Consider the following 57,671-nt stretch of genomic DNA (forward strand, 5'->3'; position numbering starts at 1 on the left):
TCTTTGGACTGTTGTCGCTTGCGGTCCGCTTCCCGCGCCTTGTTGGCGAGGAAGGTGCTGGCTTCGTTGGAGAACGCAGTGACGATCTCGAAACCGGCGCGGACTTCATCTTCGTCGAAGATCGGCTTGAGCGAGTTGCTGCCGTTGCGATCACTGGACACGTCGCGGTTGAGGCTGGCGACGGTTTGTTCGGCGTTCTGACCCGTGCGTTTCTGCTGTTCGGCGTCGTCGGTGATAACGACGGCACCGCCACTGATGCCGCTGCGCGTTACGCTGCTGGCCTTGTCGCTGGCGCTGATGGCGATCGGCATGTTGGCGCCGATATTGTTTTCGTTCTTCGCCAGGTCGGTGCCAGGGTTGACCGTGCCGCCGGTCTGCACGTTGCCTTTCTGGTCCTTGCCGATTTCGTTGTAGCCACCGCCGAGGCTGACGGTGTTGGCGTCGTAATCGGCCTTGTTCTTGATGTCGCGGCTGGTGAGGCTGGACGTGATCAGGCTGTTCTTGCCGTCCTGCACGGCCTTGTCGCTGCTGGCGATCACGGCGCCGACCAGGTCGGTGTTGCCCCGCACGTTGATGTCGAAACCGTCATCACCGGCCTTGATGCCTGATTGCTCGGTGACGCTGGCGTAGTTGGAGTCGATGTTGGTCGCGCCGAAGTTGCCGCTGGCACCACTGATGGTGCTCATGCCGGTGCAGAACGGCGGAATGCACAGGCTGACGCCAAAGCCGAGGCTCTTTTCGTCGACCTTGTAGGTGTTGGTGTCCTGCAGGCTTTCGATATTGAGATCACCGCCGACGTCGGCGATGACCTTCTTGCCACTCGCCACCGCGCCTTTGATCTGCGTGTCCCCGCCAGACGCCAGCAGCAACTGGTTGCCAGCTTCTACTTTGGTGTTGGTATGGGTCAGTTCGTCACCGTCGGCCTGGCCCTTATTGCCGGTGACGCCCAAGTCCAGGGTAAAGCCGTTTTTGGTGCCGCCCAGCGAGAAGCCGATACCCACGCTGGCGCTGCTGCCTTTGCTGTCGGTGTTTTGTTGGCTGGTGTTGTTGGCGGCCAGCAGGTTGATGTCGCCGTCGGCCATCAGGCTGGCGTCACGTCCGGCCTTGATCTGGCTGCCTTGTACCGTGATGTCGCTGTCTGCACCTGCGCCGGTCGCGCGCAGACGCACATCTTGACCGGCGGTGATGGTCGATCCGGCGGCGCTGTCGCTGGTCTGGGTGGTTTTGCTTTCATTCTTTTTGGTGCCCAGTGACAGGCTGATGTTGAGGCCGCCCGCCATGTCGGGGTTCATTGCCACCGCCGTGGCGGCGTTGTTACCGCCCAGCAGTACCGTTGCTGCCGCCAGCGCTTTCATGCGCCCGTCGTCGGTGTTCTCCGACGCATGCTTCATCTGTTGAGTGGTCTGGATGGCGCTGATGACCGGGTTGGTCACGGTCAGGGTAAAACCGGTCTGCTTGAACAGCGTTTCGCGTTCGCGCTTGCTGCTGTTACGTGCCTCGACGACATCGATGGTTTGCCCGGTGATGTCGACGCTGCCTTCAGGCGCGCTAACCTGGCTGCCCACCTGGCGGTAGCCTTTGCCCGCTTCGATCAGCACATCGCCCTTGGTCGAGCCCACCGTACTCGCCGCTGCCGTCTGGCTGGTGGTGAGGTCCTTGACGCTTTGCTGCTGAGTGCCGAGCGTCAGTGCAATGCCGCCACCGCTGAACAGGCCGCTTTTCTTCACCGACTTGTCATGACGTTCGCTGCTGCTCTCGGTCGCGGCTTCGATGTTGATGTTGTTGTCAGCCGCCAAAATGGTCTGGTTGGTAGACACCACGTTGCTGCCGCTGACGTTAATGTCGCGACCGGCCTGGACATAGGTTTGCTCGCCACTCAGCGTCGAGCCCTGCGCCTGAGTCTGGTTGACAGTGTCACGTGTGGTGGTGGTCTTGCTGGAGAACAGACCGTTGCTGCCCTTGAACTTGTGCGCCTCATCTGCAAACTGGGTGTTTTGCGCAGCAGTGAGATTCACGTCGCGCCCGGCGTCGGCAATGATCGCACCTTGCTGGCTGGTGACACTCGCGCCTCGGGCGTTGATGTCCTGCGCTGCGCTCAGGCGAACGTCGCCCTGCCCTTGAATGGTCGAGCCGACTTCGGTCTGACTGGCATCCTTGCGCCAGTTGCTGCCGTTCCAGTTAACCGATTGCTGATGGGCTTCGCCGACAGTCGTCAGGTTGATGTTATTGCCAGCCTGCAACGATGTGCTGCCGCCAGTACCTGCGTTGACCACCTGAGCGCCGGTCAGGTTGAGGTCTTTGCCCGCGTTGACGTCCATGGTGCCGCCAGCGCCGCTAACGAACAATCCGGCCACTCGCGACAGGTTGGTACGAGTGCCTTGAGCGCTGCTGCTATCGCGACTGCTGGAGATGACATTGACGTTTTGCCCGGCATTGATCGCCAGGCTGTCTGTAGCGCCGATCAGCCCACCGAGATTGTCGAGGTTTTCCCGAGCGGTCAGCGAGACCTTGTCAGCCTGGATGCGACCACCGAGGTTTTCGATGTTCTGCGCGGTAATCGCCATCACACTGCGCCCGGCCAGGCTACCGCTGTTGACCAGATCGCCTGCGATGTTCAGGTTCAGGCGTTGTCCGGCAATCAGCGAGCCAGAGCCGTTGAGGTCGCTTTCCTGCACGCGCACGTAGACCTGAGGCACCAGCACGTCGCGTGTTTCGCCATTGGCGAGGGTGACTTTCTTCTGCACCAGCCAGACGATATCGCTGGTCAGCTGCGCCATCTGCTCGGGGGACAGCTCGACGCCAGGCACCAGCTGCCATTGATTGGCGAGGGTCACAGCGTTGTCGATCAGCGCCCGGTATTGGGCTTCGTCATTCGCATAGCCATCGAGGAAGCGTCGACCGGTGAGTTGCGCGACCTGTTCGCGAATCAGCTTCTGCTCGTAGAAACCGTCACCGAGGCGTTGCTGGGTCAGGGCAGGGTCGACTTGCAGGCGCTCAAGCATGTAATCCGACGACAACCAGGTACGGTAACTGGCAAAGCGCGGATCGGTTTCGATCAGGTAACTGCTGCTGGGCTGCGGGTTGGTGGTAAACAGACTGTTATTCGGCAACTCAAGAGACGGGCCACCGGTGCGAATCTGTTCGGCGACGCCTTGGGCATTTTGCGTAGTTTGCGCAGCGACCTGCACGATAGGGGCGACCTGAAAGGTTCTGGCCGCTGGCGCATTCACCGCACCGGTGGACGTAATCTGCTGGCCGACTGCCTGGGTCCCGCGCGCGCTGATCTGCGTGCCGGTGCCAGCGACGGCAGAGTTTTGTGCGAAGACAGTTGGTTGCAGGGATATCTCCTGGATCAACGGCGCAGGAGTGTAAGCCGCCGTATTCGAGCCTTGCCGGTCGCGACCCTTGCGCTGGATACGATAGAAGTTGGTCACCGTCCCGCTGTCGACCGTAGTGCGCTGGCCGGACAGTTCGGTGTTGGTCAGGCTGGTAACGTCCGCCTGCAATAGCCCACCGGCAATGATGCGACTCTTGTCGTTGAGCACATCGCCAGCGCTGATCAGCATCGTTCCACCGGACAGTATCTGCGCGGGTGCCGAGGTGGCAATCTGGGTTTCATTGACTACGCGGGTGTAGTCGTAACGATTCCAGTTGTCGCGCTGGCCCTCAGGGGTGACCAGATAATTGACCTCATCGTTACGCAGGGAAATCTCATTGGCCTGATAGCGATTGGTCGAGCCAGTGAGCTGAAATTCCTGCTCTGGCGTACGGCTGACTTCCACTTCACGAGTGCTGAAATGTTCGTTGGTGTTGCGCGCGCTTTGTACGTTCAGCGAGAGATTGCCAAGTGCTTCGATCGTTGCGCTGGCATTGGTCAGCAGTTGAGCACGACCCTGTGCAGTATCTGCGGCGCTCAAGCCGCCGCCGATGGCGAGGTCGCCAGCACTGAAAATCAGCGATTGCTCGCGGTTGTTAACGGTGCCAGCGCCGATGTTTAACGACTCTCGTGCTGCGAGCGTGGCCGCAGTACCGTTTTCGTCGAGGTTGTTCAATGTGGTAGTGGCAATCGCCAGTCGGTCACCGTACAGACGCGCAGTCCCAAGATTGTTGAGCGTCGTGGCCTGCACGCGCACCTGCTGGCCATCGATCAGGCCACGGTTGGTCAGCGTGTCAGCGACGTTCAGGCGAACCTGGCCCGCGCTGATTTCGGCATTGGCGCTGTTGTCGAGCGTCTGTGCGCTGACCAGCAGCGACTTGCCCGCCAGTAAACGCCCGGTGTTGTTGAGCGCCCCGGCGGTGCTCAGATCAACGTTATTGTTGGCCTGAATCTGCCCGCTTAAATCAAGGCCGCTCTGCAACCTGAACGTGATGTCACCCAGGCTCAAGGCTCGGCCAGTACCGCTGTAGTAAGCCGCGTTGAGCGACAACAGCTTGCCCGCAATCAAGGTGCCGTCGAGGTTATTGACCGACAGCAGTTTGCCCGCCATCCGCGTACCGTCGAGGTTGTTTGCAGACTGGCGACGCTGTGCCGTATCGCGGTCGCTGATGGTCAGGTCGCCAGTCGAAGAGATCAGGCCATTCTGGTTATTCAGCGTCTGGCTCACGCCCAGCAACAGACCTTCATCGGTGCGTACGGCACCGCCCTGGTTGTTGAGGGTGTTGACCGCCAGATTCGTGCTGCGGCCTTCAAGGCCTTGGTTGGTGCCCTGCGTGGCGCTGTTGTCGAGCACATCGGTGCTCAGGCTCAACGCGCCCGCACTGCGGACCAGCCCTCCCTGATTGTTGAGGGTCTGACCCAGCACCAGCTCGACGTCGCCGAGGCTTTGCAGCTGGCCGCCACGGTTGTTCAGCTGTGAGCCTTCGATGTGTACGGTTTTCTCACCAATGATCTGGCCGCCGTCGGTGTTGGCCACGTCGCTGGCGTTGAGCAACAGGTTGCCCTTGGCGCTCAAAAAGCCTGCGCTGTTGTTGAGGCTGGCGCTACGGATTTCCACGGCATCCTGGCCGCTGATGCCTTTGGTAGTACCGGATTGCAGGTTGTTCAGCGCCTGGCTGCCGGTGTCGATGAACAGCTTGCCTTTGGCTTGAATCAAGCCGGCAGCGTTACGCAATTCGCCACTGCGCAGGTCCAGGGTGGCACGGGCGTCGAGTGTGCCGTCGCTGTTGTCGGCCAGATTACCGTTGCTGTTGAGGTCCAGTGCCTGACCGCTGATCACACCACTGCGGTTATCCAGACCCTTAGCTGCAACAGTGATGTCACCCTGGGCTTCCAGGCGTCCGCCATTGTTGTTCAGAGCGCCATTGCTTACGTTGACCGAAAGGCCGGACTGCACCGAACCCAGCACACCATTGGTGTTGTTGAACTGCCCGGCGATGATCGCCATGCGTTGGGTCGACGCCAGCGTGCCACCAATGTTGTTCAGTTGGCTGAACTGCGCTTGCAGCTCGCCACCGGCGCTGACCGTGCCTTTGGAATTTTCCAGACGTGCGCCGTTCAGTTGCGCGGTGCCGCTGGCCGCCAGCGTACCGCCGCTGTTGTCGATCAGATCGCCCGCAGTAACGGTCAGCAGGCCGCCGTCGGTGGCGATGACTTTGCCACTCTGGTTATTCAGCGTACCGACGTTGAGCGCCACAGCGCCCGGGCTGCTGACCTGTCCGTTCTGATTGTCGAACTGCTGGCTGGCGTTGATCTGCAAAGGCTGAGCACCGGTTTGCAGAATGCGACCACGCTGGTTGGACAGGTTGGTGGTGTCGAGCGTGATCTGCTGGCCCTGGGTCAGGCCATCATCAACCACCGCGTCAGCAGCCTTGATCGACAGACTGGCGTTGCTCGCGATCTTGCCTGCGTTGCCATCCAGCCGGTTGGCCTGGATATTCAGCGAGCCCTTGCCTGCGTGCTCGATAGTGCCACTGCGGTTATCGACATGGCTGGCGCTGAGCCGGGCATTGTCAGCGTTGGAGGCGATACGACCGCTACGGTTATCGAGGGTCCCTGCAGCCTTGATCGAGGTATCGGCAACGCCGGTCTGCACCAGTTCGCCACCGACGTTGGACAGGTCACTGGCGTTCAGTTGCAGGTTGTCGGCGTTGACGGTGGCGCTGTCGGTGCGCAAGGTTTTCGTCGCGCTGGCCGTGAGTGTCTGGCTGGCATCGACCTTGCTGCCGCTGAGGTTGGCGTCGCCGTTGTTGGCGGTCAGGGTGACATTGCGACCTTGAGTCTGGCTGCCGCTGAGGTCCAGATCATCGGCCTGAAGATTGATGTCACCCGCCGCCAGATTCTGGCCCTGGGCCGTGACAGTAGCTGCCTGTACCGTGAGGTTGCCACTGCTACCCAATTTGCCGTCCGTAGCTGCGCCCGCCGCCAGTGCCGAGCCCCTGGTACTGCGAATTGCCTTGCCGGTGACAGTGGTGTTGTTCTGGCTGGCGATCGTCCCGCTGTTGTCGATATCGCCGGAGGTGACGAGTCCGAGGTCGCCCTTGGCGTAAAGCGAGCCGCTGTTATCAACGCTGGTGGCATTGATACGGGCCGTCGTTGCACTGCTGATAGCCCCCTGGTTTTGCAGCTTGCCATCGGCGCTGATCACGACTTCGCCGGCCATCGCACCGATCTGCCCGGCATTGCGCATGCCGACGCCTGATTCAGTACCCACCAGCATGATCTTCCCGGCATACATGCCACCCAGTTGCGCCACATCGATGGCAACGGTCGGCTTGTCGCCATCAGCTCCGGCCTGAGGTGTGGCCTGCGTGTTGTCGGCGTTGACCTGATTGCGTCCGGCAGTCACTTTCAGGTCATTGGCCCAGATGCCTGCATTAACCTGCACGGTGCGGGCGATCAGGTCTGTGTAGTCGGCGTCACGGGTATCAAGGCCTTTGCCCTGAATATTGATAGCGCCGCGATTCACCGTGTAGCCGGTGATGCGGCCGTTCTCCAATTGCGCCTGACCGGTGCTCAAGGTTGCACGGTTGGCGTTGATGAAGCCACAACCGTCGCAGGTAATACCGGCCGGGTTGGCGATCACCACCTGAGCGCGCTGCCCGGCGACTTCGACATAACCGCGCAGCTGGCTGGGATTGCTGGCGTTGACTTCGTTGAGGATGACCCGCGCGTTGCCATTGGCCAGCGCCGCGTTGCCTTCGATCCAGCCACCCAGCTGAGTCTGAGAGTTCACCCCGCTGTTGTTGAGAATAACCCCACGGTTGTCGACATCGAACTGGTTGTACGTATTGCGCGAAACACCGGCGGCGCTCGGCGTCTGAATATTGACCTGTGGCGTGCCATTGGCGCTTTCAATCACGGTCGGACGCTGGTCGGCTGCGGCAGAGGGATCAGCGACTATGGTGCCAGCGGCCCAGACCGGTCCTGCGCTCAAGGACACCAATCCGATCGCAGTCATCAACGCGAAACGCAGCGCGCCCAGCGTCGCTACGCAGCCGGGCGCTACCGCCACTTGGCTGGCGCGAGTACCGGGTGCCTTGACCTGGCTGGCGACGTTCTCCGCCACGACCATCAACAAACCACGTGCCTTGTTGAAAACGATTCGGTAAAGGTGCTTGTTCATAGCAATTCCATCTGCGGAGCCAGCCCCGCGAAACTAACGTTTATAAAGGCGAAGTCTTGAATGCCATAGCGGTGGCGACCGGGTGCGCAGCGAACCAGGCTTTCGCCTGTTCAGGGATCACACCAATGCCCTGAAATGTCTTGATCCTTAGCCCGCGCTCTTCACCACGGTGATAGAGCGCGCGCCCGCATTTGTTGGCGAACAGCCGGCGGTGCAGTACACGTGACAACGCGGCGGTATGCCCAAAAGGCGCTACCCAGTCGTTAAGCCAGGTTCGCTCGCCGCAGTTCCAGTCGGCTTCGCTCAGGGCCAAAGGTGATTGCTGGAGATAGCGCTGCTCTGCGGCCTCGTCGAGGTTGAGCCAGGACAGGTAACACACCGGCTTGCCGTTCTCGCTGCCAAGTACGAACTGACGATGCTTGAGCGCTGGCAGCAGCAGCGTGGGCAAAGTGTGCAGCGGTGCATCGCGATGAGCGCTGGAGTGCATCCACAGCCAGGTCACCGAACCGAGTACCGCGGCTTCGTTCCAGGGCTCGTTGATCAGGCCAGGGGCCGTTATGTCTAGCGATTCAAAGCGCATGGCATGACCTCAGAATGACCAGATAACGGTAAAAGCCGTGGTGACGTTGGCCGTCTCGAAACCATCGGGTTTCTTCAGAGGCGTGCCCACAGACCAGTCATAAGACAGGCCTTTATAGCCACCGCGAACACCGATCACAGCACCGGCCAGGCGTTTACCGATCAGGAATTCGCTGGCCTGACCGCTGACTTCGCCGTAGTCGATCCCGGTGTAAAGCTCCTGGCCGGTTTGCCCCAGCGCCAGACCGAGTTCGTTGCGCAATGTCCAGCCGCGATCAGCAGACAGAATATTTTCCCCGTCAAAGCCGCGCACGCTGTAGCGTCCGCCGATCGAAAAGCGGTCCTGCGGCACTAGCGGCGTCCGGTTCCACTGCGACCGCCAACTGCCGATGTAGCGCAGCCGCTGGTCACTGAGGGCGAATGGCACTTGCAATTGGGCGTCGGCGGTGATGATCTGCGAACGTGATGTGCCTGCACCCAGCGCGTCTTCAGGCGCCTCAAGCGAGTCATGGGCTCCGGTGCCACGACGATAGGCGACCCCCAGGTCAAGAATCGACGCGCCAATGAACTCGCGATGATCCAGACCGAACTGCCAGCCGGCCATGCGTCGGTCCTGGTTGCCGATCTCGGTATCATCAATGAAGTTTTCCGAAGAACGCGTCCACAGCCCGCCCCACGCCGTGGTCTTGCGCACCGCATCGCGATACAACAGGCGCGACAGGCGCAGGTCGTTATTACGACTTTCGCCGCGATACTGGTAGGTCTGCGTGGTGCCGGCTACCGACTGCTCGTAGTTGTACTCGCTGGTGGTGAACGCCAATTGCCAGTAACCGAATGGCAGTGAATAGTGAAACGTATTGCCGTCGGAGCCACGTCGGCCGGATTCACCACCGCCCAGATCGTGGTTGAGGCTCGCGTAGAACAGATCGTTAAGCGAAAGCAGGTTGTCCAGCGAAAGCGAGACGTTGCCTTGGTATTTGCCTGTGGTCTTGCTGCCTGAGTTATCCAGCGACAGGCTGACGCGGGCCGGGAACTGCTGGCTCCATTTGATCACCACGTCGCTTTCGCCAGGCTTGGCATCTGCCGCGCGGGCTGGCGTGATCTGAATATCGGCCTCGGCTGTAGGCACGCGCTTGAAGTTTTCCAGCGCCTGTTCGATGTCACGCAGGTTGAGCAGATCGCCAGGGTTGGCGGGCATCGCATTCCACAGGTTGGCGCGACGACTGGTGCCTTCCGCAAAACGAATTTCGCGAATGCGCCCGGGCACTATTGTCAGTACCAGAACACCACTGTTCAAATCCTGGGCTTCGGCGAGGACGCGCGTCGTGACGTAGCCTGCCTCGATGATCGCATTCTGCATGCGCTTCATCGTCATGTTGATACCCGCGCCCCCCAGGCAACGACCGACAGCAGGATCATCCTTGGGGTTGGCAGCCTTGAGTGCCCATTGAAACTGTTCCGACGCCTCGCCAATCAGGCGAATGTCCTCAATCGCAAAGCAGGGCGTCTCCTTGGCAGGGAGACGTGAGCCACCTTCGTCGAGCGTTGGCGACTGCAAGCGCACATCGGGGCGTGTTTCCAACTGATCACGCAACGCGCGCTCGCGATCCTGCTGGCGCAGCAGCTCTTCTTCGGGGCCTGCAGCGTGAGCGACTGTGCTCGCCAGCAAGCTCCAGACGGCCAGTGCCAGCGCGATATGCCTGGTATTCACGGATGACAAACGTATCACCTCCACAAAACGTCGAGCGGGGCTTGGCTTGAGCGACAGGCAACGAGCATCCGGGTGCATTTCACATCCTTGTGGACAGAATCAGAGGCGCAATAAGTGCCCCGCCTGGAACGGCAGTAGCACTGACAGAATTAGAAATACGTAATGGTTTTGACGTGCAGAAAAAGAACTTTCCTACATGGCGTCGGAGATTTCAGATAGCGGAAGGTGGCAAAAGTTTCGCAGTGAGTAAGCAATTTGTTACAAAGTTCAAAGAATGTGACAACTTTCACACGTCCAGGCTGGCTGGAGCGTGCGTTCAAGGCAGATAGAGAGTGCGGCCCACGCCATGTTCCGTACCGCAGCGACCGGGGCTGAAGCTGTAGCAGCCCCTTGCCGAATCAACCGCCGATAGGCGTGACGACCTTGCGCTGTTGCTGGATTTCAGCCACGGTTTCGATCTGTTCCTGCGCCAGGTGGACGCCGGTCAGATCGCCGATCAGGCGCCAGTGCTCGTCGAGGCCTGAGCTGATGGTGGCCATGCGATCGATCATGCGCCGCCCCGCCGTACGCGTGACTTCGTCATCGCTGCGCAGCAGCTCGAAAGACATCGAGGTCATCGAAGCTGTCAGATGGGTAAGCGTGCGGGCGGTGAGCCCGAGCAACTCCGTTAATTGATGCTCTTTTGAGTCCATTCCCCCACCCCTTGATCAGTAATGTATCGGCAACGATTTATAACCCACGTCCGGGATTAAAGAAACGGTCCTTGTTTCAAGCCCGTGAAGCGCATCCCATCAGGCAACGCCCGCGCAAACGTGGACTGTTACAGGATTGGTACTAATTGCCAAGCGCTATTTGGGCAGTGTACAAATGCTGCCTTCGGAAAACGTGCAGATGGCTATCAACCTTCTCAGCGTAGCCAGTTTTTGCCCCGTCAACACAGAATAACGGCGTCCCCTCTATCCGGGACGCAGTCGTACACATGTTTCAGAAAAACGCATGCTATTGGTAAGACGCGACATTTTTTTATACTATCGCGCCTTTCTTATTCGTCGCCCCGTGCGGCTTCCGCCGCAGGTCTCGCCCGTTTTATCGATAAAAACCGGCTTTGATAACCTGCGGTCTGTTGCAGAAAAGGTAGTTAATCATGAACGCCAGGCACTTTCTCTCGATGATGGATTACACCCCGGATGAACTCTTGGGCTTGATCCGTCGTGGCGTAGAGCTTAAAGACCTGCGAAATCGCGGTGTACTTTTTGAACCGCTGAAGAACCGGGTATTGGGGATGATTTTCGAGAAATCCTCGACACGTACCCGTCTTTCTTTTGAAGCAGGGATGATTCAGCTCGGTGGCCAGGCCATCTTTTTGTCGCATCGAGACACCCAGTTGGGACGTGGAGAGCCGATTGCCGACAGTGCAAAAGTGATGTCGCGCATGCTGGATGCGGTCATGATCCGTACTTATGCGCACAGCAATCTGACCGAATTCGCCGCCAATTCACGCGTGCCGGTCATCAACGGCCTGTCCGATGATCTGCACCCCTGCCAGTTGCTCGCCGACATGCAGACCTTCCTGGAGCATCGCGGCTCGATCAAGGGCAAGACCGTCGCCTGGATCGGTGATGGCAACAACATGTGCAACAGCTATATAGAAGCGGCGATTCAATTCGACTTCCAGTTGCGTGTGGCCTGCCCTGCTGGCTACGAGCCAAACGCCGAGTTTCTGGCATTGGCTGGCGAGCGTGTCACTGTGGTCCGCGATCCGAAAGCCGCAGTTGCCGGCGCCCATCTGGTCAGCACCGATGTGTGGACTTCCATGGGTCAGGAAGAGGAAACCGCTCGGCGCAAGAAATTGTTCGCGCCGTTTCAGGTCACGCGCACCCTGCTCGACCTGGCTGACAAGGATGTGCTGTTCATGCACTGCCTGCCTGCTCATCGCGGCGAAGAAATCAGTGTCGACCTGCTGGATGATTCACGCTCGGTCGCTTGGGATCAGGCAGAAAATCGCCTGCACGCGCAGAAAGCGTTGCTGGAGTTTCTCGTCGCGCCGTCCTGCAAGCCCGCATGAACCCGTTGCTGCTGAACCTGCGCAACCTCGCTTGCGGCTATCAGAACCAGCGCGTGGTGCAGGATTTGAACCTGCACCTCAACGCGGGTGATATCGGCTGCCTGCTGGGCTCGTCGGGCTGCGGCAAGACCACCACACTGCGCGCCATTGCCGGCTTCGAACCTATCCATGCGGGCGAGATCACCCTGGCGGGCGAAGTGATCTCCCGTCCGGGCTGGACCCTGCCTCCAGAGAAACGCCGCATCGGCATGGTGTTTCAGGATTACGCGCTATTCCCGCACCTGAGTGTCGCTGAAAACATCGCATTCGGCATTCGCAACCACCCGCGCCTGGATCAGGTGATCGCCGAGTTGCTTGAACTGGTCAACCTCGGCGCGCTGGGCAAGCGCTATCCTCACGAGCTGTCCGGTGGGCAGCAACAGCGAGTGGCGCTGGCCAGAGCCTTGGCACCCGAGCCGCAACTCCTGCTGCTCGACGAGCCTTTCTCCAACCTGGACGGCGAGTTGCGTCGGCGCCTGAGCCATGAGGTGCGCGATATTCTCAAGGCGCGTGGCACCAGCGCGATTCTGGTGACTCATGATCAGGAAGAGGCTTTTGCCGTCAGCGATCACGTAGGCGTATTCAAGGAGGGACGCCTGGAACAGTGGGACACGCCTTACAATCTCTACCACGAGCCGCGCACGCCATTCGTTGCCAGCTTCATCGGCCAGGGCTATTTCATTCGCGGGCAGATGATGGACCCGCAATCGGTGCATACCGAGCTCGGCATTCTGCGAGGCAACCGGGCATACCCGGGCGTCAGTGGCGCCGCCGTGGATGTCTTGCTACGTCCTGACGATATCGTCTACGCGCCGCACAGCGACCTGAAAGCACGGGTCATCGGTCGAACCTTTCAGGGCGCCTCGACGCTGTATCGCCTGCAATTGTCGACCGGCAGTCAGCTGGAAGCCATTTTCCCCAGCCATGCCGACCACGGCCAGGGTGAGGAAGTCGGTATTCGTGTGGCAGCCGACCATCTGGTGCTGTTCCCGGCGCCCGGCAGCGTGGCCTTGCATACGCTCAATAACTGAGGCGCAGGTCATTCCCTGCCGATTGGGGCGAACCTGGCCTGGGTGTGTTCAGCCAGCACCGCTGGCGACAGCTCGACCTCAAGCCCCCTCCTCCCGGCACTGACATAAATGCTGTCAAAGCGCTGGGCAGTTTCGTCGATAAAGGTGCGCAGACGCTTTTTCTGGCCCAAGGGACTGATGCCACCCAACAGGTAACCCGTCGAACGTTGCGCCGCCGCAGGGTCAGCCATTTCGGTTTTTTTCGCCCCGGCAGCCTGCGCCAGCGCCTTTAGATCGAGTGTTCCGACGACCGGCACGACGGCGACCAGTAACTCGCCTTTTTCGGTACTGGCGAGCAGCGTCTTGAAAACCTGCGCAGGCTCCAGACCCAGCTTTTCCGCTGCCTCCAGTCCATATGACGGCGCTTTCGGATCATGTTCATAACTGTGAATGCGATGCTCGGCGCGATTTTTTTTCAGCAAATCCAGTGCGGGTGTCATGCAGCGCTCCAAAAGGTTCCGAATGCCCGTCACTTTAAGCGAAGTAAAGTGAACATGCCTTGATTCACGCCACCTGCGACACTGATGGCCTTTTGGCAACAGCCTGAATTCCCCGGTATAAAGCGGTCTTGCCGGGTCCTTGCGGGGTCCTGGCGATTTACTGACCGTTCGGTTCCGACCTTTGACAGCGTTGTTTCTTGTCTATATTTTTTCGTTTACGAATATTATCGAAAGCGATTTTTCGGTATAACTCGCAACGGCGATCAGAAATGGGGTTTTTTCTGAGACGCACGAATAACGAGCACCCACACCTGTCTCAGGGTGCCGAGACAAAAACAAAAAATGAGGTATCCATGTCCATCGCACTAAAACAACCGACGCTCACCGGGCAATGTGTGGCTGAATTTCTTGGCACCGCCCTGATGATTTTTTTCGGCACAGGATGCGTTGCAGCGCTCAAGGTCGCGGGAGCCACCTTCGGCCTTTGGGAAATCAGCATCATCTGGGGCATTGCCGTCAGCATGGGGATCTACCTCAGCGCCGGCATTTCGGGTGCCCACCTCAACCCGGCCGTCAGCATCGCGCTGAGCCTGTTCGCCGGTTTTGAAAAACGTAAATTGCCCTTTTTTATCTCGGCGCAAATCGCGGGCGCGTTCTGCGGAGCGGGTCTGGTGTACCTGCTGTACATCAGCCTTTTTTTCGACTTCGAACATGCTCACCAAATCATTCGCGGCAGCGAGCAGAGTCTTGAGCTGGCGTCGGTGTTCTCGACGTATCCCAACCCGGCCATTTCGGTCGGTCAGGCCTTTCTGGTCGAAGTGGTCATCACCACCATTCTGATGGGTGTGATCATGGCCTTGGGCGATGACAGCAATGGTTTGCCGCGCGGCCCGCTGGCACCCTTGCTGATCGGCCTGCTGGTAGCCGTGATCGGCAGTTCGATGGGCCCGCTGACCGGTTTCGCCATGAACCCGGCGCGCGACTTCGGTCCGAAGCTGATGACGTTCTTCGCTGGCTGGGGTGAAATGGCCTTCACCGGCGGTCGCGACATTCCTTATTTCCTGGTTCCGATTTTTGCGCCCATTCTGGGTGCCTGCCTTGGTGCTGCTGGCTACCGCGCATTGATTGCGCGTCATCTGCCAAGCGCCGCTCCTGTTGAAAATGAAAAAGAGGCTCCTGTGGTTCGCGGCAAAGTTCAGGTTTCATCTTGAATGTCACTCAATTTGAAACTCACACAACTGAATCCCACCCAATAATGCAAGGCAATCGACATGACTGACACACAGAACAAGAACTACATCATTGCTCTTGACCAGGGCACCACCAGCTCGCGCGCCATCATCTTCGACCGCGACGCCAACGTGGTGAGCACTGCCCAAAGCGAATTCGTCCAGCATTACCCGCAGGCAGGCTGGGTCGAACACGACCCGATGGAAATCTTCGCCACCCAGACGGCGTGCATGACCAAGGCACTGGCACAGGCCGATCTGCACCACAACCAGATCGCCGCCATCGGTATCACCAACCAGCGTGAAACAACGGTCATCTGGGAACGCGACACCGGCCGCCCGATCTACAACGCCATCGTCTGGCAGTGCCGCCGCAGCACCGAGATCTGCCAGCAACTCAAGCGCGACGGTCTTGAGGAGTACATCAAGGACACCACAGGTCTGGTGATTGACCCGTACTTCTCCGGCTCCAAGGTCAAGTGGATCCTGGACAACGTTGAAGGCAGCCGCGAGCGCGCACGCAAAGGCGAGCTGATGTTCGGCACCATCGATACCTGGCTGATCTGGAAATTCACCGGCGGCAAGGTGCACGTCACCGACTACACCAACGCCTCGCGGACCATGCTGTTCAACATCCATACGCTGGAATGGGATCAGCGCATGCTCGACGTGCTGGACATCCCGCGCGAGATGCTCCCAGAGGTCAAAGCCTCCTCAGAAGTTTACGGCCACAGCAAGAGCGGCATCCCGATCGCCGGTATCGCAGGCGACCAGCAGGCAGCGTTGTTCGGCCAGATGTGCGTCGAACCCGGCCAGGCCAAGAACACCTATGGCACTGGCTGCTTCCTGCTGATGAACACCGGCAAGAAAGCCGTGAAATCGGCGCACGGCATGCTCACCACCATCGGTTGCGGCCCGCGCGGTGAAGTGGCCTATGCGCTGGAAGGCGCGGTCTTCAACGGTGGCTCGACCGTGCAGTGGCTGCGCGACGAACTCAAGCTCATCAACGACGCGCTGGACACCGAATACTTCGCCGGCAAGGTCAAGGACAGCAACGGCGTGTACCTGGTGCCGGCGTTCACGGGTCTGGGCGCACCTTACTGGGACCCCTACGCACGAGGCGCATTGTTCGGCCTGACCCGTGGCGTGAAAGTCGATCACATCATTCGTGCAGCGCTGGAATCCATCGCCTATCAAACCCGCGACGTGCTCGACGCTATGCAACAGGACTCCGGCGAACGCCTCAAGTCGCTGCGTGTGGACGGTGGTGCAGTGGCCAACAACTTCCTGATGCAGTTCCAGGCAGACATTCTCGGCACCCAAGTCGAACGCCCGCAAATGCGTGAAACTACGGCACTGGGTGCAGCCTTCCTGGCCGGTCTGGCGATTGGTTTCTGGAGCAGCCTGGACGAGTTGCGTAACAAGGCCGTGATAGAGCGTGTGTTCGAGCCGTCCTGTGAAGAAGCGCATCGCGAAAAACTTTACGCAGGCTGGCAGAAAGCAGTCGCGCGTACTCGTGACTGGGAACCGCACGAAAACGAAGAGTGACAGTGCTGTTGTAAGGAGGGGAGCAGGATTCCGGCTGACAGGTTGCACTTTCCTGCGGCATGATGGGCGCCATTTGTAGAGGGCGCCCAAGGAAAAACAATGAACCTGCCTCCCCGCCAACAACAGATCCTCGAACTGGTCCGTGACCGTGGTTATGTCAGCATCGAGGAGATGGCGACGCTGTTCGTCGTGACCCCACAAACCATTCGCCGTGATATCAATCAATTGGCGGAAATGAACCTGTTGCGCCGCTACCACGGCGGCGCGGCCTATGACTCCAGCATCGAAAATACCGCCTACGCCATGCGTGCGGACCAGATGCGCGACGAAAAACAACGGATCGCCGAGGCCATCGCCGCGCAGATCCCGGACAACGCCTCGTTGTTCATCAATATCGGTACCACCACCGAATCCATCGCACGTGCGTTGCTCAACCACAACAACCTGAAGATTATTACCAATAACCTGCATGTGGCGTCGATCCTGAGCACCAAGGATGATTTCGAGGTGCTGATAGCAGGCGGTAATGTGCGACGTGACGGTGGCGTTGTGGGCCAGGGCAGCATCGACTTCATCACCCAGTTCAAAGTGGACTTTGCCTTGGTGGGCATCAGTGGTATCGACGAAGACGGCAGCCTGCTGGATTTCGATTACCAGGAAGTGAGGGTGTCCCAGGCGATCATCGCCAACGCTCGCAAAGTGCTGCTGGCGGCTGACTCCAGCAAGTTCGGACGCAACGCCATGGTCCGCCTGGGGCCGATCACCCTCATCGATTGCCTGGTCACCGACCAGCCACCCGTCCCCGCCCTGCAGCAGTTGCTGAACCAGCACAAGATTCGTCTGGAAGTGGTGTGATTGTCAGGCGCGGGTTGTGTTCGCGCGGCGGCCCGCAGTGCTCATGAAGACGGTGCATCGAGCGCCCTATTTTCTGGCGTCTGTACCGGCCTCTTCGCGAGCAAGCTCGCTCCCACAAGACTCGTGGATGTATGGCGCGGCATGCATCTCCACGCTGGAGCGTGAGAAACGATAGGTGTACGCAAGAACACCATCGTACCCATGCTCCGCGTGGGTATGCCGTTCCGGACGCTCTGCGTCCTCTGCTGCCTCAGCGATGCAGCGCAGACCTGTGAGCCAGAGCAATTCCGCGCAGGCTGTGCATCCATCCTCCCGGTAACAATTCCCGCCCTACAATGTTCATATTTGTTCTTTTCCTGACTCAGTCATCAGTATTTTCAATCGATACGCGCTAGCAAGGGTCATTTTATTGAGCTATTATTTTCGAAAGTGAACATTAATGTTCAGATTCGCCTTTCGAGCACTGCTCACGAATTGTCCAGGAGGCCACCAATGCCCCACACCAACGTGCCAACCCCGCCCCTCTCAGAGGTCTACGACATTGCCGTTATTGGCGGTGGCATCAACGGTGTCGGTATCGCAGCGGATGCCTCCGGTCGCGGCCTTTCGGTTTTTCTGTGCGAAAAGGACGACCTGGCCAGCCACACGTCCTCGGCCAGCAGCAAGCTGATTCATGGTGGCCTGCGCTATCTGGAACACTACGAGTTCCGTCTGGTGCGTGAAGCCCTGGCAGAACGCGAAGTGCTGCTTGCCAAAGCGCCGCACATCGTCAAGCCAATGCGTTTTGTGCTGCCTCATCGTCCGCACCTGCGTCCGGCCTGGATGATTCGTGCCGGGATGTTCCTTTATGACAACCTCGGCAAGCGCGAAAAACTGCCAGCATCGCGAACTATTCATTTCGGTGCAGACAGCCCGCTCAACCCGAGCATCACCCGCGGTTTCGAATATTCCGACTGCTGGGTCGACGACGCGCGTCTGGTCGTGCTCAACGCCATGTCCGCTCGTGAAAACGGTGCGCACATTCATACTCAGACCCGCTGTGTCAGCGCCCGTCGTATCAAGGGCATGTGGCATCTGCATCTGGAGCGCAGCGACGGCAGCCTGTTCTCGATCCATGCCAAGGCATTGGTCAATGCGGCAGGCCCATGGGTGGCCAAGTTCATTCGTGAAGACCTCAAGCTCGACTCGGCTTACGGCATCCGCCTGATTCAAGGCAGCCACCTGATCGTGCCGAAACTGTACGAAGGTGAGCACGCGTTCATTCTGCAGAACGAAGACAAGCGCATCGTGTTCACGATTCCGTACCTGGAGCACTTCACCATCGTCGGCACCACCGACCGTGAGTATCAGGGCGATCCGAACAAGGTGGACATCACTGAAGGCGAGATGGATTACGTGCTGAAAGTGGCCAACGACCACTTCAAGAAACAGTTGAGTCGCGCAGACGTGCTCCACACGTTCTCGGGCGTGCGCCCACTGTGCAACGACGAGTCCGATAATCCGTCTGCCATCACCCGTGACTACACGCTTTCGTTGTCAGGCGGTGCAGACGAAGCGCCGATTCTGTCGGTGTTCGGCGGCAAGCTGACCACCTATCGCAAACTGGCCGAGTCGGCGATGGCGCAGTTGGCACCGTTCTTCAAACAGATGAAGCCAAGCTGGACGGCCAAGGCTGCCCTGCCGGGTGGCGAAGACATGACCACCGCCGAAGCGCTGGCAACAGAAATGACCCGTCGCTGCAGCTGGCTGCCCGCGCCTATCGCCAAGCGCTGGTCGATCACCTACGGCAGCCGCAGCTGGCGCTTGCTGGAGGGCGCGCAAAGCCTGGAAGACCTTGGTCAGCATCTGGGGGCAGGCCTGTATACCCGCGAGGTCGACTACCTGTGCGATCAGGAATGGGCGACCAGCATCGAAGACATCCTGTGGCGCCGCACCAAGCTCGGCCTGTTCACGACGCCTGAGGAACAGGCCGCCGTGAGCAGCTACCTGGAAACAGTCGTGCGCAATAAAGCTTCTTTCGAAGCTGCCTGATAATACGCCTGCAACCTGTTCACCCATCGTGCGGTGAACAGGTTTCCCTCCTTGCTGCCCTCCTCCCGCGCACTCCATTCCATTCGGTTTTCCGAACAATCGACCCCGCCTTATTCGGCTTCCCGGACGCCTTGGTCCGCGGCACTACAGCCAACCTCAAAAAATCCCTTTTAAATCAGCATGTTGAATTCTTAAAACTGCTTGGCACGACTCATGCTCTACATTCTGAACCGAGCGTTTCGACAAGAGCGTGTGTCTGGATGTGGACGCCGTTGAAGCATTCGCCAAGAAGCGGGCCGACTCTGATTACGGCCCCATCAATAAAAATGAAATCAAGGACTCAACCATGCGCATCGTTCCCCACCTGTTGGGCGCAGCCATCGCTGCCGCTCTGATCAGCACGCCGGTTTTCGCCGCTGAACTCACTGGCACTCTGAAGAAGATCAAGGAATCCGGCACCATCACGCTGGGCCATCGTGACGCCTCCATCCCGTTTTCCTACATCGCTGATGCCTCTGGCGTGCCGATGGGCTACTCCCACGATATCCAGCTGAAAATTGTCGAAGCCATCAAGAAAGACCTGGACATGCCTGACCTCAAGGTCAAGTACAACCTGGTGACTTCGCAGACCCGTATCCCGCTGGTTCAGAACGGCACCGTCGATGTGGAATGTGGCTCGACCACCAACAATGTCGAGCGTCAGCAGCAGGTCGATTTTTCCATCGGCATCTTTGAGGTCGGCACGCGCCTGCTGTCGAAAAAGGATTCCAGCTACAAGGATTTCGAAGACCTGAAAGGCAAAAACGTCGTCACCACGGCTGGCACCACTTCCGAGCGCATCCTCAAGGCGATGAACGCTGACAAGCAGATGGGCATGAACGTGATCTCCGCCAAAGACCACGGTGAATCCTTCCAGATGCTCGAGTCCGGCCGTGCAGTCGCCTTCATGATGGACGACGCGCTGCTGGCAGGCGAAATGGCCAAGGCCAAAAAGCCGGACGACTGGGCAGTGACCGGCAAAGCACAATCCTACGAGATCTACGGCTGCATGGTTCGCAAGGGCGATGCCCCGTTCAAGAAGGCAGTGGATGACGCAATTGCTGCCACCTTCAAATCCGGCGAAATCAACAAGATCTACACCAGGTGGTTCATGTCCCCTGTCCCGCCTAAAAATCTGAATCTGGAGTTCCCGATGAGCGCCGAACTCAAGAAGCTGATCGAGAACCCGACCGACAAAGCTGCTGACGACAAAGCTGACGACAAGAAAGCCTGAGTGCCCGGTTCAGCCAGCCTGAACTGATCGCATCCCGAGCAGGCAAAAACTGTTCGGGACCGGCCCCTCACTCTCGAAGTCCGACAGTGCGTGCATCTCGATATAAATAGAAAAAGAGGGGGAGACCCTGATGAATTACAACTGGGACTGGGGCGTATTCTTCAAGTCCACCGGCGTCGGCAGCGAGACCTATCTGGACTGGTTCATCTCCGGTCTGGGCTGGACCATCGCCATTGCTGTCATTGCCTGGATCATTGCCCTGATACTGGGTTCGGTGCTGGGCGTCATGCGCACCGTGCCAAATCGTCTGGTGTCGGGCATCGCCACGGTATACGTGGAAATCTTCCGTAACGTGCCACTGCTGGTGCAGCTGTTCATCTGGTACTTCCTGGTGCCCGACCTGCTGCCGGAAAACCTGCAGGAGTGGTACAAGCAAGACCTGAACCCGACCACTTCCGCGTTCCTCAGCGTAGTGGTCTGCCTTGGCCTGTTCACCGCTGCACGGGTCTGCGAACAGGTGCGTACCGGCATTGAAGCACTGCCCAAGGGCCAGGAATCGGCCGCACGTGCCATGGGCTTCAAGCTGCCACAGATCTACTGGAACGTGCTGTTGCCGCAGGCTTACCGGATCATCATTCCGCCGCTCACCTCCGAATTCCTGAACGTGTTCAAGAACTCGTCGGTCGCGTCGCTGATCGGCCTGATGGAGCTGCTCGCACAGACCAAACAAACCGCCGAGTTCTCCGCCAACCTGTTCGAGGCCTTCACCCTCGCGACGCTCATCTACTTCACGCTGAACATGAGCCTGATGCTGCTGATGCGTGCGATCGAGAAGAAAGTCGCCGTACCGGGACTCATCTCACTGGGGGGCAAATAAATGGACTTCACTGGAATCGTTCCGGCCATTCCCGGCCTGTGGAACGGCATGGTCATGACCCTCAAGCTGATGGCGATGGGTGTTGTCGGCGGCCTGGTACTTGGCACACTGCTGGCATTGATGCGCCTGTCATCGAACAAGCTGCTGGCCAATGTGGCCGGTGCCTACGTGAACTACTTTCGTTCGATCCCGCTGCTGCTGGTGATCACCTGGTTCTATCTGGCCGTGCCGTTCGTGCTGCGCTGGATTACCGGTGAAGACACGCCCATCGGTGCGTTCGCCTCCTGCGTCGTGGCCTTCATGATGTTCGAAGCCGCGTACTTCTGCGAAATCGTCCGTGCCGGCGTGCAGTCGATCTCCAAGGGACAAATGGGCGCTGCTCAGGCGCTGGGCATGAACTACTCGCAGATGATGCGACTGATCATCCTGCCCCAGGCGTTTCGCAAGATGACCCCGCTGCTGCTGCAACAGAGCATCATTCTGTTTCAGGACACCTCTCTGGTGTACACCGTCGGCCTCGTCGATTTTCTCAACGCATCGCGCGCCAGTGGCGACATCATCGGGCGCGCCAACGAGTTCCTGATCATTGCCGGTCTGGTGTATTTCACGATCAGCTTTGCCGCCTCGCTGCTGGTGAAGCGTCTGCAAAAAAGGTTTGCCGTATGATTTCCATCAAAAACGTCAACAAGTGGTATGGGGACTTCCAGGTACTGACCGATTGCAGCACCGAGGTCAGCAAGGGCGAAGTAGTTGTAGTGTGCGGCCCGTCCGGCTCCGGCAAATCGACCCTGATCAAATGCGTGAACGCACTGGAACCGTTTCAGAAAGGCGATATCGTTGTCGACGGCACATCAATCTCCGATTCGAAGACCAACCTGCCCAAGCTGCGCTCGCGGGTCGGCATGGTGTTTCAGCACTTCGAACTGTTCCCGCACCTGAGCATTGTCGAAAACCTGACCATCGCGCAGATCAAGGTGCTGGGCCGCAGCAAGGCCGAAGCCACCGAGAAGGGTCTGAAACTGCTGGACCGCGTCGGTCTTTCCGAGCATGCGCACAAGCATCCCGGGCAGCTTTCCGGTGGGCAGCAACAGCGTGTCGCCATCGCGCGCGCACTGGCGATGGACCCGGTGGTCATGCTGTTCGATGAACCCACGTCCGCGCTCGACCCGGAAATGGTCAATGAAGTGCTGGATGTGATGGTGCAACTGGCCCACGAAGGCATGACCATGATGTGCGTGACCCACGAAATGGGTTTCGCCCGCAAAGTCGCCAACCGGGTGATTTTCATGGACAAGGGACAGATCGTCGAAGATTGCGCCAAGGAAGAGTTTTTCGGTGACGTCAGCGCACGCTCGGAACGCGCCCAGCAATTCCTCGCCAAGATCCTTCAGCACTAGGCAATAGCTTGACGGCTGTCCGCCTATCAGCGGGCAGCTGTTCGGTCCAGGACGACTGTGATGAAATGCGACCCCACTCTTTATCGCGCCGCGCCGCCATCACTCGCCGTGAAACCCCGTCTGATCCGTCAACTGTTTCTGCCACCACTGATCCTCATGCTGATGATCGGGCTGGGCTATATCGCCTATCTGGTCAGTGAACACAGCGCCATCAAGGGCCTGCGCGAAACCGGCGAACGCCAGCTCGAGCTGCACGCCCGCACGGTCGAGAGTGAAATCAGCAAATACACCTACCTGCCCAGCGTGCTGGAGCTGGAATCCAGTGTGTCGCAGTTGCTGAACGAACCGGGACCGGAGCTTCAGCAGCAGGTCAACCGCTACCTCGAAGGGCTGAATCGACGCAGCCGCAGCCGTGCCATTTACGTGATGGACACCACCGGACGCGTGCTGGCCACCAGCAACTGGCGCGACTCCGACAGCTATCAGGGTGAAGACCTGTCTTTCCGTGCCTACTTTCAGGACGCCGTGCGCGGCCTGCCCGGGCGCTTTTACGGCATCGGCACTACCACCGGTGAGTCGGGCTATTACCTGGCCCATGGGCTGGAAGACAAAGGCCGCATCATCGGCGTTGCGGTGATCAAGGTACGCCTCGAAGCACTTGAAGAACGCTGGCAGCGGGCACGGCTGGAGGCATTTGTCAGCGACGAGAACGGCATCATCATCCTCTCCAGCGACCCTGCCCGGCGTCTGAAATCAGTGCGCCCGCTCACGGCTGAGGTCAAGGAGCGTCTGGCTCGCAGCCTGCAATATTACTGGTGGCCGCTCAACGAACTGGTGCCACTGGAACGGGAAACCTTGTCTGAAGGCGTCGAAACACTGGTTTTCCCCGCCAACATCAGTGTCGACCGCGAACACAAAAAGGTCAGCTATCTGGCCCAGAGCCGCCCGCTGAGTGACACCGCCTGGCACCTGACACTGCTTACCCCGCTGGAGGATCTGCGCCGTGAAGCGGCCAATCAGGGCATGCTGGTCGCCGTGGCCTGCGCGCTGGTGACCTTTCTGCTAATTGCCTGGAACGAGCGGCGCAAGGTGATCTCGACCCGGCTTGCTGCCAGGGAAGCGCTGCAGGCGGCCAACAACGAGCTGGAACGCAAGATCACCGAACGCACCGAACACCTGCGCGCCAGCAACGAACGCCTGAAGGCGCAGATTCGTGAACGAAGGCAGGCTGAAGACACCTTGCGCAAGGCGCAGGATGAGCTGGTACAGGCCGGAAAGCTGGCAGCCATCGGCCAGATGTCGACCAGCATCGCGCATGAGCTGAACCAGCCTCTGGCCGCACTGCGCACCTTGTCCGGCAACACTGTGCGCTTTCTGGAACGAGGCGCGCTGGACACCGCGAGTACCAACCTGCGTACCATCAATGATCTGGTCGACCGCATGGGCCGCATCACCGCCAGCCTGCGCGCATTCGCCAGACGCGGCGACGATCAGGGCCAGGCGCAACTGAGCAAGGCTGTCGATGCGGCGGCGCAGTTGCTGGGCGTGCGTCTGGAGCAGTCCGGCCTGATAGTGCATCGAGACTTCGTCGACGCCACTCTGACCATCGACCAGACCCGCCTGGAACAGATTCTGGTCAACCTGATCGGCAACGCACTGGACGCCATGTTCGACCTGCCGCAACCGGAGTTATGGCTCACCGGATCGGTTGTCGACGGCCGATACCGTCTGCGGGTACGTGATAACGGGCACGGCGTCGATGCCGAGGCGCGCAAGCATCTGTTTGAACCTTTCTTCACCACCAAACCGGGCGAACAAGGCCTGGGGCTGGGCCTGACGCTGTCGGCGAGCCTTGCCGCCGCAGCCGGAGGCAGCCTGAGCGCAGAGCATCCGCAGGACGGCGGTACGACGTTTGTCCTGAGCCTGCCGTTTATCCCCGATGCCCGCCACCCGGACAGCCCGACATGAGACGACACCCATGAGCATAAACAGCGACCTGACTGTCCTGATCGTCGAAGACGATCCGCATGTATTGCTCGGCTGTCAGCAGGCCCTCGCGCTGGAAGACATTGCCAGCGAGGGCGTTTCCAGCGCCGAAGAGGCCTTGAAGCGCATTGATGACAACTTCGCCGGTATCGTCATCAGCGATATTCGCCTGCCGGGTATCGACGGACTAGAGTTGCTGAGCCGTCTCAAGGCACGTGACAGCAGCCTGCCGGTGGTGCTGATCACTGGCCATGGCGACATCACCATGGCCGTCAACGCAATGCGCGATGGCGCCTACGACTTCATGGAGAAACCCTTTTCTCCAGAGCGTCTGGTGGACGTCACCCGGCGCGCACTGGAGCAACGCGGGCTGGCCCGTGAAGTGTGGGCGTTGCGCAAGCAGCTGGCCGAGCGCGATTCGCTGGAAGGCCGGATCATCGGCCGCTCCCCGGCCATGCAAAACCTGCGTGCGTTGATTGCCAACGTCGCCGACACCTCGGCCAACGTATTGATAGAAGGCGAAACCGGCACGGGCAAGGAGCTGGTCGCGCGCTGCCTGCACGATTTCAGTCGGCGCAAGGACAGCCAGTTCGTGGCGCTCAACTGTGGCGGGCTGGCGGAAAGCCTGTTCGAGTCGGAAATATTCGGCCATGAAGCCAACGCCTTTACCGGCGCGGGCAAGCGGCGCATCGGCAAGATCGAACACGCGCACAATGGCACGCTGTTTCTCGATGAAGTGGAAAGCATGCCGGTCAATCTGCAGATCAAGCTGTTGCGCGTCCTGCAGGAGCGAACCCTCGAACGGCTGGGTTCCAACCAGAGCGTCGCCGTGGATTGTCGGGTCATTGCGGCGACCAAGTCCGACTTGAATGCCTTGGGCAAGACCAATCAGTTTCGCAGCGACCTGTATTACCGCCTGAACGTCGTCACGCTTGAACTGCCACCCCTGCGTGAACGCCGCGAAGACATTCTGCAGCTGTTCGAACACTTCCTGCAGTTGTCGTCGTTACGCTTCGACCGCGAACCGCCTGCGCTGGATCAACAGACCAGCTCGAACCTGATGAGCCACGACTGGCCGGGCAATGTACGCGAACTGCGCAATGTGGCTGAACGCTTTGCCCTGGGTCTGCCAGCGTTCAAGCAGTCGGGCACGGTCAGTGAAAACCAGAGTCTGGGGTTTGCCGAAGCGGTCGAAGCCTTCGAACGCTCATTGCTCGGCGACGCCTTGCAACGCAGCGGCGGCAACCTCAGCCAGGCCAGTCAGGAACTGGGCATGGCCAAGACCACACTGTTTGACAAGGTCAAGAAATACGGGCTTTGAGCACCGCGCCCGATCTTGAGCGTGCGGTGTAGCGCAGATCTGTGACGCAGAGCGTCACCCACTGCATTCCCACGCTGGAGCGTGAGGAACGATAGGCGTCTAAAGGCCCCTACGCAGGAGCATGCAGAACGATAGGCGTCCGCACGCCCCTAAGCAGGAGCGCGAGGAACGATAGGCGTCCGCAAGACACCTATCGTGCCCATGCTCCGCGTGGGCATGCCTTTCCGGACGCTCTGCGTCCTATCCTGCACAGGCAGTGCGTTACTGCGATTCAGCGACAATCTGGCGGATTGCGCTGACGAATACCTCGACCGGCTGACCGCCCGAGACGGCGTACTGGTCGTTGAAGACCATGGTCGGCACGGACGTGATACCGCGAGACGTCCAGAGCTGCTCGGCCTCGCGAACCTCGGTGGTGTACTCGTCACTTTCCAGGATGGCCTGAGCACGCAGACGGTCCAGGCCGACCTTCTGCGCCACATCGGCCAGAGTCTGGTGACTGGACGGGTCTTTCAGGTCGCTGAAATACGCCTCGAAAAGCGCCTGCTTCAACGCGTGCTGCTTGCCTTCCTGTTCGGCCCAGTGCAGCAGGCGATGGGCATCGAACGTGTTGTAGATCCGTCGCTCGCCGCTGGCAAAGGTGAAGCCGAGTTCAGCACCGCGTTCACGAATGGTTTCGTGAATACCTTCGATCTGTTCCGGCGTGGAGCCGTACTTTTCGGCGATGTGCTCTTTGATGTCCTGCCCTTCGGCAGGCATGTTCGGGTTCAGCTCGAAAGGCTGGAAGTGAATGTGCGCTTGCACCTCATCCCCAAGTGCCTCCAGCGCCTGATCCAGCGCGCGCAGACCAATGACGCACCAGGGGCAGGAAACATCAGAGATGAAGTCGATCTTCAGTGCAGTTGTCATGTCGGCCCTTTTCGGTACAGAGTGTGTAAAAACGTCACGAGCGAAGGCAAGACAAGGCAAAAACAGGCGAAAAAGCGGAGTCTAGGTGTTCTAAATGAGCATTTTTCGCCTGTTTTTAACGCAGTATTGCCAAGCGTAGTAGTTTTTACACAGTTTGGAAGCAAAGGTCACACGATACACCTCTGCCCATGCCTGACAACCACGCCGGCTTACAACTGAGCCAGGTTGCGACCGTCCTCATGCTGGGCTTTCAGGTAGGGCAACACTGCACCGAGCAACGGCGCCTTGAAGGCTTCCTGAAAACGATGCGCCAACCCCGGAATCAGGCGCAGCTGGCTGCCCTGAATGTGCGCGGCCACATGTACACCGTGCATGACCGGCAACAGCGGGTCAGCCGTGCCATGAACCACCAGTACCGGCAGACGCAGACGGTTCAGCAGTTCCACGCGGCTGGGCTCGGCCAGAATCGCCATGATCTGGCGTTTCACACCTTCGGGATTGAACGCCCGGTCATAGGAAACAGCCGCCTGATGCAGCAATTGCTGGCGATCGTCCTTGACCTGCGGGCTGCCCAGCGCCGCAAGCAAATCGGCCTGCTGCTCGATCGCCACTTCCCGATTGGGCGCGCCGCGACGCGCCAACAGTTGCATGAGCGCGGTACTGGGCATAGGCAAACCCTGCGCACCGGAACTGGTCATGATCAGCGTCAGGCTTTCGACCCGCGACGGCGCCAGATCAGCCAGGTGCTGGGCAATCATGCCGCCCATGCTCGCGCCCAACACGTGAAACTGGCGAATCTGCAATGCATCCATCAAACCCAGCGCATCGTCGGCCATATCAGTCAACGAATAAGGTGCCGAGACAGGCAGGCCAAGTTTGTAACGCAGCACTTCGAACGTCAGATTGGCATCCGCTGGCTGTTGCACCCACGACGACAGACCCACATCGCGATTGTCATAGCGAATGACCCGATAGCCCTGCTGACACAACGCAACCACGACCTCGTCCGGCCAGTGAATCAACTGCCCACCCAGCCCCATCACCAACAGCAAGGCAGGGTCGGACTCGCTACCAATACTCTGGTAGGCGATCCGCACTTCCTTGAGGTCAGCCATCTGTACAGGAACATCGGTATCACAACGATCGGCCGCAAAAGACGGCAAGCCGCACAGAAGCGCGGCCAGAAAAATTAAAACCCGCATGAAAAACACCAAAAAACAGAACCCCAGTAGGCCGCGAGTCTGATGATGTTTTTCCAAGCGCGCTGCCACACTTGCGTGACAGTTTGATGAATGGCGCTGAGCGGTCGTTAATCGGGGGGTGAGTTACGCAGCGACCTGATCCGCCACCATCAGGTTTTCCCCAAAACGGGCGCGCGCTTCGAGCAACGATTCCTGATGCCAGTTCGAATGCGTATCGCACTCGCCCAGGGACAGAACCTTGTAAACCGGGAGACGATCAAACACCGGAGCCAGCAGCTCCGGTTCGGTCACGCTGTCCAGGTGCAACCCTGCAACTGGCAGCAGGGCCGCGACACCCAGGTTGGGCCGCAGGTCACCGTGATAGAGGCCGATAAGCTTCTTCAACGGCGAATATTGAAGAATGTGATAGGCACGCTCGAAGGCGTTGCTCCATGCCAGCGGCAGATCAAGCGCGAGGATCGGTTCGTCGATCTGAATCCACTCGACACCGCGCGCGGCCAGCCGCCCGAAAATCTCGCCATACACCGGCAGCAGATGCTCCAGCAGGTCGAGGCGATCTACCTCGTCACCCTGAACGTCACTTAGCCAGAGCAGTGTCAGCGGACCTATCAACGCAGGTTTGCGGCCTTGCTCGCAGGCTTCAGAGACGCTCGCCAGCAGCGGCGCCCAATCGGGCTGAAAACGCTGGCCGCGTTCCAGGTGTGGCACCTGCTGCGGGTAACGCGCCATCAACCAGGTGCGCAATTCGGCGCCAGTGGTCGCAACACCCTGATCCTGTTTCCAGAAAGCCTGCAGAGCGTGCTGCAATTCACGGTCCGCGCCAATGTGAAAATAGTCAGGGTGTTGAGTCAGGGCCACGATGCGTCCTCCATAAAAGATGGGGCTATTGTCGACAGCTGACACAACATGAGACAAACTCATTTTTTTCGTGTTGATCACAAATACTGCTCATGGAGCACTGACCGTGCTTGAAATACGCCACCTCAAAACCCTTCATGCCCTGCGCGAGGCTGACAGCCTTGTGGAGGCAGCCGAGCGCCTGCATTTGACGCAGTCGGCGCTGTCTCATCAGTTCAAGGAGCTGGAAGAGCGCATGGGCATGCCGCTGTTTGTGCGCAAGACCAAACCGGTGCGCTTTACCAGCGCCGGTTTGCGCCTGCTGCAACTGGCCGACTCCATGCTGCCGCAACTGCGCAGTGCCGAGCGCGACATCGCCCGACTGGCGGGTGGTACGGCGGGACGGCTGCACATGGCAATCGAGTGCCACAGCTGTTTTCAGTGGCTGATGCCGACCATCGACCAGTTCCGCGATGCCTGGCCCGAGGTCGAACTGGACCTGTCTTCCGGTTTCTCGTTCGCGCCCTTGCCTGCCCTGGCGCGTGGCGATCTGGACCTGGTGGTGACCTCCGACCCGCTGGAATTGCCGGGCATCACCTACGTGCCGCTGTTCACCTATGAAGCGATGCTGGCGGTGGCCAATCAACATGCATTGGCAACCAGGCCCTACATCGTCCCGGAAGACTTGCTGACTGAAACGCTGATCACTTACCCGGTGGAACGCGACCGGCTGGATATCTTCACGCGCTTCCTGGAACCCGCCGACATCGAACCGGCACAGGTACGAACATCGGAACTGACGGTGATGATGATGCAACTGGTGGCCAGCGGGCGCGGGGTCTGCGGCATGCCGCACTGGGCGCTGCATGAATACAGCTCACGCGGCTATGTAAAGGCCAAGCGCCTGGGCGAGAAAGGACTGTTCGCGACGCTCTACGCCGGTATCCGCGCCGACATGCTCGACGCACCGTACATGCGTGACTTCCTGCTGACCGCCAAGGACACTTCGTTTTCGACGCTGGACGGAGTGAGTGTGGTTCGCTGACATCTGGTTCGCTGAAATAGGGTTCGCTGACAGTGCCGTCCTGCACCGCGATACAGGACGACTGCGCCGTTCAGCTGCGTGCTGCCTGCCGCTTCAGATACAGCGGCAGGATCAGATCGCGGGTCAACGGCGCCAGTTGCAACCCCGCATGACTGTGCGCGTCAACCCACAGCACTTCTTCGATCTCGGCGGCAGGCACTGCCTGAGCGTCGGTCCTTACCTCATACAACTGACAGTTGACCTCGAAACCGGGCTCGTTGGCGGCGGGTGCCGTGAACTCACCGAGAAACACTGCCTGCGCCGGATCGACGATCAGCCCGAGCTCTTCTTCGAGTTCTCTGGCCAGCGCCTGCGGTGCCGGTTCTCCGGGCTCGATCTTGCCCCCCGGCTGCATGAAGGCCTGGGTACCGCGCTTGCGCACCAGCAGGGTCCGGCCGTCTGCGCCGATCAGCAGCGCCGCCGCGATGCGGATGATCTTCATGCGAAGATCTCCGTTTTCAGCAGCCGCGCCTGATCAGCCCGTTCCAGCGCCAGAACGATCAGGCGATGGATCAGTTCGGCATACGACAGACCGCTGGCCTGCCAGAGTTTGGGGTACATGCTGATCGAGGTGAAACCCGGCAGCGTGTTGACTTCGTTGATGATGATGTCGCGCCCTTCGGTGACGAAGAAATCGACCCGCGAAAGCCCCGCGCAGCCCAGCACCTTGTACGCTTGCAACGCGACGCCACGCACCTGATCACTCAGATCGGCCGGCAGCTCGGCGGGAATGGCGATGCGTGCTTGATCGCCATTCAGGTACTTGGTGTCGTAGGCATAGAATTCATCGTTGGCAATCACTTCGCCACAGACACTGACCTGCGCGTCGGAGTTGCCCAGTACGGCGCACTCCACTTCACGGCCGACAATGCCCTGCTCGATCAGCAGCTTGTGATCGAACTCGAAACCCAGCGCCAGTGCCGCCGCGAAACCAGCCTCGTCGGACACCTTGCTCACGCCCACCGATGAACCCTGGTTGGCCGGCTTGACGAACATCGGCAGCCCCAATTGGTCGGCAGCCTCCGTGAAAGAAAGGCTCTCTCCACGCGACAGGACCCTGAACGGCGCGACGGCAATGCCCGCATCGCGCAGCAGACGCTTGGTCACGTCCTTGTCCATACAGGCCGCAGAGGACAGCACATCGGCGCCGACAAAGGGCACGGCAAGCATGCGCAGCACACCCTGCAACGCACCGTCTTCACCAAAAGCGCCGTGGATCAGCGGGAATACTACATCGATGGCTGCCAGAGGCTGGCCTGACTCGACGTCAACGAACTGCCCACCGATGCTGCCCGGCAGCAAGGACAATGGCTTGCCTGATGCGCTCAGTTTGATCCGTGCAGGATCAGTGGCATTGAGCAGGTAATCGGCTTCGTCGAAATGCAGCCAGCGGCCCAGCTTGTCGACGCCGATCAGGGTCAGCGCATAGCGTTCACGATCAATCGCATTGATCACGTTGCGTGCCGACTGCAACGAAACCTCATGCTCGCTGGATTGCCCACCGAAAACGATGGCGACTGACTTTTTCAAAGCGGTTACTCCTGTTTTTCAGGCCGCGAAGATAAAAGCAATGTCGGCTGTTAGTCCAGTAGATGATTGGCCGCAGGCCTGAAATTCAGACAAAAAAATCCCGGTCGTGGGCAATCCATGCGAAATGCCCACGACCGGGAGGTCAGACCGCTCATTGAGCGGCTGCGGTTTCTTTCTTGCCAGCGGAGCCAAAGGCGGCGAAACGCTTGTTGAAACCCGCGATCCGGCCTTCGGTGGTGGTTTTGCGCTGCTGCCCGGTGTACATCGGGTGCGAAGCACTGGAAACATCGAGCGCAACATAAGGATAGGCAGTGCCGTCGGTGTGCTGTTGCGTGCGGTCTGTGTCTACAGTGGAGCCGATCAGAAAGTAAGCATCGGCAGCAGTGTCGTGGAACAGCACGGTGCGGTATTGAGGATGGATATCGGGTTTCATCGTGATCTCTCCGGTGAGTTGACTGGAATAGTTATACAGTAACGTAAAGGGAGATGAGAATGACTGCTGTTGATTGCCATCATTGGTGAGGTTGATCGAACACGCACACGGCGCCGCTGTCGGCGTGAAGCCACCGGAACGCCTGAGCCGGAGACATTCTGTAATAGCGCGCCTTTGCAATTGCCCTCGATTAGCGGCACCCTGCCGCGCCGCCGAATGTCACTGGTCGCTGGCCTGGAACCTGAGCCTCTGTGGCCTATCTTTACTCATTAGCACTTTCAAGAGTCCACCGTTATGACTAACGGACGCGATCATCGAATCGACTTCTTTCGCGGCCTGGCGCTGATCTTCATATTCTGGGATCACGTGCCGGACAATCCCCTGGCGCAACTGACCATACGCAACTTCGGCTTCAGCGACGCAGCGGAAATCTTCGTTTTCCTCGCCGGTTACGCCTCGATCCTGGCCTACGGGCGGATCGCCCGACGTGACGGCATGCTGGTGGCTGGCGTGCGGATCCTGCGCCGGACCTGGGTGCTGTATGTGGTGCACATCTTTCTGCTGACCCTGCTGATGGGCATCGTCTTCGTCGCCAACAATCACGTCGAGACGCGCGACATGGTCCAGCAGATGGGCCTTGAATACTTCGTCGGCAACCCGCAACAGGCATTGGCCGATGAACTGCTGCTGCGCTTCAAGCCGAACCTCACCGACCCGTTGCCGTTGTATATCGTGCTGTTGCTGACCTTACCGCTGACCTTGCCAGTGATGCTGCGCAAACTCGAAGTGGCCGTCGGCCTGTCGATTGCCCTGTACCTGATGGTGCCGTTATTCGGCTGGAACCTGCGCGCCTACGAAGGCGGCGGTGTCTGGTACTTCAACCCGGTCGCCTGGCAGTTGCTGTTCGTGCTCGGCGGTGCGTGCGCGTTGCGCAGCGAAACAGCCACAACAGCTGAGCACCCTCCGTTGCGCCAACAGCCCTTGTTCATGGTGGCTGCCGTCTACGTGCTGGTCGCAGGCATCCTGACCTTCAGCGAAAAATGGCCCGGCCTGCACGCCGCGCTGGTCTCCAGCCTGCACCTTGAAAGCCTTTACCCAATCAGCAAGACCGACCTTGCGCCCGTCCGGTTACTGCACTTCCTGGCCCTGGTCTACGTCGTCGCCCGACTGCTGCCAACCTCAAGCACGTGGCTGGAAAACTGGCCTGCGCGCCAGACCTCCCGCATGGGGCGTTATTCACTGGAAGTCTTCTGCCTGGGCGTCCTGCTCGCGCCACTGGCAGACATGGCCAATGCACTGGCAGGCGATACATGGCCCATGCAAGTGACCACGGCGATTGTCGGCTTGGGATTGATGATGCTGATGGCGAACGGGTTGGAGTTGAATAAACGCCTGGGGACATCGCCGCACCTATTGCCAACTTGAGAACAGCGTCACGTTTGCATGCCCTCTCGGAGATTTCCTACTGGTTTGTCAGGCCAAGTTTTTCAGGAACTGGCCGCTATTCGGTATGAGGCCAAAGAGAGGGCAATGCTTTGAACATCAATGGAATTCCAAATCCGGCAAACATCCCGCAACAGATGGGGTTGGTAACCGGTGCTAAACCTGTTGATCCGACAGAAGACGTCAGCCTTCAAGAGGCCATTGCATCTGAAGTCAAAACGACAGAAAAAAATGTATTTTACGAATATCAGAAAGAGCCGTGGCTGTTGGAGTCGATCAATGAACACATCACAAACAGGCTTGACTACGTAGCTCACAAAAAGAGACTCGACGTGCTGGAGCTTGCGCTGGTAAATGTCACCTATGATAGCTTTCGAAAAGAACTGCAAGAAACCCACCCCGACATTGCACGTAAAAACTTCGGTTTCACACTGACCGAAAGTGCATCCATCAAGATAATTGACTACGATAACAGCCTGACTGAAAACGACACATCGGTTCTTACCCACGCCATCAACGGGTTCAGAGAATTCAAAGAACAACTCCAACATCACGCAAAGACCATCATGACCCTGGTAGACCACGACCATGAAACATTTGGCGGCCGATATAAACTGACTATCAGCAATTTTCAGGACGTGATCGACTATGGCAAAATCATGAACACCAGCGTACAAAAAATGCAGGACGAATGGATACAGCAAGTCCAGAGTAATGCTGAGAAACGAGATTTTTCGTATATTTCGTTGGCGGTATGAAACATCAGCCTGGCGAGATAAATGATTCGCCAGGCTGAGTTAGACGTTAACCGCGAGGAGCAACAGTTCGCAGAACGGTTTGTGTGCAGATGTGTCCCATGTAAAAAATATGAGGGGTCGCAGTCATCGGCCCCAACGAAAAATTGTGTACGGTATAGCCGGCTACCCTATAGTGGCTTCTCCACGTATTGAAACCTCTCTGGGTGTGCACAAAGTCCTGGGCCTCCAGCCCCCCATAGCAGCGTCCAAACTCGATACGCTGAGAGACGAACCCATCAGCATTGCTGGTTACAACATGCTCGATTGAGGGCTCTCCTTTGCCAAAACTCAGGTCAAGAATAGCCATACCTCCTTCCAGAGGCGCGCCCTTAGTATCGGTAAATCTCGCCTCAAAGATAGCCTCCTTATAAATCTGCGTTGCCAACCAGCCAGGGTTAGTATATCCACTTGGAATCCTTATCACTCCCGGTTCGTCGAGCAGTTCATAGTTTTTTAGAACAGGATAGGAACCCAATCTGACAGTGTATGGAAGCCTGCCACCTACCAGTGAGTTTCTTGGCGTGATCCTGATGATCACCTCAGCCCCAGGAGCCAGATCTTTAAAAACCTTGGTCTCAAGTGTCTGAGCAACCCACTTACCATTTTCGTAATACTCGGTCTTCCACTCGTTAGTGACCGGATCACCGACAGGGGTATAGAGCAATACATCTTGCCCACGATGCGAGACAAAGCCGTAGTAGTGAACGGGGTGTTTATCTGTCAACACATCGACCACCGAATGTAGTTTATCCAGCATGACGGTAAATCTTGGCTCGGAAATTTCTTGCACAGCGTCAGCCGCAACGGCTTCGTTGGTTTCATGACTTGATACACCGACCGGGTCCTCGGCACCTGTATTGGCATGAGCGCCGGAAGCCGATGCCATTATCACGAAAATGGACAACAAGCAAAAACCAACACATTTTCTTCCATAAGTATTCATAGGTAATCTCGCAGATTATGCAGAGGCAGGTTGCCACTGACAAAATTTACGCAATAGAAAGTTAAGCGCCGAGTCAACCCTCACATTAAAATCTAGGAAACCTCCTACAAAAAATAATCACCACTACAGCCTAGGAAAAACCCTACACACTTATCAGGCAAAGTTTTGCGAAGGTCTGCCGCTAGATGGTTATCATTGACACCAAAGAGCGCTTAGCATGCATATCAACCCTTTAGCTTCTGCATCACAAAATCAACAGCGCACTCTCTCGGGCTCGAGTTCCCTCACCTCACCTGCTGCTCCGCCAATCAAAATTCCTCAGGCGCGTGATAACGTGCGTGATCCGAACGCTGAGTTCTATACCACCGAGGAAACACCCTGGTTATCCGACTACAAAACGTCGGCGGCAGGACGGGTTATGCTGGACAGTATGTCTGAAGAGATATCGAACCTACTCCGAAGTACATACCTGGGTGACTTAACTAAAGATTTTGATAAGACCCTATGCCGTATGTACGACAATTTTCACGATTTCAAGCAGCAGCTTTTTTACCTTAATACGGAGCTGTCAAATAAGCACTTCGGCTTCACGCTGGGTTTTAATCAGGAAATCCAGGTGACCGACCCAGACGATGTGCTCACCCCGGCAGAGTTCGCGTACCTGACCGAGAAGCTGAACGAACGTCAACAACTGAAGGAGGATCTGCGTGCGCACGCAAAAATTGTGATGACGTTACTCGATCACTACACGGAGAAATTCGGCAACCAGCACACACTCAACCTTGAGAATTACAGCAAGGTTATCGACTACGGGCAGGTCTTCAGTCGTAATCACATTGGCAACTTCATGGACACGATCATTTACCAGATCGAGCGCAATGCGCCGAAGCGTGAAGAAGAGCGCAAACCGTTGGTTGATCTTCACGTCTGATCAAGCCAGCGCCACTGCAGTTCATGTGTGGCTGCAGTGGGATTAGTTCATGACACTCGTCCCCACTGCGCGCCTTCCGCCCTCAAAAACCACCAGACAATTCCCTCCCACAATCCCATCCAGCGTCTAAGCTTGGGTCAGGTGCTTTGACAGGATGACCGGACAATCGACTATGGGCGCATTTCGGCATTCCGATAGCAAGCAAGAGACGCTATCCGCTGATCGTGAGGATGATCCTCGTACGCCCAAATATCCTCGTCGCAAGCGATACGGATGGCGGGTGTTCTGGGTCGTGGTGGTGTTGGCAGGGGTTGCATTGGGCGTGGCAGTGGCCGTGGAGAGCAGAACCTCCAGGCTTCAGGCGCGCGAATTCAGCCGCTTTGCCGCGAGCCTGGGTTATTCGATGCAGCCTGGGCCGAGTCATGACGTGGTGTATCCCGGTGACGGACCGTTCGATAGGCGCCTGGGCTATTCATCCATGGATGAATTCCTGTCGCGCCTGCTCAAGCGCGATTATGTGATTACGCGCCAGACCCGGTTTTCCCCGGAACTGCTGCGTTACGTCCGGCATGGTTTTTTCGTGCCTTACAAGGAAAAGACCCAGGCCGGGCTGTCGATCACCGATTGCCGGAACGAGCCGCTGTACGAGTTCAGATACCCACAGCAGTTTTACCCGACCTTTGCTGCCATTCCGCCGATGCTGGTGAACAGCCTGCTGTTTATCGAAAACCGCGACCTGCTCGATCCGCAGCAGCCCATGGCCAACCCTGCGGTGGACTGGCCACGTTTTGTCAAAGCCGCCTGGTCGCAACTGGCGAAGATGTTTGCCCTCCCCGGCCAGTCGGCTGGGGGCAGCACGCTGGCCACTCAGCTGGAAAAATACCGTCACTCCCCAGACGGGCTGACGCTGTCGGGTTCTGAAAAGCTGCGGCAAATGATTTCCGCCAGCGTTCGCGCCTATCAGCCGGGGACCGAGACACTTGCCGTGCGCCAACGGGTGGTGCGTGACTATCTGAACAGCGTGCCGCTGTCTGCGGTGCCGGGGCATGGCGAGGTGCATGGTCTGGCTGAAGGACTGAGGGTATGGTTCGGCGCAGACTTCGCCAAAACCAACGAAATACTGGCGTCGAATCCGGGCAATAAACAGGCGCTGGCCGACAAGGCGCTGGCGCTGCGTGAAGTGCTCTCACTGGTGATCGCCCAGCGTCGCCCGTCGCACTATCTGGCCAAGGGACGCTCTGAACTCGCCGAGTTGACCGACAGCCACATTCGCCTGCTGGCCCAGGCCAACGTCATCGACCGACCGCTGGCCGAGGCCGCGCTGGCAGCCCAGGTCACCTACCGCGACTGGGCACAGCAACCGACCCTGCAGCCCATCGAAACCAACAAGGGCATCAGTGTCGCGCGCACTCGCCTGTCGAATCTGCTCAATCGCCCGCTTTACGACCTCGACCGTCTCGACCTGTCCGCCACCAGCACCCTACATGGCGAATTGCAGCGCAGCGTCAGCCAGTACCTGCGTGACCTGGCCAACCCTGAATTTGCCGCAAAGACCGGTTTGATGGGCGAGCGCCTGTTGACCCCGGCCAGCACAACGCAGGTGCGCTACAGCTTCACGCTGTTTGAACGCGGCGTGGATGGCTCGCGGGTCAGGGTCCAGACCGACAGCACCGATCAGCCGTTCGATATCAACGAAGGCAGCAAGCTGGAGTTGGGCTCGACCGCGAAGATGCGCGTGCTGACCACTTACCTGGAGATCATCGCCGAGCTGCATGGGCGGTATGGGAACCTGAATACCGCGCAACTGCGCAAGGTGCCTGTCGAAGAACCTGACCGTCTGACTCGCTGGGCAGTGGATTACCTGCTGATGAACAAGGACCGTGATCTGGCGAAGATGCTCTCGGCCGCACTCGACCGCACCTACTCGGCCAGCCCAGCAGAAGCGTTCTTCACCGGTGGCGGCATGCACCGTTTCAATAATTTCCGGCGCGAAGACAACGAGCGGATTCCGACCCTGCGCGAGTCGCTGCGTGAGTCGATCAACCTGCCGTTCATTCGCCTGATGCGCGATGTCGTGCGCTACAGCACCTATCAGGCGCCCAACAACAGCGCCGAGCTGCTCAAGGATGACGACAACCCGCGCCGTCAGGAATACCTGGCGCAGTTTGCCGACCGCGAAGGCACGGTATTCCTGCTGCGCTTCTGGAAACGCTACAAGGAAAAGACCACACAGGAACGGCTCGACACCTTCCTGGACGGCATTCACCCGACGGCTATTCGCCTGGCTGCGGTACACCGTTATCTGCTGCCGGGCGCTGATCAGGGCACATTCAACGCGTTCATCCGCGCCCACCTCGACGACCCCAGGGCAAGCTCGAAACTCACCGACAAACGTCTTGCCGATCTGTACCAGAGTTACGGTCCGGGCACTTATGACCTGCCCGATCAAGGCTACATCGCCCGCGTTCACCCGCTGGAGCTGTGGCTGGTGGGCTACCTGCTCAAGCACCCGGAAGCACAGTTCAAGGACGCGGTGGCCGCCAGTCGTTTCGAGCGTCAGGAAGTCTATGGCTGGCTGTTCAAGAGTCGCCACAAAGGCGCTCGCGACAGCCGGGTGCGGACCATGATGGAGGTCGAAGCGTTTCTGGACATCGAGCAACGCTGGCAGCGTGTGGGTTATCCGTTCGACCACCTGGTGCCTTCGCTGGCGACGGCTATCGGCAGTTCGGGAGACCGTCCGGCGGCGCTTGCCGAGCTGATCGGCATCATCCAGAACGATGGGATCCGCCTGCCTGCGGTGCGCATCGACAGTCTGCACTTTGCTGCCGATACGCCTTATGACACCCAGCTGAGTATCAACCCGGAGCTGGGCAAGCGTGTGTTGCCATCGGAAGTCGCAGCGGCAATGCGCGAGGCCTTGTCGCAAGTGGTGGACGGCGGCACGGCCAAACGCGTGCAAGGCACGTTCAAGATGCAGGACGGCAGTGTGCTGGCGATGGGCGGCAAGACCGGCACCGGCGACAACAGGATCGAAAGCGTCGGTGCGGGCGGGCGAATTCTCAGCTCAAGGGCGATCAACCGCACGGCGACTTTTGTGTTTTATATCGGCGACAACCACTTTGGCGCGCTGACGGCGTTCGTGCCGGGACGCGCTGCCGAGGGCTTTCGCTTCACCTCGGCGTTGCCGGTGCAGGTGCTCAAAGGCATGGCGCCGATTCTGACGCCGTACCTGGAAAACCACGGACAGGCGATGTGCAACGCCCCGCTTGCGGATCCGCCCAAGGGTGTCTGACCGGCAATGACCGCTCGTCTGCCAGCTCTGTGATTACAATAAGATATATCTTAAGGTATATCTAACTTGTAACCAGAGAGCAAAAACATGCGTGAAGATAAACACCCACCCCACCACCGTCCGCCGCATCTTCGTGAAGCAGGTGAAGATCGCGACGGTTTTGAAAAACGCCCAGGCCGCGAACGCGGTGGACGTGGCCCTCGGGTTTTCGCCCCTGGCGATCTGAAACTGCTGTTGCTGGCGTTGATCGCCGAACAGCCTGCCCACGGTTACGACCTGATCCGCAAGATCGAAGGCCTGTTCGAGGGCGCGTACTGCCCCAGCCCCGGCGTTATTTACCCCACCCTGACGTTCCTTGAAGAAAGCGAAATGGTGGTCGGCGATGCACAGGCCGGCAAGAAGCTCTACACCGTCACCGATGCGGGTCGCCAATCCCTGGAAGATCAGGCCGTAGCGCTGGAAGGTGTGCGCATGCGCATCGATGTCAGCAAGCGCTCATTGCGCGGCCATGATCGTCCGCCGGAAATCCATGAAGCGGTGCATAACCTGCGTCACGCGCTGCAGATGCACCATGGCCGCTGGAGCCCGGAAGAGATTCTGCGCGTCAGCGAACTGCTCAACAGCACGGCCAAGGCTGTCGTCGATGGGCCTCAACCTGCCTCGGAGGAGTCGGCATGAATTCGCCCCAGTCAATCCATCGCGTCATGCATGAAATCAAGCGACGCAAGCTGCAGGTGGTGAGGGTCACGGAACTGACGCCCCTGATGCGCCGCATTACCTTGCAGGGGCCGGAGCTGGCAGGCTTCATCAGCCTGGGCACCGACGACCACGTCAAACTGTTCTTCCCGCAAACGGCAGAAGAGCAGGCAGCGCTGGAAAACCTCAACCCTGCCGGCGACAAGGACACGCCGCGCCCGCCGATGCGCGATTACACGCCGCGTCGCTACGACGAAAAAACCGGGGAACTGGATATCGATTTCGTGCTGCATGGCGAAGGCCCGGCGACCACTTGGGCCGCTCAGGCAGCGCCCGGGCAATTTCTGCACATCGCAGGGCCAAAGGGTTCGATGGTGGTGCCGGACATGTTCGACAGCTATCTGCTGATCGGCGACGAAACAGCCATTCCCGCCATCGCCCGACGCCTTGAATCGCTGCCCGCCAACCGCGCTGCGCTGGTGGTGGTCGAAGTGGCCAACCCGCAGGAACAGCAGGTGTTCGACAGTGCCGCACAGGTCGACGTGATCTGGCTCGTACGCGGCGAACAGAATCTGCTGGACGTCACGCGTCGCCTGGAGATGCCCGAGGGCAAGCTGTACGCCTGGGTCGCGACTGAATCCGCGCTGTCACGCAAGCTACGTCGTGTGCTGCTCGACGAGTTCGGCCTGGAAGAGGACTTCGTCAAGGCCGCCGGTTACTGGAAGCTGGATAGCACTGAAGAATGAGCAGGACCGGGCGACTCACCGCGTACGACGAGACGCCCGTTTATCAACGCCCAGCAGCACCAATGCGATCAGCACGAAACCCAGCAGCACGCCCAGCGCGTTGATGAATGCAGCCGAGAAACCGAGCGTGCCGACATCGATGAACGGGTACAGGTAATCACCGAACATGTGGCCACGCAGCAGGACGTAGGCGAAGTAGACGAGCGGATAGATCGCCCAGAGCGGTATATGCCTCAGACGCAGCGCGCCCTTGGGCACGTACAGCCACCAATAGAGCACGAACGCCAGCGGCATTATGTCGTGCAGCAGTTCATCGGCCACCCACTGCCAGCCTTCCGGGTGCCACAAGTGGCGCAACAGGATGTTGTAGGCGATGCCCACCAGCGCAATGCTCACCGCAATGCCGCCACACACCACTGGATGGCGGAAGAACCAGTGGCCTGCCGACTGCTGTGTCGTCAGCGCGCAACTCAGTGCGACCGCTACAAGCATGTTGGTCAGTACGGTGAAGAAACTTGAAAAGCGTACCAGCCCACCCAGCAGACTGGCGTGATCGGCATAACGACCAATCAGGATCAGGTAAAGCTGAATCACCAGTCCAGACCAGCCGAGGCAGGCGGCCACGAGGGCGTAATAGCGCTGTCCCTGCGCAGGTTGTGGATGTTCGCTGAGCATCAATCGGTATCCTTGAGTGCCGGCTTCCGTGCCAAGCTATTCTGGCGGGCCTGTTACCAGCCCTTGCTGCGATGCAATTTCACATACAGCGCTTCGACCTTCTCCCGCGCCCAGGGGGTCTTGCGCAGGAAGGTCAGACTGGACTTGATGCTCGGATCGCTTTTGAAGCAGCGAATATCGATGCGCTCGGCAAGGCCGGACCATTCGTAATGTTCGACCAGCGCCCTGAGGATCTGCTCCAGCGTGACGCCGTGCAATGGGTCGGAGTTGGGTGTTGTCATGATGAGCCTTGCAACCGATGAAGAGGAGACGAACCTGAACGGATCTCTGGAGTACGCAGGTGCTTCCCGAAAGTCTGCCATTGTAAGCGCCACGCCTTGATAAAACACCGTCGACCTGCCGCACTGTTGCCGGCTTCGCAATGATCCATGTCAGGTTTTTCGCTTTTAGAAAAATCGTTAGCGCCCTATCATTGCCGGGTTAAGGATTGAAGATTCCCCCTTCTGCAGATGTTCCTTCGGACAAAAGCCTATGCACGAATTCGGGCGGTGATGGTCTACGACTCAATGACCGCGCCGACCAAACGTGCAACCGCGCTCTGCCTGACGGTTTAATTCCACCGTCGGCGATTCGTCTCAACAAGCAGCTTCAAGGAATGGCGCCAAGGCAGGCGATGCTTAAAACAAGATGTCAATTACTTACTTCTCGCGGAGATTCGCATTATGAGCACTGACGGTGCTTCAAATAGAAATCGCCTGTTACCGACCCTGCTCGGGCTGGTGATCCTGTTGATGGGGCTGGCCTTGCTGGTCGGTGGTGCCCGACTGCTGCAACTGGATGGCTCGTTGTATTACCTGCTGGCCGGTATCGGCTTCGCCGTGACTGGCGTGCTGCTGATCACGGGTCGTGCGGCTGCGCTGGGCCTTTATGCACTGCTGCTGTTCGCGAGCACCGTGTGGTCGTTGTGGGAAGTCGGCCTTGATTGGTGGCAATTGGTGCCACGCCTGGCGCTGTGGTTCGCACTGGGTATCGTGTTGCTGCTGCCATGGTTCCGCAAGCCGCTGCTGCGCAACGGTCCGGCACGCATGGGCACCGGTGCACTGAGCATCGCTGTGGTGCTGGCCGGCCTGACCGCGCTGGCAAGCCAGTTCACCAATCCGGGTCGTATCGAAGGCCAGCTGGACCGCGAGACGGCTGGCACGACCAACACCGCCCCGGCCATGCCTGACGGCGACTGGCAGTCCTACGGCCGCACCGCCTTCGGTGACCGCTACTCGCCACTGGCGCAGATCACACCGGAAAACGTCAACAAGCTGGAGCCGGCCTGGACCTATCGCACCGGTGACATTCCGGGGCCGAACGACCCGGGTGAAACCACTGCCGAGAACACCCCGCTCAAGGTCAACGGCATGCTCTACGTGTGCACGCCGCACAGTCAGGTGATCGCGCTCGACCCGGATTCGGGCAAGGAAATCTGGCGCTTCGATCCGAAGCTCAGCACTCAGAACGCTGCCAACTTCAAGGGTTGGGCGCACATGACCTGCCGTGGCGTCACCTATCATGACGACGCTGCCTACGCCGCCAGTGCCCCGGCGCAAAGCCCGACGGTCCCGGCTGCTGACGGCACGGCCACTGCCAGTGCTGCCTGCCCGCGCAGAATCTTCCTGCCGACTGCCGACACCCGTCTGATCGCGCTGAACGCCGATACTGGCAAGATGTGTGAAGACTTCGGCAACAAGGGTTCGGTTGACCTGACCGCCAACATGGGCACCTTCGCTCCGGGCGGCTACTACTCCACGTCGCCACCCGCGGTCACCAAGGACCTGGTGATTATCGGTGGCCACGTCACTGACAACGTCTCCATGGACGAGCCGTCCGGCGTGATCCGTGCCTATGACGTGCACACCGGCCGTCTGGTGTGGAACTGGGACAGCGGCAATCCGGAAGAAACTGCGCCGATTGCCGAAGGCAAGATCTACACGCGCAACTCGCCGAACATGTGGTCCATGTTCAGCGTCGATGAAAAGCTCGGCATGATCTACCTGCCGATGGGTAACCAGACCCCTGACCAGTGGGGCGGCGACCGTACGCCAGAGTCCGAGAAGTACAGCGCGGGCCTGGTTGCACTGGACATCGCTACCGGCCGCGTGCGCTGGGACTACCAGTTCACTCACCATGACCTGTGGGACATGGACGTCGGTGGTCAGCCGACCCTGCTGGACATGAAAACCGCTGACGGCGTCAAGCCTGCGGTATTGGCATCGACCAAGCAGGGCAGCATCTACGTGCTGGACCGTAGCACCGGCAAACCGATCGTGCCGATCAATGAAGTACCGGTTCCGCAAGGTGCTGTCGCTGGTGATCACACCTCGCCAACCCAGCCCAAGTCCGACCTGAACTTCATGCCGCCGCCGCTCAAGGAGCGCGACATGTGGGGCGTGACGCCGTTTGACCAGATGATGTGCCGGATCGACTTCAAGTCGCTGCGCTACGATGGTCCGTTCACGCCACCTTCGCTGCAAGGTTCGATCGTTTATCCGGGTAACTTCGGTGTGTTCGACTGGGGCGGTATTTCCGTCGACCCGGTGCGTCAGATCGCCTTCGTCAATCCTAACTACATGGCTTTCCGTTCGAAGCTGGTACCGTCTGCCGAAGTTGAAGGCGGCCCGGGTCGCAAGAGCGAAACCGAAGGCGTACAGCCGAACAAGGGCGCGCCTTATGGTGTGATCCTGGAAGCACTGCTGTCGCCGATGGGCCTGCCTTGCCAGGCACCCGCGTGGGGTTACGTAGCGGCGGTCGATCTGACCACGCAAAAAACCATCTGGATGCACAAGAACGGCACTGTACGCGACAGCTCGCCGATCCCGCTCCCGCTGACCATGGGTGTTCCAAGCCTGGGTGGTACGTTCACCACCGCCAGCGGCCTGGCGTTCATGAGCGCTACGCTTGACCAGTACCTGCGTGCTTATGACGTGCGTAACGGCAAGCAGTTGTGGGAAGCCCGCCTGCCAGCAGGTGCACAAACCACCCCGATGACCTACACCGGCAAGGACGGTCAGCAATACGTGCTGGTCGTTGCAGGCGGTCACGGCTCACTGGGCACCAAACAGGGTGACTACGTGATGGCGTTCAAACTGCCGAAGTAATGCGTTGCTGAGGTCAATGAAAAGCGGCTACCGAGAGGTAGCCGCTTTTTTTGTCGCCACTGAAACTTGATTTCAGTGGCGCCAGCTACCGGGCAGGGCTGCGTCCTCTCGTAAATGTACGGCGCGGCGCGGGTCTGTGACGCGGAGCGTCACGAAATGCATGCCAACGCGGAGCATTGGCACGATAGTGTTCTCGCGGAAGGTGCACTGCCGGAAGAGCACCTCCAGACGATCATCGTTCCGCACGCTCCAGCGTGGGAATGCCGTTCTGGACGCTCTGCGTCCTCTCTTGAGGGCTTCTATCAGTGCGACTGACTAGCGCGCCTTGGCGCTGCTTTTGTCACTGGCGCGCAGGATGTCGTTCCAGCGGCGGACCAGGTAGTTGTGCTCGTTCATGACCGAATTCCACACGGCGATATGGCCCATGCGTTCTTCGTAGGAGCCGCCATCGCGGACTTCTCCGGCGTCGATCAGCGGCAAGCCGTCGCTGCCGAGCAGTTGTTCGCGGGCAGGCAGGCCGGCGTACCAGTAATCCCATTCGGCAGCGCTGAGGTGATCGCGGCTGCGTGCCGGGTTACCGATGTAATAACCCTGCCGCGCCATCACTGCGCCGGGCCAGCCCGACAGCCACCAGTTCAGGTACGCATAGGCCGCATCCAGCACCGGGCCCTTGGCGTGACGTGACAGGGAAAGCCCTCCAAACCAGCCGCGATAACCTTCCTTCGGCACCGCGACGCGGTACTTCACACCGGCACGGTGCAGCCTGACCAGGGTCGGTGACCAGAGGCTCTGAATGTCGATGTTCGGGCTGAGCATCAGTTCGGCGGCTTCTTCGTCGCCTGACCAGAACGCAGCAAAATGCCCTTGCTGCTGTTTGCGCACCAGCACATCAGCGAGCCGATCGATCTCTTCGATGCTCATGTTGCCAATGTCCTTGAAGCTCGCCAGCCCTGCCCCCTGCACCGCCAGCGCGGCATCCAGTGCGCCGATGGCCGCGTCGCTCTGCAAGGCGATGCGCCCGCCCCACACAGGGTCGAGCAACCAGCCCCAGCTTTCGTCCGCAGAGCTCAAGCCCTCCGGCAGGCGCTCGGGGCGATAGGCGAAGCTGTCGGCGTTATGGGTCAGCGGCAACATGCTGATGCGCTCGGTCACCGCGCTGCCCAGGCTGCCGTCGTGTTGCACGAACAAACGCTCGCTGGGCACACTGCCGCTGCCAAACTGGTCGGTAGGCCGCAGCCGGCCCTGCTTGGGCAAGTCGTTGATTTCGTGCCACAGCGCAATGCGCCGCGTGTCGATGGGTTGAATCGCCCGGGCTGGCCAGACGAAATCGACGTTATGAAACCATTGGTCGTAGAGGTCGTAGCTGTCTGGTTGCATGACCGCGATACGTTGCGCGGTTTGCACGTCATGAATCTGGTAGACCAGTTTGATCCCCAGTTCCTGCTCGGCCCGCTCACGCAAAGACTCCAGCAGGGTCACCGAGGTACCCAGCACGCGCAAGGTGATGGTCATACTGCCGACTCGTTGAGCGGCGGCGCGAAACTGCTGGAGAAGACTTCGAACGAACGACGCAGCAGATCGGGATCGAGACCGCGCAGGATGAACACCAGCCGCGAGGTGCGATCCTCGCCCGGCCAGGCGGCAAGATGCACCGGCGCATGCAGGCAATGCTGCACACCATGAATCACGATGGGAGCCTGATTGTCGTTCACGTTGAGCAGCCCTTTGACGCGGAGAATTCGTTCACCGTGGCATCTTAACAGCATCGACAGCCACACCCCGAAGCCGACCCAGTCCAGAGGCCGCTCGAACGTCAGGCAACAGACCTGCGCATCACCATGCCGCGCGGAGGTCGACAGCACACGATGCAGTTGCCAGCGGGTCACTTCAGCGGCCGGTTCTTCGCTGCGCATGCCCTCTCCCAGCAGCAACTGATCGCCGCTGTGGACATCCGCCGTATCCAGCAGTGGCGCAGAAAAATTCAGCGCTTGCAGATGCTCGCGCAGGCCATCCAGCACCGACTCGTCGACCAGATCGGTCTTGCTCAACAGCAGCCGGTCCGCCGCCGCGACCTGTGCCAGCCACTCCGGATGCAGTCGCTCCTGCAGCGTCGCGTGACAGGCATCCACCAGCGTGACGATCAGACCGATATGAAAGCGCCCGCGCAGTTGCGGGTCGTTGCTCAGCGTGGTGAGAATCGGGGCCGGATCGGCCAGGCCGGTTGTCTCCAGAATGACCCGGCGAAACGCAGGAATTTCACCTCGACTACGCCGCTCCAGAAGACCGAGCAGCGCGTCTTTCAATTCACCGCGGACGGTGCAGCAGACACAACCGCTGGGCAGCAGCACGGTATCCGGTGCGACCTCTTCAACCAGCAGATGATCGATACCCACGTCGCCGAATTCGTTGATCAGCAGCGCGGTGTCGCCCATGTTTTCATCGGCCAGCAGGCGTTTGAGCAGCGTGGTCTTGCCGCTGCCGAGGAAGCCGGTAATCACGTTCAGGGCAATACTCATGATGACCTCTGCAGATGATCGAGCAGACCTGAATCAAGCGGATCCAGCGGCCGGCCGATCAGCAACTCGGCTTTCTGCCAGAGCTGCTCCAGCCCGGTCGCAAGCTCCTGCTTGCCGGTGGCCCCGAGCAGGAGATAGGAAACGCCTTGAAAATCTTCGACCTTCAGACGAAACGGCGCGACCACCTTGTTGATTGCAGCAATACGCCGCAAGCGCTCACGCCGCCGGGGCAGCTCTGCAGCCAGCGGATCGCTCCAGTGCACGTCTTCACCCAACAGCCCGCACAATCCACACATCAAGTGTTCTCCGGCTGTTTGCTCATGGCATGACGTCGCCGGAATTGGGGCCCAGTGTCTGACCGACGAACAGGTTGCCGCCCGGCTCGCTGGCCAATAGCACCGCCACCGGGGCGACCTCCTCGGCCAGACCGAAGCGGCCGAGTGGCAACTCGGCGGCCTTGGCGGTTTTCCAGGCGCTGCTGATCCCGGCGACCAACGGGGTTTCGATAGGACCGGGCGCAATGGCGTTGACCAGCACGTTGTCCTTGGCGACTTCCAGCGCCAGGGACTTGCTGAAACCGATCACCCCGGCCTTGGCGGCGGCGTAATGGGTCAGTTCGGCACCGCCCTTGATACCCAGTTGCGAGGCGACATTGATGATGCGCCCCCAGCGCTGGGCAATCATGTGCGGCAATGCCCGCTGACTGGCCACGAAGACGCTGGTCAGGTCGATGCGCAGCATGTCGTTCCACATGTCGAGGGTCAGGTCGACGCAACGTGCCTGGGTCAGCATGCCCGCGTTGTTGACCAGAATGTCGATGCCACCGAACTGCTCGACACAGGCATCGACGCTGGCTTGCGCGCCGTCGACACTGCCGACATCGGCCACGCACTCCTGAACCTGCGCGCCCAGTTGGTGGCACTCTGCAGCGATCTTCGCCAGGCTGTCGGCGTCTCGGTCGCCCAGCACCAGACGCGCGCCTTCAGCCGCATAGGCGCGGGCGATGGCTGCGCCGATGCCACTGCCTGCTCCGGTGATCACTGCGCGCTTTTGTTTGAGTTGCTGCATGGGTCGGGTTCCTCGGTTGATTTGGGGATCACGGCGTATTGCTCGCGAACGCTCAGTTACTGGCACGCGTCTGTACTGAACGCTTCACGAGCAAGCTCGCTGCCGATCCGAATCGATCTACTCGGGCCAGCGCACGGTCAGGCCGCCGTCGATCACGATGCTTTGCCCGGTCAGGTAACTGGCGTCATCGCTGCACAGAAAACGCACCAGCGCAGCGACTTCATCCGCTCGACCGACCCGGCCCAGCGGGATGGCTTTGGCCGCCTGCGCCAGACCTTCCGGCCCCAGCGAGTTCTTGCTGTCCAGCGATTGCGGCGTCTCGATCAGGCCGGGAATCACCGCGTTGCAACGGATGCCCTTCGGGGCGAGCTCCACCGCCAGTGACCGACACAGCCCTGGTACGCCGGCCTTGGCCGCTGCGTAATGGGAATGGTCCTGCCAGCCATACACACCGCCGGCAATCGAGGAAATCGCCACCAGCGCCCCGCCCTCACCCATGTGCCGGACGGCGGCGCGGAAGGTACGCATTACGCCGGTCAGGTCGACGTCGAGCATCTCGTTCCAGCGCTCGTCGGTCATTTCCAGCAAGGGCGCGCGGCGCAGCAATCCGGCATTGGCGACCGCGTAGTCGATGCGGCCGAACGCCTTGACCGCCTGCGCGGCCAGGTCATCGACCGACTCGGTGAAGGTCACGTCCAGTGGCAGCATCAGGCATTCGCCGCCCGCCTCCGCCACCAGCCTGCGGGTTTCGTCCGGATCATGCGGGTCAGCCGGATAGAACCCGCCTGCCACCGCCACACCCTGGCGGGCAAAAGCCACTGCCAGGGCCTGACCGATGCCGCTGGCGGCACCGGTTATCACTGCAACTTTACGCGTCATGTGCTGCTCCTCATTTCACCGTTTCAGGTCGCACGTGTTTAGCGGCAAACATCAGCGCACCCGACAGGAAGCAAGGCACTGCGCCAAAGTACAACGCCGAGGTCTGCCAGTCGCCGCCTGCGCTCAGTACCGATGTGGCACCGAAGCCTGCGACCACGGCACCGAGCGGGCCCATGGCATGGATGATTGCGCCGCCAGTGGCACGAATGCTGGTCGGGAAGCTTTCGCTGATGAAGAACAATGCCGCCGAGTACGGGCCGATCAGGAAGAACAGCCCCAGGCTGTACAAGCCGACCACCGTCACCATGTTGCTCGGCCCGTAAAGCATGCCGGCAAACGCCAGGCCGCCGAGCATCCAGCCAAGGCCGATAACATTGCGGCGACCGATCCGGTCACCCATCCAGCCGTGACACAGGTAGCCGCAATAGCCCACCAGGTTGGACAGCACCAGAATGATCAGCGAGTTCTCGAACGAGATGTGGTGGACGCTGACGATCACCGTCGTACCCAGCACACTGAACACCTGAATGGCTGCCCAGTTGAGCAGGATCGCAGCACCGATCACCAGAGTCGCGCGACGCGAGGAACCGCGAAAGGCAGCGCCGATACCGGCCTTGCTGTGTTCTTCGTAATCCACCCCGTACGTCTGCGCCACGGCCTTCGCCTGGCTGAGGTCGCCCTTCTTGCGCAACTGGGTGATGCGTTGATGGATCTGAAACTGCGGGCTCTCCTTGAGCTTGCGCGCCAGGATCGCGATGACGATGGCCGGGATGGCCGCAAACACGAAGCAACCCTGCCAGCCGATAACCGGCAACAGCACCGCCGTCAGACCAGCCGCGATCAGCGCACCGACCGGCCAGCCGCCCTGCACCAGACTATAGATGAAGCCACGGCGCTTGGTCAGTCGCGGGTCGTCGGATGCAGCGTAGATTTCGCTCAGATAGGTCGCGTTGACCGTTTCCTCTGCATAACCCAGACCGCCCAGCGAACGAATGAGGATCAGGGGCGACTTGCCCCACGCTCCGCCGATGGCCGTGAGCGCCGAGCAGATCGCCGAGCCACTCACGGTGAAAATGATACCCACGCGCCGTCCCAGGCGATCTACCAGCGGGCCGATGGCCAGAGCCACCACCGCGGTGCCGACCGCGACCCAGGTCGCGATTTCGGCCTGTTCGACCTCACTCCAGCTGAAATGCCGACCGATTTCCGGTAACAGCGTGCCAAACAGAATGAAGTCATATACCGCAAACACCCACGCGAAAAACGCAATCCATGTGGCGAACCGTACTTGCTCCGGAGTCAGTTGCTCAGGTTTCCAGCCGGTCAGGTCGAGCTTATTGTAAATGGACATGAGTGACGCCTCGGACAGGGCAATGAATCAGCGGGTACGGGGGTTGCGACGCACGAAGTCGTCGGCAATCTCGTCGAAAGTGACGAACTTGACGCCAGCATGGCTTTGAATGTGCTCGATCAAGCGCTCCAGCATCAGCAGCACTTGCGGGCGACCAGACACGTCCGGGTGAATGGTCATGGTGAATACAGCGTGTTCATGTTCGCGATAGACCCAGTCAAACTGGTCGCGCCACATCTCTTCCAGGTGCCGAGGGTTGACGAAACCATGGCTGTTCGGCGCCTTCTTGATGAACATCATTGGCGGCAGATCGTCCAGGTACCAGTTGGCCGGGATTTCCACCAGATCGGTTTCTTCGCCACGTACCAGCGGCTTCATCCAGGTATCCGGATGCTGGCTGTAATCGATTTTGGTCCACTTGTCGCCCACCCGAACGTAGTAAGGATGGAAGTCGTTGTGCATCAGGCTGTGGTCGTACTTGATGCCTTTCTTGAGCAGCAGCTCGTTGGTGACGTTACTGAATTCCCACCATGGCGCGACATAGCCGGTAGGACGTTTGCCGGTCATTTGCGTGATCAGGTCGATGGACTTGTCGAGGACGATCTCCTCTTGCTCCGGGGTCATGGCAATCGGGTTTTCATGGCTGTAACCATGCACACCGATTTCATGCCCGGCATCCGCCACGGCTTTCATCTGCTCGGAGAAGGTCTCCATGGAGTGCCCCGGAATGAACCAGGTGGTGCGCAGACCGTAACGCTCGAACAACTTGAGCAGACGCGGCGCGCCGACTTCACCGGCGAACAGGCCGCGGGAAATGTCGTCCGGCGAGTCTTCGCCACCATAGGAGCCCAGCCAGCCGGCAACGGCATCCACATCTACACCAAACGCACACAGAATTTCTTTGGCCATCGTTGTTCTCCCACGGGTTAATCAGATCGGCTTCGCGCGGTACGGCACGCGGGCCGGTTGGCACTGCAAAACGTGTTCAAGGGGCTGCGATCAAGGACTCCACGGTCAACGCCGCCCGCAGCAGCCGTGCGTCTTCGCCTGCCGGTGCGCTGAGCAACAGCCCGGTGGGCAAGCCCGAGGCATCGCGGCCGCTGGGCAGTGACACACCGGGCATGTTCAGCAGGCTGCCGGGCATGGTCAGGCGCAGCGTGGCTAGGTTGGTTTGAACGAACAGATCGTCGTCCTTCAGCAGCGGTGCGAGCGGCGGCGCCACATGGGCCACGGTCGGAGTAATCAGCAGCGCGCCGTCCAGTTCGAGGGTCAACTGCTCCTGCAAGCGCTCGCGCGCGGCGTAAAGATTGACCAGCAGGCTGGCCGGCATGGAACGGGCTGCCTCCAGGCGCTTGCGAACTCTGGGATCGAGCTGGCTGGCGGCGTCGCTGTCGAGCAACGCCTGATGCAGCGCAAACGCTTCGGCCGCACCAAGCCAGCCCTGTTGCTGGGTCAACAGCAACGTGGCCTGAAATGCCTGGCAAGGCTTGACCTCGATCAGCGCACCGCTTGCGCGCAAGGCTTCGACGGCACGCAACAGGTTGTCGCGAACGGCCGGCGTGACGCGCTCGTCTTCCAGCACCGCCTGATCGAGCAGAAAACGCTGACCGGCCAGGCTGCGTGGTATCAACGATGAGGGTTTGCTGCGCGCACAGAGCAGATCGTCGATCACCAGAGCGTCGCGCACGCTGCGGGTCAGTGGCCCGACGCTGTCCAGCGTCAGTGCCAGCGGGAAAACACCGTCGCGGCTATAGCGGCGGCTGGTGCTGCGAAACCCCACCAGACCGTTGAGCGCTGCCGGCACACGAATAGAACCGGCGGTATCGGTGCCCATGGCGATCGGTACGGTTCCGTTGGCCACGGCGACTGCCGAACCCGAAGACGAACCGCCAGGAATACGCGGTGAGCTGTCGCTGCTGGGGTTGATCGGCGTGCCGAAATGCGGGTTCAGGCCCAGCCCTGAATAAGCGAATTCACTGAGGTTGGTCTTGCCCAGGCTGACCATCCCGGACCGTGCCAGCAGCCCGACACTCGGCGCATCCAGCAGCGCGGGCGACAGGTTGGTGCGCACCGCGGCACCGGCGGTTGTGACGCTGCCTGCCACATCGAAAAGATCCTTCCAGGCAATGGGCACGCCGTCGAAGGGACTCAATGGCTGCCCTTGTTGCCAGCGGGCCGCAGACGCTTCGGCTTCCCTGCGTGCCCGTTCGATACTCATGGAAATGAACACATGATCGGCGGTTTCTGCCTGTTGCAGAGCCTTGTCCAGAGCCTGGACAGGGTCACTGCGCCCCTGAGCAAAATCCTCGGCCAGTGCGCAGGCATCACGGGTAACGCTGTGACTCCCGGTATCGGTCATGGACATCACACCTTTAAAAAATGTACTTATTAATAAAATGTACATTTAACAAAGGCAGATTCCATGCCAATCTGCACGTCGCGACACCCTGACCCGATCGAGCTGATGGCCCTTTCGCGCTGGAACCGCCGTACTAGAAACCTTTTTGCAAAGGGATCAATCAGTTGCGATAGGGCATCGTCAGCGCACAGGATCGTCATAAAGAAATAACGTATCTTTTATAAAAGGTACATTTCAGTGCAAAAAAGTAACGGTGGCCCCATGAGCGAGCATAAGGACGTGTGCCAAGGTGACAACAGCGCTTCTGTGCGAGAATCGTCCGTCAACCGCCAGAAGTGTATGAAACCGATGTCAGAAGAGGACCCGCGCACCGCGTCGCGCTACGCCATGATTCGCGAGGTGTTGCGTAACGCCATCGTCTCGGGCGCGGCCGCCAATGGACTGGTGCTGCTTGAAGCACCGCTGGCAGAGCTGTTCGGTACCAGCCGGGTGCCGGTGCGCAAGGCGCTCAATCTGCTGCACGAAGAAGGCTTGATCAGCCGCTTCGACGGCCGGGGTTATCTGGTCAATCCTGACGCGCAGGAAGTCGAGCCGCTGCGCCTGAGCCTGAGCCACAAGCAGTTCGGGCTGGACAGCAGTGAAGAACTGGTCGATACCCGCCCGCTCGGCGAACGCATTCATGATGAGATCGGTGCGGCACTGTCGGCCTGTATCGCCTTTGGTCACTACCGGCTCGATGAGCAAAGCGCCGCGCAGCATTATGGAGTAAGCCGCGCAGTGGTTCGTGAGGCGCTGATGCGTCTGCGCGATCGCGGCCTGGTGGAAAAAGAGCCTTACTCGCAATGGCTGGCGGGGCCGCTGACGGCCCGGGAAATCACTGAAGACTACGAACTGCGTGCCTGCCTCGAGCCCGAAGCCTTGCGCCAGACGGCGCCACAGCTGAGCCGCGAAACCCTTGAAGCGATGCTGACTAGAGTCATCGAGGCGCAAAACGCCGAACAGTGCAGCCTTGAGGAAATCGAGCGCCTTGAAGATGATCTGCATCAGCAATGCCTGGGCGGCCTGCAAAACCGCAAGATCGCCATGCTGATCAGCCAGGCGCAAAGCCCGATGATCATCAACCGGATTTTCTACCGCTTGCTGAGCATTGGCGCCGATGAAGCGATGCTGGCCGAACACCGGCTGATCATCGAATTACTGCTGCACGGCGCCTTCGACGCCGCCGCCCTGAACCTCAAGGAACACCTGCTACGCGCCCGGCAGCGCATGCTGCAACGCCTGAAAGTCCTGTCGGTATTGCCGGAGCAGGAAGTGCCGGGGTATCTGACGCGGTTGAGTTGAGGCGGGCTGGATCACTCTCGTTGCCACGCTATATAAAAGAGTCAACTCGCACTCGGTGTGAAACCCGGTTTCTGTAGGAGCGGACTTGTCCGCGAAAGGGCCTGTACATTCACAACATTTCTGCTGCTCAAACGCCCTCTTCGCGAACAAGTTCGCTCCTGCACGAGCGTTCTATTTTTTAAGGTCCAGGATACGACTTACTTGCCGATCACTTCGCCGCGCATCGGTGCCAGACGGGCGATGAGGCGGTTTTGTACGGGGACCGGGACCTTTTCGGTGTCCATCGAGGCGATGAGGTCTTCGACCAGCGCGTTGAAATCGCTGGGCGTCAGATTCTGGCCCTTGTGCGCCTCGGCCATGCTGTCGCCGGTATAGCGGCACGGGCCGCCGGACTCGACGCAGAGTTGCTCGACCAGCTTGTCGCGCAGACGCACGATGTCGACTTTCTTGAAGTGCTCGACGATCCGCTGATCCTTGGCCACGTTTATCAGCATGCCTTCGACGATGCGCTGGATACCGGCACGCTGGCCCAGGCCCTGGTAGAGGCTGTCATCCCTGGGTGGCTGTTGCTGCTGCGCGCAACCGGCCAGTAGCGTCAGCATCATGGCGATCAGCAAGCGCCTCATCAAAAACTCCCCTGCACAGACAGATAGGTGCCGTTCTGGTTATCCAGCGTGGCGATTTCACCCAGGCGGGCGTAAGCCAGAACCACGGACACGTGCTTGTTGGGGAAATAGCCGAGAAACACATCGGCCCAGTCACTCTCGCCTGCAAACGACAGGTTGTCCGGCTTCTCGCGATATTCGACGCCCAGCGCCCAGCGCGGATTGAACAGCACGGCTACCGAACCCTCCTTGAGCAGGCCGCGGCTGTCGCGCCGATCGCCGCCGAACCCCAACAGTCCGGTTTCGTTGGCGCGGCTGTAACGCACGCCGCCGTTGACCACGACGTTGTAGCCGAACGCCGCACCCATGAACAACCGACTGGCCGTCAGGTAGCCTTCGACATCCGAGTCACGCCGGGCGCCGACCAGGCTGGGAATCAGGAAATCGTTCTGATGCTTGTACTGCACACCCAGAGAAACCTGCGGCAGGCTTTCGTAGATCAGGTCGCCGAACAGCCGCACCTTGACGCCGAACACGTCCTGACTGAGGTTATCGTCCGGCAGGCTGAGCCTGTGCTGCAGGTTGCTGATATCGAAACGCTGATGCGCGTAGGAAAACTCCACGCGATTGCCATAGGCGACCGCCAGGCCTGCCACATCGAGGTTGTAGTCCGGCAGATTCACGTGCGTGGCGAAGGCGGTAGCGCCCCACTCGCCTTGCTCGCTGTAGCCGGTGATCACCGCCCACGGGGTTATGCCGCCGCCGGCGCTGCCTTCAATGCTGGTCGCGCCGCCCGTGGCGATCAACCGGCCGTTGTCGCCCAGGGCGGACGTCGGAGCAACGCCCGCCATGCCCACCAGCAAAGACCCCAACAGCAGCGATGTTTTGTGCAACATGGATTAATTCACCATAAGACCGGGTGAGGCCTGATACGTGGCAATCCATGCCTCGAACGCCGACGCGGTCAGCGGTCGACTGATCAGGTAACCCTGGGCCGTATCGCAGTGCCAACGCCGGAGCAGGTCCAGGCTGTGTTGATACTCGACACCCTCTGCCACCACCTTCAATCCAAGGTTGTGGCTCATTTCAATGGTCGACCGCACGATCACTGCGTCCTCACTGGTTTCATCCAGATTGCGCACGAAAGACTGATCGATTTTCAGCTCTTGTACGGGCAGACGTTTCAAGTGAGCCAGTGACGAGTAACCGGTGCCGAAATCATCGATCGACAGGCTGATGCCGCAATCGCGCAGGCGATGCAGGACGATCAGTGCCTTTTCCGGTTCGCTCATGACGGCGCTTTCGGTGATCTCGAATAACAGTTGTTCGGCAGGTATGGCGTATTGCTTGAGCAGTTTCACGACATAGCCGACCAGATCATCACCCAGCAGGTCATCAGCGGAAATGTTTACCGACACCTGCAGGACCAGACCGCGCTTACGCCATTCGGCCAGCTGGCGCATCGCCTCTTCGATCACCCAGTTGGTCAGCAGGTAAATGCTTCCGGTACGCTCGGCGAGGACGATGAATTCAGCGGGCGAGACATTACCGAACTGCGGATGAGCCCAGCGCAGCAGCGCCTCGGCCTGACGCACATAGCCCTGACGAATATCCAGCTTGGGCTGGTAATGCAGCATCAATTCGCCATTCTGCGCGGCTTTGCGCAGATCACGAATGAGCGTGATCTGTCGCTGGTGGGCCAGGTCACGTCCATCCTGATAGATCTGCAGGCGACCGGGAAGGAACGCGGCGTCCTTGCGGGCAATGGCCGCACGGTTGAGCAATTCCTGGGCGGAATCACCGTGCTCCGGGTACACCGTGATACCAATGCAGCATTCAAGCGCGTACTCATGATTGTCGATACGCTGCGGCTCACTGAGCAGACGCTGCACAGCGTCAGCCATGCCCACCGCGCCAGCGCTGGACGTGTTGTCCAGCAACAGCAGAAACTCGTTGGCCCCCAGACGCGCCACGGTGTCGCCGGCGCGCAGATTGCCTTGCAGGCGCTGGCCCGCCTGCCGTAACAATTGGTCCACACCATCGGCGCTCACGCTTTCGCTGATCGTGGCAAGGTTCTCTATGCTCAGAGACAACAGAGCAACCCCGCGATCTGCCGCAATCGAACTGCCCAGACGCTCCATCACCAGCGCCCGGTTCGGCAGCCCGGTCAGGTTGTCGTGCAAAGCGTTGTGGGCCAATTGCCCCTCGCGCACCGCAATGCCTTGCTGCATGGTGTTGATCGCGTCGGCGAGCATGCCCAGTTCATCACTGCGGACCAGCGTGACCGGGGTTTTATAGTCGCCATCACCAATGCGTTTGGCCGCCGTGGCCAGGGCCTGAACCGGCAGCGAGACGCTTCGCGCCAGCGCCAGTGTGCCGATCAGCGAAGCCACCAGGGCAACCATGGAAATCCAGAAGATCTTTTGATTCAATGGCGCGAATGCCTGATAGGCCTTGTCCAGAGGGCTCTGCAACAGCGCGATGACCTGCCCGTCGCCGCCATTGCTGGTGTTGGCGAGCATCAGGGTCTGGCTGAGAAAGTTAAGATTCGATTGCTCGGTGAGCAACATCTGGCCTTCCGAGGAGCTGCGCATCAGCTCGATCAGGCCCGCGTGCAAGGCCTCTGGCTGAGTACTGATCAGTTCACCGTTCTTGCCGTCTTCTACGGTGAGAAAAGACACTTCCAGACCGCTGAGCGAGCGCAGTTCTTCGGCAATATCGCTGTCGATGGTAAAGCCCATGACCACGCGGCCGATCGGCAATGGCGCGAGAACGGTGGCCTCCACCAGCAAATGAGGGTCTCCGCCGCCGGGCACAATGAGCACTGACTGACCGGCACGTTTGGCGTTGCGCAGGGCCTGGTCATAGACAAACCTGGAACCCTCGGGGACTTTCGGTACGGTGC

At 59.5% G+C, this 57,671-nt stretch carries 46 protein-coding genes (1 of these 46 running past the window's edge); 21 read left to right on the forward strand and 25 right to left on the reverse strand.

Features of this window, described 5'->3' with window-relative positions; genetic code table 11:
- From P406_RS00005 to plzR, 4 genes are all read right to left on the reverse strand, one after another.
- A partial coding sequence (locus P406_RS00005; protein ID WP_046234956.1) for a hemagglutinin repeat-containing protein occupies nucleotides 1-7,562 on the reverse strand: 7,562 nt, incomplete at its 3' end.
- 40 nt (nucleotides 7,563-7,602) lie between these two features.
- Nucleotides 7,603-8,142, reverse strand: coding sequence for a toxin-activating lysine-acyltransferase (locus P406_RS00010; RefSeq protein WP_046234957.1), 540 nt, complete (start codon nucleotides 8,140-8,142; stop codon nucleotides 7,603-7,605).
- Between the two features lie 9 nt (nucleotides 8,143-8,151).
- A complete protein-coding gene (locus tag P406_RS00015) occupies nucleotides 8,152-9,930 on the reverse strand; it encodes a ShlB/FhaC/HecB family hemolysin secretion/activation protein (RefSeq protein ID WP_046234958.1) in 1,779 nt (592 codons plus the stop codon).
- A 320-nt stretch (nucleotides 9,931-10,250) separates the two neighbouring features.
- The gene (gene plzR / locus P406_RS00020; RefSeq protein ID WP_046234959.1) at nucleotides 10,251-10,544 is read right to left on the reverse strand and encodes a PlzR type 4 pili assembly inhibitor; all 294 of its coding nucleotides are present in this window, start codon (nucleotides 10,542-10,544) and stop codon (nucleotides 10,251-10,253) included.
- A gap of 452 nt (nucleotides 10,545-10,996) precedes the next feature.
- Between plzR and argF the strand changes: the two genes are divergently transcribed.
- Together argF and P406_RS00030 are read left to right on the forward strand one after the other, a co-directional pair.
- Nucleotides 10,997-11,917, forward strand: a complete 921-nt coding sequence (gene argF / locus P406_RS00025; RefSeq protein ID WP_046234960.1) for an ornithine carbamoyltransferase — start codon at nucleotides 10,997-10,999, stop codon at nucleotides 11,915-11,917.
- Complete coding sequence (locus tag P406_RS00030) at nucleotides 11,914-12,987, forward strand: ABC transporter ATP-binding protein (protein ID WP_046234961.1); 1,074 nt, start codon at nucleotides 11,914-11,916, stop codon at nucleotides 12,985-12,987. The genes argF and P406_RS00030 overlap by 4 nt, the downstream gene beginning before the upstream one ends.
- Before the next feature lie 8 nt (nucleotides 12,988-12,995).
- Here the strand turns inward: P406_RS00030 and ybaK are convergent, their stop codons facing one another.
- Complete coding sequence (ybaK, locus tag P406_RS00035; protein ID WP_003412925.1) at nucleotides 12,996-13,466, reverse strand: Cys-tRNA(Pro) deacylase; 471 nt, start codon at nucleotides 13,464-13,466, stop codon at nucleotides 12,996-12,998.
- Nucleotides 13,467-13,819: 353 nt separating this feature from the next.
- On the opposite strand from ybaK, the gene P406_RS00040 reads away from it, so the two are divergent.
- The 10 genes from P406_RS00040 (at nucleotide 13,820) to aauR (ending at nucleotide 25,983) form a co-directional block, all read left to right on the forward strand.
- A complete protein-coding gene (locus P406_RS00040) occupies nucleotides 13,820-14,677 on the forward strand; it encodes an MIP/aquaporin family protein (RefSeq protein ID WP_046234962.1) in 858 nt (285 codons plus the stop codon).
- Nucleotides 14,678-14,737: 60 nt separating this feature from the next.
- Nucleotides 14,738-16,243: a glycerol kinase GlpK gene (gene glpK / locus P406_RS00045; protein ID WP_046234963.1), complete on the forward strand. Its 1,506-nt coding sequence runs from the start codon at nucleotides 14,738-14,740 to the stop codon at nucleotides 16,241-16,243.
- A gap of 99 nt (nucleotides 16,244-16,342) precedes the next feature.
- Nucleotides 16,343-17,098: a DeoR/GlpR family transcriptional regulator gene (locus P406_RS00050; protein WP_003363617.1), complete on the forward strand. Its 756-nt coding sequence runs from the start codon at nucleotides 16,343-16,345 to the stop codon at nucleotides 17,096-17,098.
- 492 nt (nucleotides 17,099-17,590) lie between these two features.
- Nucleotides 17,591-19,129 (forward strand): glycerol-3-phosphate dehydrogenase, encoded by a 1,539-nt coding sequence (glpD, locus tag P406_RS00055; protein ID WP_046234964.1) that lies wholly within the window; start codon nucleotides 17,591-17,593, stop codon nucleotides 19,127-19,129.
- 346 nt (nucleotides 19,130-19,475) lie between these two features.
- Entirely contained in the window at nucleotides 19,476-20,402 is a 927-nt protein-coding gene (locus P406_RS00060; RefSeq protein ID WP_032699628.1) for a glutamate/aspartate ABC transporter substrate-binding protein, read from the forward strand.
- Nucleotides 20,403-20,532: 130 nt separating this feature from the next.
- Nucleotides 20,533-21,279, forward strand: a complete 747-nt coding sequence (locus P406_RS00065) for an amino acid ABC transporter permease (protein WP_003418523.1) — start codon at nucleotides 20,533-20,535, stop codon at nucleotides 21,277-21,279.
- Nucleotides 21,280-21,945: an amino acid ABC transporter permease gene (locus P406_RS00070; RefSeq protein WP_003412937.1), complete on the forward strand. Its 666-nt coding sequence runs from the start codon at nucleotides 21,280-21,282 to the stop codon at nucleotides 21,943-21,945.
- A complete protein-coding gene (locus P406_RS00075; RefSeq protein ID WP_003412939.1) occupies nucleotides 21,942-22,676 on the forward strand; it encodes an amino acid ABC transporter ATP-binding protein in 735 nt (244 codons plus the stop codon). Before P406_RS00070 ends, P406_RS00075 begins: the two co-directional genes overlap by 4 nt.
- Before the next feature lie 60 nt (nucleotides 22,677-22,736).
- Nucleotides 22,737-24,644: a two-component sensor histidine kinase AauS gene (gene aauS / locus P406_RS00080; RefSeq protein ID WP_046234965.1), complete on the forward strand. Its 1,908-nt coding sequence runs from the start codon at nucleotides 22,737-22,739 to the stop codon at nucleotides 24,642-24,644.
- 10 nt (nucleotides 24,645-24,654) lie between these two features.
- Nucleotides 24,655-25,983, forward strand: coding sequence for a two-component response regulator AauR (gene aauR / locus P406_RS00085; protein WP_046234966.1), 1,329 nt, complete (start codon nucleotides 24,655-24,657; stop codon nucleotides 25,981-25,983).
- A 261-nt stretch (nucleotides 25,984-26,244) separates the two neighbouring features.
- Here aauR and P406_RS00090 read toward each other — a convergent pair whose 3' ends face one another.
- From P406_RS00090 to P406_RS00100, 3 genes are all read right to left on the reverse strand, one after another.
- Complete coding sequence (locus P406_RS00090) at nucleotides 26,245-26,892, reverse strand: DsbA family oxidoreductase (RefSeq protein ID WP_046234967.1); 648 nt, start codon at nucleotides 26,890-26,892, stop codon at nucleotides 26,245-26,247.
- A gap of 209 nt (nucleotides 26,893-27,101) precedes the next feature.
- Nucleotides 27,102-28,094: an alpha/beta fold hydrolase gene (locus tag P406_RS00095; RefSeq protein ID WP_003412945.1), complete on the reverse strand. Its 993-nt coding sequence runs from the start codon at nucleotides 28,092-28,094 to the stop codon at nucleotides 27,102-27,104.
- Nucleotides 28,095-28,217: 123 nt separating this feature from the next.
- The gene (locus tag P406_RS00100) at nucleotides 28,218-28,952 is read right to left on the reverse strand and encodes a 5-methyltetrahydropteroyltriglutamate--homocysteine methyltransferase (protein ID WP_046234968.1); all 735 of its coding nucleotides are present in this window, start codon (nucleotides 28,950-28,952) and stop codon (nucleotides 28,218-28,220) included.
- A gap of 106 nt (nucleotides 28,953-29,058) precedes the next feature.
- Between P406_RS00100 and metR the strand changes: the two genes are divergently transcribed.
- Complete coding sequence (gene metR, locus P406_RS00105) at nucleotides 29,059-29,976, forward strand: transcriptional regulator MetR (protein WP_003412948.1); 918 nt, start codon at nucleotides 29,059-29,061, stop codon at nucleotides 29,974-29,976.
- Nucleotides 29,977-30,046: 70 nt separating this feature from the next.
- Here the strand turns inward: metR and P406_RS00110 are convergent, their stop codons facing one another.
- The 3 genes from P406_RS00110 to P406_RS00120 all read right to left on the reverse strand — a co-directional run bounded on the left by P406_RS00110 (nucleotide 30,047) and on the right by P406_RS00120 (nucleotide 31,978).
- A complete protein-coding gene (locus P406_RS00110) occupies nucleotides 30,047-30,457 on the reverse strand; it encodes an NUDIX hydrolase (RefSeq protein ID WP_046234969.1) in 411 nt (136 codons plus the stop codon).
- On the reverse strand, nucleotides 30,454-31,545 hold the full coding sequence (gene ddlA, locus P406_RS00115; protein ID WP_046234970.1) for a D-alanine--D-alanine ligase: 1,092 nt from the start codon (nucleotides 31,543-31,545) through the stop codon (nucleotides 30,454-30,456). Before ddlA ends, P406_RS00110 begins: the two co-directional genes overlap by 4 nt.
- A 151-nt stretch (nucleotides 31,546-31,696) precedes the next feature.
- Nucleotides 31,697-31,978 (reverse strand): type B 50S ribosomal protein L31, encoded by a 282-nt coding sequence (locus P406_RS00120; protein ID WP_003418539.1) that lies wholly within the window; start codon nucleotides 31,976-31,978, stop codon nucleotides 31,697-31,699.
- A gap of 294 nt (nucleotides 31,979-32,272) precedes the next feature.
- Between P406_RS00120 and P406_RS00125 the strand changes: the two genes are divergently transcribed.
- Both P406_RS00125 and P406_RS00130 read left to right on the forward strand, forming a co-directional pair.
- Entirely contained in the window at nucleotides 32,273-33,403 is a 1,131-nt protein-coding gene (locus tag P406_RS00125) for an OpgC domain-containing protein (RefSeq protein ID WP_046234971.1), read from the forward strand.
- A gap of 155 nt (nucleotides 33,404-33,558) precedes the next feature.
- Nucleotides 33,559-34,179: a hypothetical protein gene (locus tag P406_RS00130; protein WP_046234972.1), complete on the forward strand. Its 621-nt coding sequence runs from the start codon at nucleotides 33,559-33,561 to the stop codon at nucleotides 34,177-34,179.
- Between the two features lie 46 nt (nucleotides 34,180-34,225).
- On the opposite strand, the gene P406_RS00135 is transcribed toward P406_RS00130, so the two are convergent.
- Nucleotides 34,226-34,975 carry a hypothetical protein gene (locus tag P406_RS00135; protein WP_046234994.1) on the reverse strand — a complete coding sequence of 250 codons (750 nt, stop codon included), beginning with the start codon at nucleotides 34,973-34,975 and terminating at the stop codon, nucleotides 34,226-34,228.
- A 403-nt stretch (nucleotides 34,976-35,378) separates the two neighbouring features.
- Between P406_RS00135 and P406_RS26925 the strand changes: the two genes are divergently transcribed.
- From P406_RS26925 to P406_RS00155, 4 genes are all read left to right on the forward strand, one after another.
- A complete protein-coding gene (locus P406_RS26925) occupies nucleotides 35,379-36,092 on the forward strand; it encodes a hypothetical protein (RefSeq protein ID WP_080115827.1) in 714 nt (237 codons plus the stop codon).
- A gap of 172 nt (nucleotides 36,093-36,264) precedes the next feature.
- Nucleotides 36,265-39,384 (forward strand): transglycosylase domain-containing protein, encoded by a 3,120-nt coding sequence (locus P406_RS00145; protein WP_046234973.1) that lies wholly within the window; start codon nucleotides 36,265-36,267, stop codon nucleotides 39,382-39,384.
- Nucleotides 39,385-39,471: 87 nt separating this feature from the next.
- Nucleotides 39,472-40,062, forward strand: a complete 591-nt coding sequence (locus P406_RS00150) for a PadR family transcriptional regulator (protein ID WP_003418550.1) — start codon at nucleotides 39,472-39,474, stop codon at nucleotides 40,060-40,062.
- Nucleotides 40,059-40,826: a siderophore-interacting protein gene (locus tag P406_RS00155; protein ID WP_046234974.1), complete on the forward strand. Its 768-nt coding sequence runs from the start codon at nucleotides 40,059-40,061 to the stop codon at nucleotides 40,824-40,826. Before P406_RS00150 ends, P406_RS00155 begins: the two co-directional genes overlap by 4 nt.
- Before the next feature lie 15 nt (nucleotides 40,827-40,841).
- Here P406_RS00155 and P406_RS00160 read toward each other — a convergent pair whose 3' ends face one another.
- Nucleotides 40,842-41,501 carry a Pr6Pr family membrane protein gene (locus P406_RS00160; RefSeq protein WP_046234975.1) on the reverse strand — a complete coding sequence of 220 codons (660 nt, stop codon included), beginning with the start codon at nucleotides 41,499-41,501 and terminating at the stop codon, nucleotides 40,842-40,844.
- A gap of 53 nt (nucleotides 41,502-41,554) precedes the next feature.
- Nucleotides 41,555-41,782 (reverse strand): VF530 family protein, encoded by a 228-nt coding sequence (locus P406_RS00165; RefSeq protein ID WP_003363662.1) that lies wholly within the window; start codon nucleotides 41,780-41,782, stop codon nucleotides 41,555-41,557.
- Nucleotides 41,783-42,223: 441 nt separating this feature from the next.
- Here P406_RS00165 and P406_RS00170 point away from each other — a divergent pair, with 441 nt between their 5' ends.
- Nucleotides 42,224-44,647 (forward strand): glucose/quinate/shikimate family membrane-bound PQQ-dependent dehydrogenase, encoded by a 2,424-nt coding sequence (locus P406_RS00170; protein WP_046234976.1) that lies wholly within the window; start codon nucleotides 42,224-42,226, stop codon nucleotides 44,645-44,647.
- A gap of 315 nt (nucleotides 44,648-44,962) precedes the next feature.
- On the opposite strand, the gene P406_RS00175 is transcribed toward P406_RS00170, so the two are convergent.
- The 8 genes from P406_RS00175 to P406_RS00210 form a co-directional block, all read right to left on the reverse strand.
- Complete coding sequence (locus P406_RS00175; protein ID WP_046234977.1) at nucleotides 44,963-46,159, reverse strand: ABC transporter substrate-binding protein; 1,197 nt, start codon at nucleotides 46,157-46,159, stop codon at nucleotides 44,963-44,965.
- The gene (locus P406_RS00180) at nucleotides 46,156-47,163 is read right to left on the reverse strand and encodes a CobW family GTP-binding protein (RefSeq protein WP_046234978.1); all 1,008 of its coding nucleotides are present in this window, start codon (nucleotides 47,161-47,163) and stop codon (nucleotides 46,156-46,158) included. Before P406_RS00180 ends, P406_RS00175 begins: the two co-directional genes overlap by 4 nt.
- Complete coding sequence (locus tag P406_RS00185; RefSeq protein ID WP_003405362.1) at nucleotides 47,160-47,459, reverse strand: hypothetical protein; 300 nt, start codon at nucleotides 47,457-47,459, stop codon at nucleotides 47,160-47,162. Before P406_RS00185 ends, P406_RS00180 begins: the two co-directional genes overlap by 4 nt.
- A gap of 22 nt (nucleotides 47,460-47,481) precedes the next feature.
- A complete protein-coding gene (locus P406_RS00190) occupies nucleotides 47,482-48,231 on the reverse strand; it encodes an SDR family NAD(P)-dependent oxidoreductase (protein WP_046234979.1) in 750 nt (249 codons plus the stop codon).
- A gap of 117 nt (nucleotides 48,232-48,348) precedes the next feature.
- A complete protein-coding gene (locus P406_RS00195) occupies nucleotides 48,349-49,110 on the reverse strand; it encodes an SDR family NAD(P)-dependent oxidoreductase (RefSeq protein ID WP_003418561.1) in 762 nt (253 codons plus the stop codon).
- 10 nt (nucleotides 49,111-49,120) lie between these two features.
- Nucleotides 49,121-50,461, reverse strand: coding sequence for an MFS transporter (locus tag P406_RS00200; RefSeq protein ID WP_003412976.1), 1,341 nt, complete (start codon nucleotides 50,459-50,461; stop codon nucleotides 49,121-49,123).
- A 27-nt stretch (nucleotides 50,462-50,488) separates the two neighbouring features.
- Entirely contained in the window at nucleotides 50,489-51,370 is an 882-nt protein-coding gene (locus P406_RS00205) for a polysaccharide deacetylase family protein (RefSeq protein ID WP_046234980.1), read from the reverse strand.
- A 76-nt stretch (nucleotides 51,371-51,446) separates the two neighbouring features.
- Nucleotides 51,447-52,820 (reverse strand): amidase, encoded by a 1,374-nt coding sequence (locus P406_RS00210; protein ID WP_046234981.1) that lies wholly within the window; start codon nucleotides 52,818-52,820, stop codon nucleotides 51,447-51,449.
- Nucleotides 52,821-53,168: 348 nt separating this feature from the next.
- On the opposite strand from P406_RS00210, the gene P406_RS00215 reads away from it, so the two are divergent.
- On the forward strand, nucleotides 53,169-54,161 hold the full coding sequence (locus tag P406_RS00215) for a GntR family transcriptional regulator (RefSeq protein WP_003412982.1): 993 nt from the start codon (nucleotides 53,169-53,171) through the stop codon (nucleotides 54,159-54,161).
- 197 nt (nucleotides 54,162-54,358) lie between these two features.
- On the opposite strand, the gene P406_RS00220 is transcribed toward P406_RS00215, so the two are convergent.
- The 3 genes in view from P406_RS00220 to P406_RS00230 are tightly spaced (at most 3 nt apart) and all read right to left on the reverse strand, a layout consistent with a single transcriptional unit that may run on beyond the window.
- Nucleotides 54,359-54,787 (reverse strand): group I truncated hemoglobin, encoded by a 429-nt coding sequence (locus tag P406_RS00220; protein WP_046234982.1) that lies wholly within the window; start codon nucleotides 54,785-54,787, stop codon nucleotides 54,359-54,361.
- On the reverse strand, nucleotides 54,787-55,662 hold the full coding sequence (locus P406_RS00225; protein ID WP_046234983.1) for a DUF3034 family protein: 876 nt from the start codon (nucleotides 55,660-55,662) through the stop codon (nucleotides 54,787-54,789). The genes P406_RS00220 and P406_RS00225 overlap by 1 nt, the downstream gene beginning before the upstream one ends.
- Before the next feature lie 3 nt (nucleotides 55,663-55,665).
- Nucleotides 55,666-57,671: the 3' portion of a bifunctional diguanylate cyclase/phosphodiesterase gene (locus P406_RS00230; RefSeq protein ID WP_003412991.1), read on the reverse strand. It continues 349 nt past the right edge of the window; only the last 2,006 of its 2,355 coding nucleotides appear in the window; its start codon lies beyond the right edge, outside the window; its stop codon occupies nucleotides 55,666-55,668.

The sequence above is a fragment of the Pseudomonas syringae pv. coryli str. NCPPB 4273 genome (genome assembly GCF_000972175.1).
GTDB lineage: Bacteria > Pseudomonadota > Gammaproteobacteria > Pseudomonadales > Pseudomonadaceae > Aquipseudomonas > Aquipseudomonas syringae.

Coding starts and splice junctions, on each gene's coding strand:
- P406_RS00010 (WP_046234957.1), bottom strand. CDS start 8,142: ATGCGCTTTGAATCGCTAGACATAACGGCCCCTGGCCTGATCAACGAG.
- P406_RS00015 (WP_046234958.1), bottom strand. CDS start 9,930: ATGCACCCGGATGCTCGTTGCCTGTCGCTCAAGCCAAGCCCCGCTCGA.
- plzR (WP_046234959.1), bottom strand. CDS start 10,544: ATGGACTCAAAAGAGCATCAATTAACGGAGTTGCTCGGGCTCACCGCC.
- argF (WP_046234960.1), top strand. CDS start 10,997: ATGAACGCCAGGCACTTTCTCTCGATGATGGATTACACCCCGGATGAA.
- P406_RS00030 (WP_046234961.1), top strand. CDS start 11,914: ATGAACCCGTTGCTGCTGAACCTGCGCAACCTCGCTTGCGGCTATCAG.
- ybaK (WP_003412925.1), bottom strand. CDS start 13,466: ATGACACCCGCACTGGATTTGCTGAAAAAAAATCGCGCCGAGCATCGC.
- P406_RS00040 (WP_046234962.1), top strand. CDS start 13,820: ATGTCCATCGCACTAAAACAACCGACGCTCACCGGGCAATGTGTGGCT.
- glpK (WP_046234963.1), top strand. CDS start 14,738: ATGACTGACACACAGAACAAGAACTACATCATTGCTCTTGACCAGGGC.
- P406_RS00050 (WP_003363617.1), top strand. CDS start 16,343: ATGAACCTGCCTCCCCGCCAACAACAGATCCTCGAACTGGTCCGTGAC.
- glpD (WP_046234964.1), top strand. CDS start 17,591: ATGCCCCACACCAACGTGCCAACCCCGCCCCTCTCAGAGGTCTACGAC.
- P406_RS00060 (WP_032699628.1), top strand. CDS start 19,476: ATGCGCATCGTTCCCCACCTGTTGGGCGCAGCCATCGCTGCCGCTCTG.
- P406_RS00065 (WP_003418523.1), top strand. CDS start 20,533: ATGAATTACAACTGGGACTGGGGCGTATTCTTCAAGTCCACCGGCGTC.
- P406_RS00070 (WP_003412937.1), top strand. CDS start 21,280: ATGGACTTCACTGGAATCGTTCCGGCCATTCCCGGCCTGTGGAACGGC.
- P406_RS00075 (WP_003412939.1), top strand. CDS start 21,942: ATGATTTCCATCAAAAACGTCAACAAGTGGTATGGGGACTTCCAGGTA.
- aauS (WP_046234965.1), top strand. CDS start 22,737: ATGAAATGCGACCCCACTCTTTATCGCGCCGCGCCGCCATCACTCGCC.
- aauR (WP_046234966.1), top strand. CDS start 24,655: ATGAGCATAAACAGCGACCTGACTGTCCTGATCGTCGAAGACGATCCG.
- P406_RS00090 (WP_046234967.1), bottom strand. CDS start 26,892: ATGACAACTGCACTGAAGATCGACTTCATCTCTGATGTTTCCTGCCCC.
- P406_RS00095 (WP_003412945.1), bottom strand. CDS start 28,094: ATGCGGGTTTTAATTTTTCTGGCCGCGCTTCTGTGCGGCTTGCCGTCT.
- P406_RS00110 (WP_046234969.1), bottom strand. CDS start 30,457: ATGAAGATCATCCGCATCGCGGCGGCGCTGCTGATCGGCGCAGACGGC.
- P406_RS00120 (WP_003418539.1), bottom strand. CDS start 31,978: ATGAAACCCGATATCCATCCTCAATACCGCACCGTGCTGTTCCACGAC.
- P406_RS00125 (WP_046234971.1), top strand. CDS start 32,273: ATGACTAACGGACGCGATCATCGAATCGACTTCTTTCGCGGCCTGGCG.
- P406_RS00130 (WP_046234972.1), top strand. CDS start 33,559: ATGGGGTTGGTAACCGGTGCTAAACCTGTTGATCCGACAGAAGACGTC.
- P406_RS00135 (WP_046234994.1), bottom strand. CDS start 34,975: ATGCTGGATAAACTACATTCGGTGGTCGATGTGTTGACAGATAAACAC.
- P406_RS26925 (WP_080115827.1), top strand. CDS start 35,379: ATGCATATCAACCCTTTAGCTTCTGCATCACAAAATCAACAGCGCACT.
- P406_RS00145 (WP_046234973.1), top strand. CDS start 36,265: ATGGGCGCATTTCGGCATTCCGATAGCAAGCAAGAGACGCTATCCGCT.
- P406_RS00150 (WP_003418550.1), top strand. CDS start 39,472: ATGCGTGAAGATAAACACCCACCCCACCACCGTCCGCCGCATCTTCGT.
- P406_RS00155 (WP_046234974.1), top strand. CDS start 40,059: ATGAATTCGCCCCAGTCAATCCATCGCGTCATGCATGAAATCAAGCGA.
- P406_RS00160 (WP_046234975.1), bottom strand. CDS start 41,501: ATGCTCAGCGAACATCCACAACCTGCGCAGGGACAGCGCTATTACGCC.
- P406_RS00165 (WP_003363662.1), bottom strand. CDS start 41,782: ATGACAACACCCAACTCCGACCCATTGCACGGCGTCACGCTGGAGCAG.
- P406_RS00170 (WP_046234976.1), top strand. CDS start 42,224: ATGAGCACTGACGGTGCTTCAAATAGAAATCGCCTGTTACCGACCCTG.
- P406_RS00175 (WP_046234977.1), bottom strand. CDS start 46,159: ATGACCATCACCTTGCGCGTGCTGGGTACCTCGGTGACCCTGCTGGAG.
- P406_RS00180 (WP_046234978.1), bottom strand. CDS start 47,163: ATGAGTATTGCCCTGAACGTGATTACCGGCTTCCTCGGCAGCGGCAAG.
- P406_RS00185 (WP_003405362.1), bottom strand. CDS start 47,459: ATGTGTGGATTGTGCGGGCTGTTGGGTGAAGACGTGCACTGGAGCGAT.
- P406_RS00190 (WP_046234979.1), bottom strand. CDS start 48,231: ATGCAGCAACTCAAACAAAAGCGCGCAGTGATCACCGGAGCAGGCAGT.
- P406_RS00195 (WP_003418561.1), bottom strand. CDS start 49,110: ATGACGCGTAAAGTTGCAGTGATAACCGGTGCCGCCAGCGGCATCGGT.
- P406_RS00200 (WP_003412976.1), bottom strand. CDS start 50,461: ATGTCCATTTACAATAAGCTCGACCTGACCGGCTGGAAACCTGAGCAA.
- P406_RS00205 (WP_046234980.1), bottom strand. CDS start 51,370: ATGGCCAAAGAAATTCTGTGTGCGTTTGGTGTAGATGTGGATGCCGTT.
- P406_RS00210 (WP_046234981.1), bottom strand. CDS start 52,820: ATGACCGATACCGGGAGTCACAGCGTTACCCGTGATGCCTGCGCACTG.
- P406_RS00215 (WP_003412982.1), top strand. CDS start 53,169: ATGTCAGAAGAGGACCCGCGCACCGCGTCGCGCTACGCCATGATTCGC.
- P406_RS00220 (WP_046234982.1), bottom strand. CDS start 54,787: ATGAGGCGCTTGCTGATCGCCATGATGCTGACGCTACTGGCCGGTTGC.
- P406_RS00225 (WP_046234983.1), bottom strand. CDS start 55,662: ATGTTGCACAAAACATCGCTGCTGTTGGGGTCTTTGCTGGTGGGCATG.